This is a genomic window from Geodermatophilus sp. SYSU D01180 (genome assembly GCF_054050415.1).
The window spans coordinates 1-55,662 of record NZ_JBJGZH010000023.1 but is presented as its reverse complement, the minus strand read 5'-3'; the positions used below and the strand labels follow the sequence as shown (position 1 = coordinate 55,662).

Below are 55,662 nucleotides of genomic sequence, written 5' to 3'. Positions count from 1 at the left end.
GCGGTGCCGTCGCTGACGACGACGCTGGTCGGGTTCGCGCTGGCCGGGCTCGGTGTCGCCACCCTGGTGCCGGCCGTCTACGCGGCGGCCGACGACCTGCCCGGGCTGCGGCACGGCGTGGGGCTGACGCTGGTGAACTGGCTGCTGCGGATCGGTTTCCTGGTGTCCCCGCCGCTGGTGGGCGCGCTCGCCGACGCGACCAGCCTGCGGGTCGGGCTGCTGACCGTCGTCGTCGCCGGTGTCGCCACCGTCGTGTGCGGCCGGGTGCTGAAGGCGTCGGTGGGCCGCGCCACCTGAGGGCCCGGCATCCGGTGGTGCACGACCGGCTGTCCCGGAGCCGGGCCAGGGAGCGGTGCTCGGAACCTGGCCCGGTGCCCGGCGGAGGAGTCCCCCTCTACTCGGCCGCGGCAGAGCGTGTGCCCACCCAGGGTGCACGCCCCGTGCACGGTCCGCATCCCGGGGTGTCGGTACCCCGGGTCAGGATCGGCCGGTGACCGCCTTCTTCCTCCCCCGCGCCACCGACGACGACCAGGCCGAGCGGCTCTACGAGGCCCTCGCCGAGTTCGCCGGCTGCGAGCCCGCGCCGCCGGGCGCGCGGGTGCGCTCGGTCGCCTTCGACCAGGACGGCGCCCGGTGGGTGGCCGAGGTGGGCCGCGAGCTGCGCGGGCGGCGGACGACGCGGCTGCTGCGGCGCGGCGAGCTGCTCGAGCACACCGAGGAGCTCACCGACCCCGCCCGCGTGCTCGCCGTCTACCCGGGGACGCCGTACCACGTGGTCACCGACGCGCAGCCGATCACCGGCACGGCCTCGGGGTGGGCCAACCCGTTCGAGGTCACGCCGGGTGAGGTGGTGCTGTTCGACCCCCGCTGAGCCGGGGCGGCGCCGCTCCGCCGCGCCCACGACAAGATGTCGCTATGTCCTGACAAAGCCTTGACGCCGCGAGGTGTCCCGGCGCACAGTCGGGTCCCACGGGGCACGACGCACAGGACGGAGCGGACCGTGGACGACACCCCCGACGCAGCGGCACCGGACGTCGTGGTGATGGGGCGCAGCGGCGTCGACGTCTACCCCCTGCAGACCGGGGTGGGCCTCGAGGACGTCGAGACCTTCGGCAAGTACCTGGGCGGCAGCGCGGCCAACGTCGCCGTCGCCGCGGCCCGCCTGGGCCACACCCCGGCGCTGGTCACCGGCGTCGGGGACGACCCCTTCGGCCGCTTCGTCCGCCGGGCGCTGCGCGAGCTGGGGGTGGACGACCGGTTCGTCGTGGTCGACCCCGACCACCCGACGCCGGTCACCTTCTGCGAGGTCTTCCCGCCCGACGACTTCCCGCTGTACTTCTACCGCCGCCCCACCGCGCCGGACCTGCAGCTGCGTCCCGGGGACCTGGACCTCGACGCGGTCCGCGGCGCGCCGCTGTTCTGGGCCACGGTCACCGGGCTGTCCGAGGAGCCGAGCCGCTCGGCGCACCACGCCGCCTGGGAGGCCCGGGGCCGCCGCCGGCACACCGTCCTCGACCTCGACTACCGGCCGGTGTTCTGGTCCTCCCGGGAGGAGGCCGCCGGTCAGGTCCGCGCCGCCCTCCCCTCCGTCACGGTCGCCGTCGGCAACCGGGAGGAGTGTGAGGTCGCCGTCGGCGAGACCGACCCCGACCGCGCCGCCGACGCCCTCCTGGACGCCGGGGTCGAGCTCGCCGTGGTCAAGCAGGGCCCGCGGGGCGTGCTGGGCGCGACCCGCACCGAGCGGGTCGTCGTCCCGCCCACCCCGGTCGACGTCGTCAACGGCCTCGGCGCCGGGGACGCCTTCGGCGGCTCCCTGGTGCACGGGCTGCTCACCGGCCTGCCGCTGGAGGAACTGCTGCGCAACGCCAACGCCGCCGGCGCGATCGTCGCCTCGCGGCTGGAGTGCTCCACCGCGATGCCGACGGCGGCCGAGGTCGCCGCGCACGTCGCCGCCCACCGCGCGCCCCGACTGGAGGACACCCGTGTCTGACACCACCCTCGACCTCGCCGGCGTCGGGACGGCCGCACCGCTGTGCACCACCTACGCCGAGGTCACCGAGCTGCGCAGCCGCTCCCCGCAGGCGATCGCGCAGGCCCTGGCGTCCCGCCGCCGGCGGCCCGCGTTCCTGCCCGACGACGGCCGGCTGCTGCTCATCGCCGCCGACCACCCCGCCCGCGGCGCGCTGTCGGCGCAGGGCCGGCCCACCGCGATGCACAGCCGCACCGGGATGCTCGACCGGCTGCGCGCCGCGCTCGCCCGCCCCGGCGTCGACGGGCTGCTGGCCACCGCCGACGTCGCCGAGGACCTGCTGCTGCTCGGCGCGCTCGAGGACAAGGTCGTCGTCGCGTCGATGAACCGCGGCGGCCTGGCCGGCTCGGTGTTCGAGATGGACGACCGGATGACCGGCTACGACGTGCAGGGCGTCGTCGACGCACGGTTCGACGCGGCCAAGATGCTCAACCGCTTCGACCTCGACGACCCCGGCACGGTCGCGTCGATGGAGGCCGCCGGCCGGGCGGTCACCGCGCTGGCCCGCGCCGGGCTGGTGGCGGTGCTCGAGCCGTTCCTGTCCGGGCGCGTCGAGGGCCGGGTGGTCAACGACCTGTCCCCCGACGCGGTGGTCAAGAGCGTGCACATCGCCCAGGGACTGGGCGCCACCTCCGCCTACACCTGGCTCAAGCTGCCGGTGGTCGCGGAGATGGAGCGGGTCATGGACGCCACCACGCTCCCGACCCTGCTGCTGGGCGGCGACCCCTCCCGCCGGCCCGAGGAGACCTACGCCCAGTGGCGCGACGCGCTCGCGCTGCCCTCGGTGCACGGGCTGGTCGTGGGCCGCACGCTGCTCTACCCACCCGACGACGACGTCGAGGCCGCGGTGGACACCGCCGCCGCGCTCGTCCACGGGGGGAGCCGGCCGTGACCGTCACCTCCCCGCGAACCACCCCCGACACCCGCGCCCTGCACCTGCCCGCCGGGACGGCCGCCGCCGGCCCCTACGCGCTCGAGGTCACCCCCGGGTCGGCCGGCTGGGGCCACGCCGGCCTGCGCGTGCTCGAGCTGCCCGCCGGCGGCCGGCACGTGCTGGACACCGGCCCCGACGAGGTCGTCGTCGTGCCGCTGGAGGGCGGGCTGACCGTCGCCTGCGACGGCGAGGTGCTCGCCCTCACCGGCCGCAGCTGCGTCTTCGCCGGGCCGACCGACTTCGCCTACCTGCCGCTCGGGGCCACCGCCGAGCTGTCCAGCCGCAACGGCGGGCGGTTCGCGCTGTGCACCGCCCGCGCCCGCCGCCGGCTGCCCGTCCGGTACGGGCCGGCCGCCGGCGTGCCGGTCGAGCTGCGCGGCGCCGGACGGGCCAGCCGGCAGGTGCACAACTTCGCCACCGCCGGGGTCTTCGAGGCCGACTCGGTGATCGCCTGCGAGGTGCTCACCCCGGGCGGCAACTGGTCGAGCTGGCCGCCGCACAAGCACGACGAGACCTCCGCCGAGGAGAGCGAGCTCGAGGAGGTCTACTACTTCGAGGTCGCCTCCGGCCCGCAGGGCCAGCCGGGCCTGGCCTACCACCGGGTCTACGGCACCCCCGAGCGGCCGGTCGACGTGCTCGCCGAGGTCCGCGACCGCGACGTCGTCCTGGTGCCGCACGGCTGGCACGGGCCCTCGATCGCCGCCCCCGGCCACGACCTCTACTACCTCAACGTCATGGCCGGCCCCGGCCCCGAGCGGGCGTGGCGGATCGTCGACGACCCCGCGCACGCCTGGGTCCGCGGCACGTGGGCCGCCGAGGACGTCGACCCCCGGCTGCCGCTGCCCACCCCCCGCCCCGAGTCGAAGGGAGCGTCCCCGTCGTGAGCCAGACCCCGCCGCAGGCCCGTCCCGGGACCGCCCGGCTGACCGTCGCCCAGGCGGTCGTGCGGTTCCTCGCCCAGCAGTACACCGAGCGCGACGGGCAGCGGCAGCGGCTGTTCGCCGGCTGCCTGGGCATCTTCGGCCACGGCAACGTCGCCGGCCTCGGCCAGGCGCTGCTGCAGGCCGAGGTCGACTCGCCCGGTGCCCTGCCCTACGTCCTCGGCCGCAACGAGCAGGCGATGGTGCACACCGCGGTCGCCTACGCCCGGGCGAGGGACCGGCTGCAGACCTGGGCGGTCTCCCCCAGCGTGGGCCCGGGCTCGACCAACATGCTCACCGGCGCCGCGCTGGCGACGATCAACCGGCTGCCGGTGCTGCTGCTGCCGGCGGACACGTTCGCCACCCGCGCGGCCGGCCCGCTGCTGCAGGAGCTCGAGCGCCCCGACAGCGGCGACGTCACGGTCAACGACGCGTTCCGCCCGGTGTCGCGGTACTTCGACCGCATCTGGCGGCCCGAGCAGCTGCCCGGCGCGCTGCTCGGCGCGATGCGGGTGCTCACCGACCCGGCCGAGACCGGCGCGGTCACCCTCTGCTTCCCGCAGGACGTGCAGGCCGAGGCCTTCGACTGGCCGGTGGAGCTGTTCGCCCCGCGCACCTGGCACGTGGGCCGGCCGGTGCCCGAGCGCGCCGCGCTGGAGCGCGCGGCCGAGGTGGTCCGCTCCGCCCGGCGGCCGCTGGTCGTCGCCGGCGGCGGGGTGATCTACTCGCACGCCACCGCGGCGCTGGACGCGTTCGCCACCACCACCGGCATCCCGGTCGCGCAGACCCAGGCGGGCAAGGGCGCGCTGCCCTTCGACCACCCGCAGTCGGTGGGCGCCATCGGCTCCACCGGCACCACCGCGGCCAACGCGCTGGCCCGCGAGGCCGACGTCGTCATCGGCATCGGCACCCGGTACCAGGACTTCACCACCGCCTCGCGCACCGCGTTCGCCGACCCCGGCGTGCGCTTCGTCAACGTCAACGTCGCCGCGATGGACGCCGCCAAGCACGCCGGCGTGACGGTGCAGGCCGACGCCCGCGAGGCGATCACCGCGCTGGGCGCGGCGCTGGCCGGCTGGTCGGTCGACGACGCGTACCGGGCCCGCACCGCCGAGCTCGCCGCGGTGTGGGAGGCGACGGTCGAGGCGGCCTACCACCCGGCGGTCCCCAGCGCGGGCGCGGGCGGCCGGCTCACCCAGAACGAGGTCATCGGCGTCGTCAACGAGGTGTCCGCGCCGCGGGACGTCGTCGTCTGCGCCGCCGGCTCCATGCCCGGGGACCTGCACAAGATGTGGCGGGTCCGCGACCCCAAGGGCTACCACGTCGAGTACGGCTACTCGTGCATGGGCTACGAGATCCCCGGCGGCATCGGCATCCGGATGGCCGCCCCCGACCGCGACGTCTTCGTCATGGTCGGCGACGGGTCCTACCTGATGATGCCGACCGAGCTGGTCACCGCCGTCCAGGAGGGCGTCAAGATCGTCGTCGTCCTGGTGCAGAACCACGGCTTCGCCTCGATCGGCGCGCTGTCGGAGCAGCTGGGGTCCCAGCGGTTCGGCACCCGGTACCGCTACCGGTCGGAGTCCGGCCGGCTCGACGGCGGGGTGCTGCCGGTCGACCTGGCGGCCAACGCCGCCAGCCTCGGCGTCGACGTCCTCTCCGCCCAGGACGGCCCGAGCCTGGAGGCCGCGCTCCGGAAGGCCAAGGCGAGCGACCGCACCACCGTCGTGCACGTCGAGACCGACCCGCTGGTCGACGCGCCCTCCAGCGAGTCGTGGTGGGACGTCCCGGTCAGCGAGGTCTCCACGCTCGAGAGCACGAGGGCCGCCCGCGCCGTCTACGACGGGTGGAAGGCGCGCCAGCACCCCCACCTGACCCCCGCCCAGCCCTGAGGACCGAGGAGACCCGATGACACAGCAGCACGGCCGCGCGCGGATCCGGGTCGGGTCGGCCCCCGACTCCTGGGGCGTCTGGTTCCCCGACGACCCCGACCAGGTGCCCTGGCAGCAGTTCCTCGACGAGGTCAGCGCCTGCGGTTACGAGTGGATCGAGCTCGGCCCGTACGGCTACCTGCCCACCGACCCCGCCCGGCTCGCCGACGAGCTCGGCTCGCGGGGGCTGAAGGTCACCGCCGGCACCGTCTTCGAGCACCTGCACCGGCCCGGCTCGTGGGACGCCGTGTGGTCGCAGGTCAGCGACGTCGCCGCGCTGACGAAGGCGATGGGCGGCACGCACGTCGTCGTCATCCCGGACACCTTCCGCGACCAGAAGACCGGCGCCGACGTCGAGTCCCGCCACCTCACCGCCGAGCAGTGGACGGCGAAGACGACCGGCGTGACCCGGCTGGGCCGCGCGGTGCAGGAGGAGTACGGGCTGTCGATCGCCTTCCACCCGCACGCGGAGACCCACGTCGGGTGGCAGGAGGACATCGAGCGGTTCCTCGCCGACACCGACGAGCGGTACGTGCCGCTGTGCCTGGACACCGGGCACGTCAGCTACTACCGCGGCGACAACCTCGCGCTGATCCGGGAGTACCCGGAGCGGATCGGCTACCTGCACCTCAAGCAGGTCGACCCGCGGGTCGTCGACGAGGTGCTGGAGGAGGACGTCACCTGGCCGGACGCGGTCAGGATGAACGCGTTCGTGGAACCCCCCGACGGGGAGCCCGCCTACCCGCCGCTGTTCGAGGCGATCGAGGAGCTCGGCCTCGACGTGTTCGCGATCGTCGAGCACGACCTCTACCCCTGCCCGCCCGACGTGCCCCTGCCGATCGCGCAGCGCACCCACCGCTACATCGCCTCCTGCGGCTTCCCCTCGCTGCAGCTCGGCACCCCGGAGGCCGCCGCTCCCCGATCGGAGGCCCGGGCGTGACCACCGCCGAGACCCGCGCCGGGGCGCTCCCGGCGCTCGCCGACGTCCCCGCGCGCGACCTGCGGGTCGCCGTCCTCGGCGTCGGGATGATGGGCGCCGACCACGTCGCCCGGCTGCACAGCCGCACCTCCGGCGCGCAGGTCGCCGCGGTCAGCGACGCGTTCGCCGAGAAGGCCGAGCAGGTGGCCGGCACCGTGCCCGGCTGCCGGGTGGTCGGCGACCCGCTGGCCGCGATCGCCGACGACGACGTCGACGCCGTGCTGGTCGCCACGCCGGGTCAGTTCCACGAGGAGCAGGTGCTCGCCTGCATCGAGCACGGCAAGCCGGTGCTGTGCGAGAAGCCGCTCACCATGGACGCCGCGACCTCGCTGGCCCTCGTCCGGGCCGAGGACGCCCACACCGCCCGCACCGGCCGCCGGCTGGTGCAGGTCGGGTTCATGCGCCGCTTCGACCCCGAGTACGCCGAGCTCGAGGCGCTGGTCCGCTCGGGGGCGCTCGGCGAGCCGCTGGTCGTGCACTGCGCGCACCGCAACGCGGCCGTCCCGCCGCACTTCACCAGCGAGATGATGGTCAACGACTCGGTGGTGCACGAGGTCGACGTCGCCCGCTTCCTGCTCGCCGAGGAGATCGCCGCGGTCACCGTGCTGCGGCCGCGGGCCACCCGGCACGCGGTGACCGGCCAGTCCGACCCGCTGCTGGTGCTGCTGGAGACCACCGGCGGCCGGGTGGTCGACGTCGAGGTCTTCGTCAGCACCGGCGTCGGCTACGAGGTGCGCACCGAGGTGGTCGGCGAGGACGGCAGCGCGATGATCGGCCTGGACCCCGGCCTGGTCCGGCAGTCCGGCGGGCCGTCCGGGGGGCTGCGGTCCACCGGCATCGCGCCGGACTTCCGGCAGCGGTTCGGCCGGGCCTACGACATCGAGCTGCAGCGGTGGGTGGACGCCGCCCGCCGCGGCGAGGTCGACGGCCCCGGCGCGTGGGACGGCTACGCCGCCCAGGCGGTGTGCGCCGCTGGTGTGGAGGCGCTGCGCACGGGGCGGCGCACCGAGGTCCGGCTGGAGGCGCGATGAGGATCGCCCTGGACCCGCAGATGCTGCGGACCACCCCGCTGCTGGAGCTGCCCGACGTCGTGGCCGCGATGGGCTACGAGTGGATCGAGCTGTCCCCGCGCGAGGACTTCGTCCCGTTCTTCAAGCACCCGCGCGTGGACCTCGCCACCGTGCGCGCGTTCCGGTCGCGGCTGGCCGACGCCGGCGTCGGCGTGACCTCGGTGCTGCCGGTCATGCGCTGGTCCGGGCCGGGCGAGGCCGAGCGGCAGGCCGCCGTCCGGTACTGGAGGCGGGCGATCGAGATCACCGTCGAGCTCGGCGTGGACACCGTGAACTCCGAGTTCAACGGCCGCCCCGAGGCGCCGGAGCTGGCCGAGGCGATGTTCTGGCGGTCCATGGAGGAGCTGCTGCCGGTCCTCGAGCGCGAGGGCGTGCAGCTGGCCCTCGAGCCGCACCCCGACGACTTCATCGAGCTCGGCCACCCGGCGGTCGACATGGTGCGCGGCATCGACGCCCCCGGCGTGTCCTTCCTCTACTGCACGCCGCACACTTTCCACCAGGGCGACGACGCCCCCGGGATCATCGCGCACGCCGGCGACCTGCTCACCCACGTGCACGTCGCCGACTCGCTGGACCACCGCGCCTCCGACGGGCTGCGCTACATCACCAACCCGCCGGGCAACACCACCCGCGTCCACCAGCACGCCGAGATCGGCCGCGGTGACGTCGACTTCGACGAGGCCTTCGCCGCCCTGGCCGGGATCGGCTTCGACGGCGTCCTCACCACCTGCGTCTTCGGGTGGGACGACCAGGCCCGCGAGTCCGGCACGCGGATGCTCGCCGCCATCCGCGAGCTGGTCACCAAGCACTTCCCCGACGGCACCCTTCCCTGAGAGGCAGCCATGCCCACGTCCATCCCGCACTGGATCGACGGCGCCCGCCGCGACGGCACCAGCGGCCGCACCGGCGAGGTGACCGACTCCGCGACCGGCGAGGTGACCGGCGCCGTCGCCCTCGCCTCCGCCGAGGAGGTCGAGGCGGCCGTCGCCGCCGCCGCGGCCGCCTTCCCGCGCTGGCGGGACACCTCCCTGGCCAAGCGCACCGCGGTCCTCTTCCGCTTCCGGGAGCTGCTCAACGCCCGCAAGCCGGAGCTGGCCGCGATCATCACCGCCGAGCACGGCAAGGTGCTCGACGACGCCCTCGGCGAGGTCTCCCGCGGCCAGGAGGTCGTCGAGTACGCCTGCGGCGTGCCCTCGCTGGTCCGCGGCGGGTTCACCGAGAACGCCTCCACCAACGTCGACGTGCACTCCGTCCGCCAGCCGCTGGGGCCGGTGGCGGTCATCAGCCCGTTCAACTTCCCGGCGATGGTCCCGATGTGGTTCTTCCCCATCGCGATCGCCACCGGCAACACCGTCGTCCTCAAGCCCAGCGAGCAGGACCCCTCCGCGGCCATCTGGATGGCCGAGCTGTGGAAGGAGGCCGGGCTGCCCGACGGCGTGTTCAACGTGCTGCAGGGCGACAAGGTCGCCGTCGACGGGCTGCTCGAGCACCCGGGGATCAAGGCGGTGTCCTTCGTCGGCTCGACGCCGATCGCCCGCTACGTGTACGAGACCGGCACCCGCAACGGCAAGCGCGTGCAGGCCCTCGGCGGCGCGAAGAACCACATGGTCGTGCTGCCCGACGCCGACCTGGACCTCGCCGCCGACCAGGCCGTGAACTCCGGCTTCGGGTCGGCCGGGGAGCGGTGCATGGCGATCAGCGCGGTCCTCGCCGTCGGCGGGATCGGCGACGACCTGGTCGCCCGGATCGCCGAGCGCACCCGGACGCTGCGCACCGGGGACGGCCGCAAGGGCTGCGACATGGGCCCGCTGATCAGCAGGAGGCACCGCGACCGCGTCGAGTCCTACGTGGCGGCCGGGGAGGAGGAGGGCGCGAAGGTCGTCGTCGACGGCCGGAAGGTGCAGCCCGACGGCGGGGAGGACGGCTTCTGGCTCGGCCCGACGCTGGTCGACCACGTCGAGCCGCACATGAGCGTCTACACCGACGAGATCTTCGGCCCGGTGCTGTCGGTGCTGCGGGTGGACAGCTACGAGCACGCCGTGGAGCTGATCAACCGCAACGAGTACGGCAACGGCACGGCGATCTTCACCAACGACGGCGGCGCCGCGCGGCGGTTCCAGCACGAGGTGGAGGTCGGGATGATCGGCATCAACGTGCCGATCCCGGTCCCGATGGCCTACTACTCCTTCGGCGGCTGGAAGAACAGCCTGTTCGGCGACTCCCACGCCCACGGCGCCGAGGGCGTGCACTTCTTCACCCGCGGCAAGGTGATCACCTCCCGCTGGCTGGACCCGAGCCACGGCGGCCTGAACCTGGGCTTCCCCCAGAACGCCTGAGGGGGACCCCCCGTCAGTGGTGGGAGGCCCGCCGGCCGAGGGTGTCCACGGGGGCGGCGCCGGGGCGGGTCCACTGCGGCACGGGGCGGCTGGTCGGCCCCCAGGCGGCGTTCCCGTCGGCGTCCGAGCGCCAGTACCAGCAGATCGGCGCGCCGTGCCCGCCGACCGGGGAGCCGACCTGCGGGGCCGGCGGCCAGCCCTCGGGGACGTCCTCCCACGCCTCGCGGCGGCCGTAGGGCGTCATGTCGAGCAGGCCGAGGGTCCCGTCGGCCGGCTCGTTGCCCCGCCCGGTCGTGGAGTAGGTGAGGAACACGCGGTCGCCGTCGCGCAGGTAGCAGGTCAGGTGCCCCTCCTCCGTGGCGATCCGCTCCTCGACGCCCCGCACCGACCACCAGGGCTGGGTGTAGCCCATGAACTCGACGAAGGGCGCCACCTCGTCCCAGGCGCCGGAGGTGAGGACGGCGGAGGAGACGCCGCGGGCGGAGAGGTAGACGGTGTCGCGCAGGTGCCAGAGGTTGAAGGTGCAGCCCTCGCACTGCCCCTGGTGCGGCGCGCCGTCGTACCACATGGAGTGGTAGACGAGGAGCTCGTCGCGGCCCTGGAACAGGTCCCGGAACGGGACCGCGCCGCCCGCCCCGACGACCTCGGCCGCCCCGTCGACCTCCACCATCGGCAGCCGGCGGCGGGCCGCGGCGATGGCGTCGCCCTCGCGGGTGTGCGCCTTCTCGCGGACCAGCAGCTCGTCCCGGGCGGCCTGCCAGGTGGCCCGGTCGACGACGGGCGGGCGGCCGGTCGGCGCGGGGGCCGGGCGGTCCGGGGTGGTCGTCATGGCGTCCTCCGGGGATCTCGTCACCGACGGTTCCCAGGGAGGACCCGCGCCCCGGCCGGAACTCATCGCGGCCGGGGTCCCCGCTCCCCGCGGGCGAGGGCCACCGCGGCGGCGAGGTCGCCGCGCCAGGGGTCGCCGTGGCCGGGGACGAGCAGGTCGGCCGGCAGCGCGGCGAGGGCGCCGAGGGCGTCCCGGGCGCGGTCCGGGGAGGCGGCGAAGAAGCCGGGCAGCAGCTGCGGCCCACGCACCCGTGACGTCGGGTGGCCGGTGACCAGCGCGTCGCCGGTCGCCACCACCCCGTGCCGGGGGAACAGGTAGGCGGTGTGCCCGGAGGTGTGGCCGGGCGTGGGCACGGGGACCGGCCCGCCGGGCAGGTCCAGCGGGCCGCCGTCCGGGCGGTCGCCGGGCAGCGGCTGCGCCGCGGCGACGACGGGGTGCGCGGTCGCCCCGGCCCGCACGATCGACAGCGCCCACCGGGCGACCCGCGGCCGCCAGGCCCGGACGGCGACGTCGAGCGGCGTGGCCTGCTCGCGGCGCTCCCCGCGGGCGTTCGGCAGCTCGTCGGGGTGCACGAGGACGGGGGTGCCCGGCGCGAGGGCGGACAGCCCGCCGACGTGGTCGACGTGCGCGTGCGTGACCAGGACGGCGCGCACGTCCTCCGGGCGCGAGCCCAGGGCGCGGACGGCGTCGGCGAGGCCCGCGGCGTCGCCCGGGTACCCGGCGTCGACCAGGGTCAGGTCGTGGCCGTCGCGGACCAGCACCCGGTTCACCGCGGTGCCCGGCACGCAGAAGACGTCCTCGGTGACCTCGTGCACCGGCGCTCCCTCCCTCCCCCGGACGGTAGCGCCGCGGGGGTTGCCCGGCCGCCCGGCGGGGTGTCGACTGGCCGGGCCGTCGGAGGGAGCGGGCCGGTGGGACGTCGACCCCGGAGCGGGCTGCAGGAGGAGCTGCTGCGGCTGCTGCGCCCTCCGGACCCGCGGCGGGGGCAGCTGCTCAGCGAGCGGGTGGCGCCCGCGCTGGCCGCGGTGGCCGACCGGATGTCGGGCCGGCCGGCGGACGAGGTGGCCGCCGCGCTGGAGGCCGCGGTGCGCGAGGCCGGCGGCACGCCGGACCGGGCGGCGCTGCGGGAGCTCGCGGCGGAGGTCGAGGCCGGGGACAACCCGTTCGCCTGAGGGCCCCGACGGTGGGACGCTCGACCGCAGGAGGGGTGCTCCCCCGGTTCCTCCGCCCCGGCCGAGGTGAGGCCCGATGTCCGACGCGGCGATCCGCCGGCTGCGCGCGGCCGGCGTGGGGGCCTGCCTGCTGCTGGCCGGCTGCGCCGGCGACCCGGGGGCCTCTCCCGCCCCGGCGGCGGCCCCGGCGACGCGCGCCCCCGACTGGCGGGACACCACCTACACGGTGACCTGCGACGGGGTCGTCCCGGACGGGTTCGCGGCGCCCCTGCGCGACGGCGCGGCGCGGGTGGCCGCCGAGGCGGGTCCCTACGACTGGTTCGACGTCTCCCTCGCGGCCGCGGTGGGCGGGGACGTCGACGGCGACGGCCGGCCGGACACCGTCGTCCTGCTGCGGTGCTCCCCGCAGCCGTCGAACGGGATCGTCGAGGAGGTGCACGTCCTCGACGCCGACGGCCGCCCGCTCGCCGTGCTGCCGAGCCCGCGCACGCTGCCGCGGGCCGACGTCCTGCCGCCCGTCTACGACCCGGACGGCCTCTCGGTCGAGGACGGCCGGGTCGTCGCGGTCATGCGGGTGTACGAGCCGGGCGACACCCACGCCGGCGGGCCGTCGGGGCGGATGACCGTCCGCTGGCAGTGGGACGGCGGGGAGCTCGAGCGGCTCCCCTAGACCCGCCGGTCAGGCGGAGGCGAACAGGGCCCGGTGCGCCTGGCGGCCCAGGATCTCGGCGGCGAGGCTCTCGCCGGAGCCGCGGCCCTCGAGCAGGGCGGCGAGCTCGTCGCGGTCGGCGGTGGTGGCGTAGTCGGCCAGCTCGCGCTCGAGGGCGCGGCGGGACCGCTGCCACACCGAGCCGTGGCGGGTGGGGGTGAGGAGGGAGGTCATGGCGGTTCTCCGTGCTGCGTCTGCGTCGTCTTCTCTCTGTACCGACTCCATCGTCCTCCCCGCGCGGCGCGGCGGAGCGGGATCCGGCCTGTGAGTGTGCGCACCGTGACCGGGCACACCAGCCGGGCTCAGCGGCCGACGAGCGTCGTCTCGAAGTCGTAGCGGGACGCCCGGTAGACGTGCCGGCCGAGCTCCACCGCGCCACCCTCGTCGTCGAACGCCGTCCGCTCCATGGTCAGCAGCGCCGCCCGCGGCGGCTCCTCCAGCAGCCGGGCCTCGTCGGCCCGGGCCAGGCGCGCGCCGATCCGCTGGTGGGCCACCCGCAGGTGCACCCCCTGCGCGCGCAGGTACTGGTAGAGCCCCCGCTCGGTGAGGTCCTCCACCGACGGGTCGAACCGGCCGGGCAGGTGGTTGGTCATCAGCGCCAGCGGCTCGCCGTGCGAGCGGCGCAGCCGGCGGACCACCACGATCTCCTCCCCCGGCGCGAGGTCGAGCTCCCCGGCGACGTCGGCCGGCGCCGGCAGCCGCTCCAGGGACAGCACCTCGGTCGTCGGCGCCTCGCCGGCGCGGGACAGGTCGTCGTAGAGGCTGGTGAGCTCCACCGACCGGCGGACGTGCGGCTGGATCACCTGGGTGCCCACGCCGCGCTTGCGGACCAGCAGCCCCTTGTCGACCAGCTCCTGCACTGCGCGGCGGACCGTCGGCCGGGACAGCCCGTAGCGCTGGGCCAGCAGCAGCTCGTTCTCCAGCCGCGAGCCCGGTGGCAGCGAGCCGCCGGTGATCGCCCCCTCGATGGCCTGCGCCAGCTGGAAGTACAGGGGCGTGGGACTCGAGCGGTCGATGTCGAAGGTGAGCACCTCTGCCTCCCGGGAAGCGAGTTCTGCGGGTCGGTCCGAGGACCCGCCTCCCGCGTCCTCGATGATCGCACCCGGTCCCGCACGTCCTGTCGTCCCCTCATCGGGGGAGCCGGACATCAGGACGTCCGGACAAAACCCGTCAGCCGTAGGCGGCGCAGAACGCCTCCAGCGCGTCGTCCGGGTCGCCGGAGGCCCAGCCCTCCAGTGCGACCACCCCGTCGTAGCCCAGCCGGTCCAGCGCGGCGGCGACCGCCTCGTGCCGGATCTCCCCCGTGCCCGGCTCGCACCGGCCCGGGACGTCGGCCACCTGCACCTCGCCGACCAGCGGCAGCGCCCGCTCCACCAGCGCCACGAGGTTCCCCTCGCCGATCTGCGCGTGGTAGAGGTCGAGGTTGAGCCGCAGGTGCGGGCTGCCCACCGCCTCGACCAGCGCGATGGTGTCCGCGGCCCGGGCGAACGGGGTGCCGGGATGGTCCACGGCGGTGTTGAGGTTCTCCAGCGTGAACACCCGCCCGGCCCGCTCCCCGAGCCCGGCCAGCCGGGTGAGGGTGCGGGCGGCGGTCAGCCACATCGCCGGGGTGACGACGGCGGCGGGGACGACGGGCAGCCCGCGGGCGTCCAGCCCGGTGCCGTGCACGTTCAGCCGCGGGCAGTCCAGCCGCTCGGCGGCGGCCAGCGACCGCCCGGCGGTGCGCAGCAGCTCGGCCGCGCCGTCGTCGTCGGCGAGGGTGCCGGTGACGTACCCGGTCATCGAGGAGAACGTGGCGCCGGTGGCGGCGAGCGCGTCGAGGTCCTTCGCCGTCCAGTCCCAGATCTCGACCTCGAGGCCGGCGGCGGCGATCCGCCGCACCCGCTCGGGGAAGGGCAGGTCGAGGAAGAGCATCTCCGCCGACGCCGCCAGCCGGTACCGGCTCACTTCTCCACCTCGTCGGTCCGCACCGGCCGGCCCGCGCGGACCGACTCCGCCGCGGCCAGCGCGATCGCCAGCGCCGCGCGGGCGTCCTCGCCGGTGACCGGGGGCGGCGTGCGGCCGCGGACGGCGTCGACGAACGCCGCGAGCTCGGCGGTGTAGGCGTCGCCGAACAGCTCCTGGTCGCTGCGGACGGTCTCGGCGACCCGGCCGCCGGCGCCGGAGAACACCATGCCGGTGCGGCGGCCGTCGCCCATGGTGGCCATCCCGCCGGAGCCGAGCACCTCGCCGCGGACGTCGTAGCCGTAGGCCGCCTCGAAGCAGGCCTCGGCGACGCCGATGGCGCCGTCGTCGAAGCGGACGACGACGACCGCGGTGTCCAGCAGCCCCCGGTGGCGCCAGGCGGGCTCGACCAGCGCGTCGGCGACGCCGTGCACCTCCACCGCCTCCGCGCCCGGGTGCAGGAACCGCAGCGTGTCGAAGTCGTGGATGAGCGTCTCCAGGAAGACGGTGTCCGGCCGCACCCGGGCCGGGACGAAGCCGCCCGGGTCGCGGGTGAGCGAGCGCAGCAGCCGCGGCGTGCCGAGCGTGCCGTCGTCCAGCAGCGCCCGGGCGGCGGCCCAGTCCGCGGCGAAGCGGCGGTTGAAGCCCACCTGCAGCACCACGCCGGCGGCGCGGGCGGCGTCGATGGCGCGGTCGGCGTCGGCCAGCGTGACCGCCATCGGCTTCTCGCAGAACACGTGCCGGCCGGCGGCCGCGGCGGCCACCACCAGGTCCGCGTGCGCGCGGGCCGGCGCGGCGACGACGACGGCGTCGACGTCCGGGTCGTCCCACACCTGCGCCGCGTCGGTGTACGCCCGCCCCGCGCCGAGCACCCCGGTCAGGTACTCGGCCGCGCCCTGCGCCGGGTCGGCCACCGCCACCAGCCGCGCGGACGGCAGGCGGCGGGCCAGGGTCTGCGCGTGGAAGGCGCCCATCCGCCCCGATCCCAGGAGGGCGACGCCCAGCGGGCCGGCGGTCACAGGTCCAGCACCAGACGCGGGCCCGCGGCGCGGGAGACGCAGATCATCATGCAGTCACCGGCCTGCCGCTCGTCCTCGCTGAGCACCGAGTCGCGGTGGTCGGGGGTGCCCGCCAGCACCGCCGTCTCGCAGGTGCCGCAGGTGCCCTCCGCGCAGGAGGACAGCACCCCGACCCCGGCCGCCTCCACCACCGACAGGATCGAGCGGTCCACCGGCACCGGCAGGGTCAGCTCGCTGCGCTGCAGCACCACCTCGAACGGCTCGTTGCGCACCGGCCCCGCCTGCGGCCGCGGGGCGAAGCGCTCCACGCGCAGCGACCGCGGGGGCCAGCCGGCGACCGCACGCTCGACCGCGGCCAGCAGCGGCTCGGGGCCGCAGCAGTAGACGAGGGTGTCCGGCTGCGGGGTGCCCAGCAGCGCCGGCAGGTCGAGCAGGCCCGTCTCGTCCTGCGGGCGGACCGACACCCGGTCGCCGTGGGCGGCCAGCTCGTCGAGGAACGCCATCGAGGCGCGGCGCCGGCCGCCGTAGACCAGCCGCCAGTCGGCGCCGGCCGCCTCGGCCGCCCGGATCATCGGCAGGACCGGCGTGATGCCGATGCCGCCGGCGATGAACAGGTACCGCGGCGAGGGCGCGAGCGGGAAGTTGTTGCGCGGGCCGCGCACCCGCACCGGGTCGCCCTCGCGCAGCGTGTCGTGCACGTACCGGGAGCTGCCGCGCCCGTCGGGGTCGCGCAGCACGCCGAGCCGGTACGCGGAGTGGTCGGCGGGGTCGCCACACAGCGAGTACTGCCGGGTGGGCGCCCCGTCGAGCACCAGGTCGACGTGCGCGCCCGGCTCCCAGGCCGGCAGCGGGGCGCCGTCGGCCGCGCGCAGCACCAGCTCCACCACGCCGTCGGCCACCGCGCGCTTGGCCGCGACCCGCGCCGGCGCCTCGAACTCGGTCGTGGCGAGCGTGACGCTGGTGGTGCGGTGCCGGACCTCCTCCACGTGCGGGCGGTGGCGGGTGCCCCCGCCGAAGCTGACCGGCAGGTTCTTCCAGACGTACATGTTCGGCGAGCTCGGGTAGAAGGCCGGCGGGCCGGCGAGGGTGTAGTCGCCGAGCACCGGCAGCGCCTCCTCCAGCGCGATACGCGCCTCGAGCCGGGCCAGCGGGGCGCCCAGGCAGCCGTGCACGCCCTCACCGAAGCCGAGGTGGCGGCCGCGGGGCCGGGTGAGGTCGAAGGTGTCGGGGTCGGGGAACTGCCGCTCGTCGCGGTTGGCCGCGCCCGTGACCAGCACCACCCGGCCGCCGGCCGGGATCGTCACGCCGTGCAGCGTCACCTCGCGGGAGGTGGTGCGGGCGGTGAGCTGCAGCGGGGTGATCAGCCGCATGGCCTCCTCGACCGCGGCCGGGATCAGCGAGGGGTCGGCCTGCAGCAGCGCCCGCTGGTCCGGGTTCTCGGCCAGGAGCTTGAACAGCGTCCCGGTCAGCCCGGCGGTGGACTCCACGCCGCCGAGGAACAGGATCATCATCAGGCCGCTGACCTCGGACTCCGTCGTCACCCGCTCGGGGACGAAGGGCACCCCGTCGACGTCGGCCTGGACGAACCGGGTGACCAGGTCGTCGCGGGCGGCGCGGCGCCGGTCGTCGAGCAGGTCGATGAAGAACTGCTGGACGCCGGCGGTGGCCGCCCGCGCCACCGGGGTCAGGTGGGGCGTGCCGGGCACCCGGTCCTTGAGCTCGTGCGTCCAGTGCTCCAGCTGCTCGCGCCGCGCCTGCTCCAGCGGGTCGGGGTCGTGCCGGCCCGGCAGGCCCATGAGGTGGAAGAACACGTCGAAGGGCATCGGCCAGGCCAGCTCCTGGGCGATGTCGACCGTGCCCCGCCCGCCGGTGCCGCGGTCCCGCCAGGAGCCGACCAGCCCGCGGACGACGGCGCGGATGCCGTCCTCCCGCTCGGCGATCCGGCGGGGCACGAAGTACGGCTGCACCACCGAGCGGACCTGGTCGTGCCGGGGGTTGTCCATGCTCCCGATCGACCCCGGCGGCGCCTGCTCGAGGCGGCTGTCGTCGATGTCCATGCCCTCGAAGCTGCGGAAGGTGTCCGCGTCCAGGGCCGCGGCGCGGACGTCCTCGAAGCGGGTGAGCACGTACCAGCCCCAGCGCTCGCTGTGCCACACCGGCGCCTCGTCGCGCATCCGGCGGTACAGGCCGAAGGGGTCGGACGTGTAGAAGTCCGGCCGGAACGGGTCGTAGTCGATCGCGGTGGCGGTGCGGGTGGCGGTGGTCGTCACGGCGGGCTCCCTGCGGGGTGCGGGCGGTGCCGTCGCCGGTTCCGCCGGGCCGCCGCGGGCGTGCGGCGTCGCCCCGGCGCCCGGCGGGCCCGGTGGTGGGGGGAGGCGGGCACGGCCGGGCCGCCCCCCGCGCGGGACCGCGCGGGGGACCCGGGTGCCGTCAGCGCTTGAGCTCGTGCGAGAGCTCGGCGAGCTCCTGGCCACCGGCCATCTCGCCGGTGAGCTCCTCGAGCGTGACCTCGGAGCGCTTCTTGTCCAGCACCCGCCGGCCCAGCTTCAGGATCACGAAGTGGTCCCCGACCATGAAGGCGTGGTGCGGGTTGTGGGTGATGAACACGACCCCGAGGCCGGCGTCGCGGGCCGCGGCCGTGTACTTGAGCACCACGCCGGACTGCTTGACGCCGAGCGCGGCGGTCGGCTCGTCGAGGATGAGCACGCGCGCGCCGAAGTACACCGCCCGGGCGATGGCCACGCACTGGCGCTGCCCGCCCGACAGTGTGCCGATCGGCTGGTTGATGTCCTTGACGACGATGCCCATCTTCTGCAGCTCGGTGTCGGCGATCTCCCGCATGGCCTTGATGTCCAGCGGCGCCATCGGGTACTTCCCCTTGCGGATCTCCGAGCCGAGGAAGAAGTTGCGCCAGACCTCCATGAGGCCGACCACGGCGAGGTCCTGGTAGACGGTCGCGATGCCGGCGTCGAGCGCCTCCCGCGGCGAGCTGAAGTGCCGCTCCTGGCCGTCGACCCGCAGCGTGCCCTCGGTGTGCGGGTGCAGCCCCGAGATGATCTTGATGAGCGTCGACTTGCCGGCGCCGTTGTCCCCGAGGACGCAGGCCACCTCTCCGGCGTTGACGGTCAGGTCGATGCCCTCGAGGGCCCGGATGGCGCCGTAGGACTTGCCGACGTCGTGCATCTCGACCAGCGGCGTGCCGGCCTTCAGGTCGGGCGCGGCGTGTTCGCTGATGGTGTCGGTCATCGTCGTCACTTCCTGCGCTCGGCGTAGTTCTTGACGTAGAGGTTGACCATCACGGCGAGCAGGAGCATCACGCCGAGGAAGGTCCGGAACCAGTTCGGGTCCCAGCCGGCGAAGACGATCCCCTGCGTCGTCATGCCGAAGATGAAGGCGCCCAGCGCCGACCCCACCGCCGAGCCGTAGCCGCCGGTGAGCAGGGCCCCGCCGACGACCGCGGCGATGATGTAGATGAACTCGTTGCCGATGCCGAGGCCGGACTGGACCGAGCTGAAGTTGAACAGCAGGTGCATCCCGAGGAACCAGGCCAGGAACGAGACGCCCATGAACAGGCCGATCTTGACCTTGCGCACCGGGACGCCGACCGCGCGGGCGCTGGCCGGGTTGCCGCCCGAGGCGGTGATCCAGTTGCCGGTGCGGGTCCGCAGCAGCAGCCAGGTGCCCACGGCCACGAACAGCAGCCACCACAGCACCGTGATCTTCACCGTCATGAAGCCGAGGTCGACGTCGGCGGCGAAGACCGCCTTGGCGGCGTCGAAGCCGTCGATGTCGCTCACGTTGGGCGTCGCCACGGTGCCCGTGACGATCTTGGTGACGCCGAGGTTGACGCCCTGGAGGATGAAGAAGGTGCTCAGCGTGATGAGGAAGCTGGGTATCCCCGTCCGCACCACCAGGTAGCCGTTGACGAACCCGATGATGAGCGCGACGGCGAGGCTGAAGACGACGCCCACCCACATGTTCAGGCTGTACTGGTAGGAGAGCATCGCCGCGGCGAGCGCGGCCGTGGTCACCGTGACGCCGGACGACAGGTCGAACTCGCCGCCGATCATCAGCAGCGCGACCCCCACCGCGACGATGCCGATGGTCGAGCTGGCGTACAGGACGGTGGCGAAGGCGGGCAGCGTCCGGAAGGACGGGGCCACCGCGTAGAAGAAGACGAAGATCGCGATCGCGGCGGCCAGGGCGCCGACCTCGGGGCGCGCCAGCAGGCGGGAGAGCAGCGACCGCTGGGGGCGCGACTGGACGGCGGCCGACGGCGGCGCCGCCGACGGGGGTGTCGCCACGGATGAGCTCATGTCTGCACTCCAGGAGGGAGGCGGGGGGAGCCGGGCGGCCCCGGCTCCCCCCGAGCGGGGCTTACCGGGTGTTGTTGTTCGCGTACTCGACGATCGGGCCGATGTTCTCCTCGTCGACGATCGACGGACCGGTGAGGACGGGGCCGCCGCCACCGATGTCGTTGCCGTTGGTGATGTTCAGCCACAGCGCGGTGACGGCCATGTAGCCCTGCACGTAGGGCTGCTGGTCGACCGAGAAGGCGATGTCCCCGTTCTGGATCGCCGCGGCGACGTCGGCGTTGAGGTCGAAGGTGACGATCTCGGCCGGGCTGCCGGTGTCGCTCTTGGCCTGCTGCGCCGCCAGGGCGACCGGGGCGCCCAGCGTGACGACGTGCGTGATCGCGGGGTCCTGCTGCAGCTTCGCCCCGATCGTCTGCTGCACGGCGGGCAGGTCGGCGCCGGGGACGTTGATGTTCTCGGTGTTGGGGAAGGTCTTGGCGACGCCGGCGCACCGGGTCTCGAGGGCGATCTGCCCCTGCTCCTGGATGACGCAGAGGGCCTTGCCGCCACCGTCCTCGGCGATGCGGGTGCCGACGGTCTGGCCGGCGAGGTCCTCGTTGGACCCGAAGTACATCGGGACGCCGTAGTTCTGGTAGTCGTTGATCCCGGAGTTGAAGGCCACGAGGGGGATGCCGGCGTCCATGGCCGACTGTGCCGCCGGCCCGACGGCGTCGGGGAAGGCGAGGGTGACGGCGATGCCGTCGACGCCCTGGTCCACGGCGTTCTGGACGAGCGTGGCCTCGTCGCTGGAGTCCGGGTCGTTGGAGTAGTTGAGCGTGAGGCCGTGCGCGTCCGCGGCGGCCTCCGCGCCGGCGCGGATCTTGTCCCAGAAGGTGTCCCCCGGCGTCTCGTGCGTGATCATCGCGATGGTGTAGTCGCCCTGGTCGGCACCGCCGCCCTCGTTCTGGGCACCCCCCTCGCTGCTGCACGCGCTCGCGACCACCACCGTCGCGCTCACCGCCACCGCCAGCTGCAGCGACCTGCGGGTCCACCTCATGGGCGTCTCCTCGTCGGGATGGCCACCCTCCTGGCGGCCGTCGGCCGGTCCAGACGCCGGACCTCCCCCATCGCTACGACGACGTCCTTATGTCTGGACATAGTGACATGTGGAATGTGACATGGGGCACCGGAGGCGTCAAGGGTCCGGCGTGCCCCCGACCGGGACCGGCCGGTCCGCGCCGACGGCCACCCGCTCTCCCCGGGCGGCGGACTCCGCGATCGCGTCGAGGACGACCGCCGCCCGCACCGCGTCGGCCAGGGTCGCGCCGTGCGGCTCGCCGGTCGCCGCGGCCAGCAGCGCGTCGCGGGCCTCGACGACCTTGAGGTCGTCGAAGCCCATCGGGTTGCCGGGCCCGGGCTGGAAGGCCGCGTACTCCCCCGCCCCGGGACCGACCAGCACGGTGGCGACGGGCAGGTCCTGCGCGAGCGGGCCGCGGCTGACCTGCAGCTCGCCCATCCGGCGGAAGTCCCACGCCAGGCGCCCCGCGCTGCCGTGCACCTCGAAGCCGTAGGCGTTCTGCTCCCCCGCCGCCACCCGGCTGGCCTCCAGCGCCACCCGGGCGCCGGAGGACAGCCGCAGCAGCGCGGCGACGTGGTCGTCGTTCTCCACCGGCCCCGGGACGCCGCCGGCCGCCAGCCCGTGCCCCGACGTCGGCCCGGCCGGGCGGGGGCGCTGCGGCACGAACACCGCCGTGTCGGCGAGCACGGACTCGACCTCGTCGCCGAGCAGGTGGCGGACCAGGTCGACGGCGTGCGAGCCGAGGTCGGCGAGGACCCCGCTGCCGCCGCGGGCCCGCTCGTACCGCCAGGTCAGCGCCCCCTCCGGGGCGGCGGCGTAGTCGCTGAGGAAGGCCACGCGGGCGTGGGTCACCCGGCCGATCTCGCCGGCGGCGACCATCTCCCGCGCCAGGGCCACCGCGGGCACGTTCCGGTAGCTGAGGCCGACGACGCCCTGCACGCCCGCCGCCGCGGCCGCGCCGGCCACCGCGCGCGCGTCGTCGGCGGTCAGGCCCACCGGCTTCTCGATCCACAGGTGCCGCCCGGACCCCGCGACCGCGGCACCGATCTCCCGGTGCAGCCAGTTGGGCGCGGTGACCGACACGAGCTCCACGCGCGGGTCGGCCAGCACCGCCCGCCAGTCCGTCGTCGCCGTCGCGAAGCCGTACCGGGCGGCGGCGGCCTCGGCGCGGCCGGGGACGTCGTCGGCGACCGCGACCAGCCGCGGGACGACGGGCAGGCCGGGGAAGTGGTGCCCGACCCGGACGTGCGCGCGGGCGTGCACGGTGCCCATCCAGCCGAAGCCGACGACCGCGACCCCGACCGGACGCCCGGTCCCCGGCCCGTTCCCGCCCACGGCACGCCCCCTCGGCCCCGTGAGTGGGAGCGAGCGTAGGCCCGGAGCGGCCCGCCGGGACCCCTCCGCGCCGCCGGGTCAGGAGGCGCCGGGTCCGGAGCGGAAGAACAGCCGGACCGTGGTGCCGGCCGGCCCGGTGCGGACGGCGGCGTCGTCGGCGAGGCTCCACGCCAGCCACATCCCGCGCGCGCCGCCGGCGGGGTCGGGCGGCACGTAGCCGAGCGTCTCGTCGGCCAGGCCGGGCCCGCCGTCGGCCACCTCGACGACGAACGCGTCCCCGTCGGTCCAGGTCGCCAGCTCCGCGAAGGGCGCGGCGCGCAGCGCGTTGACCAGCAGCTCGTGGGCGGCGAGGACGACGTCGCCCAGCTGCGCGCGCCGGCCGGCCGGCAGCAGCACGCTCAGCGCGCGGCGGCCCTGCGCCGGTGACGTCACCGGGACGACGGCCGCGGCCGCCGGGCGCCGGGTCCAGGCCGGCTGCACCGCGCGGAGGAAGCCGGCCGGGTCCTCGTACGCCGGCTGGGGCGCCGGGGCGGCGCCGTCCCAGGTGATCGGGTGGGTGCGCTCGACGGCCGCGAGGACGTCGGCGGGCAGCCGCTGGGCGTCGTGCAGGCACAGGCTGTAGTACGGCATCGTGTCGTAGCAGCGGTTGGCCACCGCCTCGAAGCGGCTCCACTCCCGCCCGTCCTCGCGGGCCAGCCACACCGGCTCGGCGGCCAGCCGCCAGCTCGGCGCCTCGGCGCGGAGGGCGCGCAGGTCGCGGTCGTAGGCCTGCAGCGTGCCGTGGCCGCCGCGCCACCAGGTCTCGGCGGCGGCGAACACCGCCAGCCGGCCGAGGTCGGTCCCCAGCTGGCCGGCGAGCAGGCTGCGCACCCGCTCCCCGGCGACCACGAGCACCGGCTCGTCGCGGCGGAAGCCCTCGAGGACGAAGGGCACCAGCCGCTCGACCAGCTCGGCGTCGGAGGAGAACACGAACCCCTCGTGGGCGAGGCGGGTGCCGTCCCAGTCGCCCGTCGGGCGCAGCCAGGTCACGGCTGCTCCGGAGCCGTGCCGGACGGCTCCAGGCCGAACAGCTCCAGGCAGTGGCGCGCGTTCCGGCGCGCCCCCACCGGCCGCAGGTCGATCCCGCGGGCGGCCAGCTCCCGCGCCGCGCCGGCCAGGGCCCGGGCGCCCGCGACGTCGAGGAAGTCGAGGTCCGCGAGGTCGAGGACCAGCTCGCCCGGGGTGTCGCCGGCGACGTCGACCAGCGCGGTGGCCACGTGCGCGGCCTCGGTGAGGTCCACCTCGCCGTGCAGCGACAGCCGGGGCCCGCGGCCGGAGAGGTGCGCCAGCGGCAGCCGGTCGCCGAGGTGCTGCAGCGGGTGGAGGACGGCGACCGGTCCGAGGGCCTCCAGGCCCACCGACGCGTCGTAGAGGCACAGCGCGGTCATCGGGACCGCACCCATGAGCTCGTCGGCGAGCTGCTCGTAGGCGTGCAGCAGGCGGCGGCCGGGGCGCCCGCCGCGGACCAGCTCGGTGACGTCCGCGGCCACCCGCAGGCCGGTGCGCCCCGCGGCGAGCGCCGCCCGCGTCGCGGCGCGGTAGTGCTCCACCTGCCGGGCCGGGGTGAGGCCGCCCGCGGCCGTGTAGCTGTCGCCGGTGGTCTGCAGGCCGAGCCGGCCGTCGGCGAGCAGCTCGTCCCGGTGCGGCAGCCCCGACACCGCGGCGAGCAGGTCGGACCGCGAGGGGCCGACCACGACCAGCTGCTCGTCGCGCCGGCGGCCCTCCTCGAGGAAGGGCACGACCGCCGCGGCCAGGTCGGCTCCGTTGCCGAAGGACCAGCAGGCGTGGTCCCCCGGCCGGAGTCCGGTCGGGGTGTCCAGACCCTGCGGGGCGGTCACGTCCACGACGCTACCCACCCGGGTCGCCGATGTCAGGACCCGGACGGATCCGTCCCGCGGGCGCCCGGGCTCATGGTGTGGCCACCGGGGGCTCCTCCCGTCCCGGGAGCCGGACGGGGACCACCGGCCGGGGCGTCGTCCAGTCCCGCTGCGGCTGCCGGTACGCGCCCGGCCGGTCCTGCGGCCGCCGGGCGGCCCGGGTGAGCAGCCGCGCCCCGCCGGCGGTGAGCAGCACGCCGACGACCAGGGCCGCCCACCCGATGCCGCCCAGCACGGGCGCCTCCGCGCCGATCCGGGCCTCGACGTCCACCCCCGGCGAGCCGTCGGCGTTCATCACCACGAACACCCGGTCGCCGTCGGCCGGGTCCCAGGTCACCGCCTGGGTGCCGGTGCCGGAGGCCTGCGCGGTCCACAGGTCCTGCCCGGTGGGGGGCTCCGCCGGGGTGCCCCCGGGCACCGGGTCGCCGCCGGTCACGGGTCCGTCGAACCCCAGCCCGTCGACGACGGTCCGGGCGACGCCGTCGAGGTACCGCTCGGCGTCGTCCGCGGGGGCGACCCCCACGAAGACGTCGGCGGCGCCGGTCGGGGTCACCTCGAGGCGGGCCTCGCCCAGGGCCTCCGGCAGCGGCAGCCAGTCCGGCGCGGCGGCCAGGTCGACGTGGTCGCTCACCAGGGCGGCGCCGTCGGAGCGGAACTCCTCCCACGGCGAGACGACGAAGCCGTCGGACCGCTCGTGGGCGTGCGCCCAGACGACGGTCCCGCCCCCGGCGGCCAGGGCGAGGCCGGGGACTAGGAGGAGGGCGCCGGCGAGGCCGGTGCCGAGGCGCCGGGCCCGGGTCGTCCTCCGGACGGGAGCGTGCCGGTCCTGCGGGGCCGGCCGTCGGGGTGCGCGCTGGGTGTCCATGACGTCCCTCGTTCGCTGTCGGCGGGTCCTGCTGTGTGCGGGACGAGCGTCGGCCCGGTGCCGGGGTGCGCACGAGCCCCGCGCGGGGGCGGTCCGGGTCCCGCGCGGGTGGTCCTCCCGGCGGCGCGCCTCCCTCGCGGGAGGGACCCGCACGACTCGCGCGGGTCTCCCGCCCGGACGCCCGCCGGCGGGACGATGGGAGGTGTCGTCGTCGACCGCCGCGCCCCGGTCCGGGGCGCACGTCCGCCCGGCGTGGGCCGGCACCCGCCTGGACGCGGTGCTCGCCGGCTGCGTGGCCGCCGTCGCGGTCGGCCTCGTCCTCGCCGTGCCGGTCGGGCCGCCGTACCAGCCGCCGGACGCGCTCACGCTGGCCGCCGCGGCCGGCGGCCCGCTGGCGCTGCTGTGGCGCCAGACGGCGCCGCTGGTGTGCATGGCCGGGACCGCCCTGGCCATCGTGGCGACGGCGGCGGCCGGCTCGCCGATCGACGTCCTGGCCTGGCCGGCGTGGTTCGCCCTGTTCAGCTGCTTCGCCGTCGGCGGCACCCGGCTCCGCGTGGCCGCCACCGTCGTCGCGGTGCTGGGCGTCGCGGGCTACGTGGCCCTCGACCGCGGCGATCCCCTGGACGCGCTGCCCTCGATCGCCCTGAGCTTCCTCGTCGCCACCGTGGCGGGGGTCCTCAGCAGCCGGATGACCCGTGCGGTGGCCGCCGGGGCGTCGCGGGCCGCGGAGAGCCGCCGCCGGGCCCTGGTGGCCGAGCGCCTGCTCGCCGAGGAACGCGGCCGGCTGGCCCGCGAGCTGCACGACTCGCTGGGACACACGGTCAACGTGATGGTGCTGCAGGCGGGGGTCGGGCGCCGGGTGTTCGCCGCCAACCCGGCCTACGCGCAGGAGGCGCTGGCGTCCATCGAGACGGCCGGGCGGTCGGCCCTCGACGAGCTCGGCCGGCTGCTGCGGGTGCTCGGGCCCGACGGCGGCGGGACCCCGGAGCCGTCCGCGCCGACGCCCGCCGACCTCGCGGCGATGGCCGAGCGGGTCCGGGCGACCGGCCGCGAGGTGGAGCTGCGCACCGACGGCGCCGGGCTGCCCGCGGGGACCGCCCGGGCGGTGTACCGCATCGTGCAGGAGGCGCTGACCAACGCCGTCCGTCACACGCCGGGTGGCCGGATCCGGGTGGAGGTGCGGCGCAGCGGCCCGCGGGTCCTGGTCGAGGTGCTCAACGAGTGCGAGCCGGCGGCCGCCCCGGTCCCGGGGCACGGGCTGGTCAACATGCGGGAGCGGGCGCGGCTCGAGGGTGGCGAGCTCGAGGCCGGGCCGGTGGACGGCGGCTTCCGGGTGCGCGCGGTGCTGCCCGTCGGCGCGGAGGTGCCCTCGTGATCCGGGTGCTGCTCGCCGACGACGACGTCCTCGTGCGCAGCGGGCTGCGGGCGCTGCTCGACGCCGAGGAGGACCTCACCGTCGTCGGCGAGGCGGCCGACGGCCGGGAGGCGGTCGAGCGGGCCCGCACGCTGCACCCGGACGTGGTGCTCATGGACGTCCGGATGCCGCGGCTGGACGGCGTCGCGGCGACCCGGGAGATCACCTCGTGGCCGCGGCGGCCCCGGGTGCTCGTCCTGACCACGTTCGACCTCGACGAGGTGGTCGACGACGCCCTGGGTGCCGGTGCCGACGGCTTCCTCCTCAAGCGGGCGACGCCGGAGCAGCTCGTCGAGGGCATCCGCACGGTCGCCACGGGTGACGCCCTCGTCGCGCCGGCCGTCACCCGGCGGCTGCTCGCCGCGTACGCCGGCCGGCGCGCACCCGACCGGGAGCGGCTGCGGCTGGCCGCGCAGCTGACCGGGCGGGAGGCCGAGGTGCTGCGCGCCATGGCCGACGGGCTGTCCAACGCCGAGATCGCGCGCCGGGTGTGGCTCTCGCCGGAGACGGTCAAGACGCACGTGAAGGCGATCCTGGCCAAGCTCGGGGTCCGCGACCGCACCCAGGCGGTCGTGTGGGCCTACCGGACGGGGTTCGTCGACCCGTCGGCGGCCGGAACCGGGCCCGAGGGGACCTGACCCGCACGCCTCAGGCGGGCGTGGCCAGCCGGACGGCGTCGACGGCGGCCAGCGCGCCGAGCTCGTCGGCGACCATCCAGACGTCGGCGATGCGGCCGCCGTCGAGGGTGAGGACGTCGACCACCCGCAGCCGCACGTCCCGGCCGGTGGGCGGGAGCGGGCCGGCCGCGGTCTGCAGCGGCCCCACCTGCCGCCCGCCCATCCGGAAGGCGACCACGACCCGGTCGCCGTCCTCGACCACGGCGACGACCTGCCGCTCCACCCGCTCGAAGGTGCGCTGCACCGCCCGGGCGCGATCGACCAGGTCGGCGGCGGTCAGCGGCCGGCCGTTGACCGTGACGGGGTCGGTGTAGACCGCGCGGAACGCGTCCTCCGCGGCGGGTCCCGCGGGCAGCGGCTCGCTCCACAGCCGCAGCAGCCGGTCGACGTCGAAGGCCATCGGCCGGTCACCGCCGGGAGCGCAGGATCATCCCGATCAGCACGCCGATCAGCAGCACGATCGTGAGGATCAGCCACAGCGGCGACGAGACGTCGACGGTGAACAGGTCGACGGTGACCCGGTCGCGGTTCTGCACGATGAACGCGACCGTCACGACGGCGAGGACCAGCGCGAGGACCTGCCCCGTCCGGCTCCGCCGCCGCGTGGGCCGGGACGGCGGGGCCGCGGCCGGGGTCCTGGCCGGGGTCCTGGCGGGTGTCGTCTTGGCCATGGGGTCTCCTCCGCCGGTCGGGAGTGGCACGGACGAGGCCGGACGCGCCACCGTCGCGTCGCGGCGGCGCGCGCCGCCTCACCCCGGACGGACGAGGCGCGGCCGGCGGCGGGCGGCGTCCGACCGTCCCGCCGGGATGACCCCGGGGACCCGGCCCGGCGCGCACCCTGGACGCCCGCCGCAGATCGGGGGTCCCCGGTGAGCCGAGTCGACGAGCGGGGCCCGGCCGCCCCCGAGGAGGCGGGGGCCCGCCCCGGCCCGCCGCGCCCGGCCCCGCCGCGCCCGGGCCCGGGCCCGGTGCTCGAGTTCGTCGCCGTCGTCGTCCTGTCGATCACGACCCTGCTCACCGCCTGGTCGGCCTTCCAGGCCAGCCAGTGGGGCGGGGAGACGTCGATCGCGTTCAGCCGGGCCTCGGCCGACCGGATCGAGGCCGCCCGCGCGGCCGCCCTGGCCAACGCCCGGCTGACCAACCAGATCGGGCTGTGGACCGAGTGGGTGGTCGCCGAGGGCTCCGGGGAGCCGGAGCTGGCGGAGTTCCTCGTCGCCCGCTTCCCCGAGCCGCTGGCGACCGCCCACGGGGACTGGCTGGCGGCCGGCGGGTCCGCCGCGGGCGCCCCGGCCTCCCCGTTCGAGATGCCCTCCTACGTCCTGCCCGAGCACCAGGCGGCGGCCGCGCTCGACGCGCAGGCGTCGGAGGCCTTCGACACCGCGCTCACCGACGACCAGCGCGGCGACGACTACACGGTCCTCACGGTGCTGTTCGCCGCGGTGCTGTTCTTCGCGGCCATGTCGGCGCGGGTGCGCGCCGCCCGTTCCCAGTGGGTGCTGCTCGGGACCGCCGTGGCGCTCGGCCTGGTCGGCGTCGGGCTGCTCGCCGCCTTCCCCAGGCTGCTGTGACCGCCGCCGGTCAGGTCCGGACGACGAGGGTGTGCGCGGCCATGTCCCCGAGCCGCTGCCGGCGGGGGTTGGACAGGGCGACGACGAAGGCCACCAGGTAGCCGAGGAGGCCGTCGACCACCCGCAGCACGGTGCGGACGGCCGCGGCGGCGTAGCCCGGCGGCGTGGCGCCGGTCCGCTCGTCGACGACCCGGATCCCGGTCACCATCTTGCCCAGCGTCTGGCCGAGCGCCCCCTCCATGAGGGCGAAGTAGGCGAGGGCCGCCACCGCGTACAGCGCGGTCGCCCACGGCGGGGCGTCGGACACCCACTCCCACGGGCCGACCTGCTCGATGGAGTCGGTGCCCGCGGCCAGCAGGGTGAAGGCGGTGCCGACGACCACGCTGTCGATCAGCGTGGCCACGACGCGCCGGCCGGTGACGTGGACGTCGGTGGTCGCGGCGTACGGGGGGTGGAGCGCCGTCATGGCTGCCTCCTGCGGGGTGCGGGACGCGGACCGCCCCAGCCTCGCGGGGCGGCCCGGCCCGTCCCCACGCCCGGACGGCCCGGGCGCGCGGGGTCCTTCGGCCCCGGTCAGTCCCGCACGCGCAGCAGGACCTTGCCGGCGGCGCGGCGCTCGTCGAGCTCGGTGACCGCGGCCGCGGCGTCGGCGAGGTCGTGCACCGTGCCGAGCACCGGCTGCAGGCGGCCCTGCTCGAGCAGCGGCAGCAGGTCGACCCACTGCTCGCGCACGAAGCCGGGGTCGCCCGTCCAGAACGCGCCCCAGCCGACGCCGACCACCGAGACGTTGTTGAGCAGCAGCCGGTTGACCTTGACGGTGGGGATCTCGCCGCCGGTGAAGCCGAGCACCAGCAGCCGGCCCTCGCGGCCGAGGCTGCGCAGCGAGTCGGTGAACCGGTCCCCGCCGACCGGGTCGGCGACGACGTCGACGCCGCGGCCGCCGGTGAGCTCCTTGACCCGCTCGCGGAACCCGTCGGCGGGCACGACCTCGTCGGCGCCGGCGGCGCGGGCCACCTCGCCCTTGGCGTCGCTGGACACCACCGCGAGCACCCGCGCGCCGTAGGCCTTGGCCAGCTGGACGCCGGCCGTCCCCAGCCCGCCGGCGGCGCCGTGCACGAGCACCGTCTCGCCCTCGCGCAGCTGCCCGCGCCGGCGCAGCGCGAAGTGCATGGTCAGGTAGTTCATCGGCAGCGCGGCGCCCTGCTCGAAGGAGACCGCGTCGGGCAGCGGGAAGACGAAGCCCGGGTCGGCCGCGGCCACCTCGGCGAAGCCGCCGAAGCCGGGGAACGCGGCCACCCGCTGGCCGGCGGCGAGCCCGCTGCCCTCCGGGGCGCTGCGCACCACGCCGGCCACCTCGCTGCCGGGCACGAACGGCACCGGCGGCTTGAGCTGGTACTCGCCGCGGCTGAGCAGCACCTCGGGGAAGGTCACGCCGGCGACGTGCACGTCGATCACGACCCTGCCCTCGGCGGCGGGCTCGGGGACGTCGGCGACGGAGATGGCCGAGGGGCCGTCGAGGCGGGTGATCTGCGCGGCGCGCACGGGTCCTCCTGGGGGCTCGGGAGACGGTGCGGCGAGTGTGTCAGAGCACGCCCGCGGCCCCGCCGGCCCGCGGCGGGTGCCCCGCGGTCCCTACGTGCCCGCCGTCCCGACGGGCACGTCGAGCTGCACCTGCCCGGCCTCCTGGAAGGCGAACGTGACCTGCACGGTGTCCGTGGTGGTGATGTCGGCGGTCACGTCGTCGAGCTGCATCCGCGCCTGGCCCTGCGTGGCGTCGACCGAGCCGTCGGCGGGCAGGTCGATGCCGTCGGGGCTGCTGTCGCCCTGCTCGTCGAGGAGCGCGACCGACCCGGCGGCGGGCGTGCTCACCGAGACCAGCCGGTCGTCGGTGTCCCCGTCGTTGGTCAGCGCGGCGCGCAGGGCGACCGAGTCGCCGGCCGCGATCGTCGCGTCGGCGTCGAGGTACACGTCGCTCAGCGCGACCTGCCCGACCGAGCCGTCGACGCCCGGGGTGTCCGGCACCTCCTGGGTGGTCTCCGCGTCCTGCCCCGTGCCGCACGCGGCCGCGAGGAGGACGAGGACCGCCGCGCCGGACGCCGTCCCGAGGGGTGGGCGTGCTCTCCTCCGCTGCTCCACGGTCTCCTCCTGACATCGGGGCGGCGCGGTCCTCGTGCTCCCCGCGGCCGGTCGCGCGCCGCGTCCGGGCTCAGGCGCCGGGGGTGGCCTGCAGGTCCTCCCGCCGCCGGACGCGCACCGCGCGGAACGGCCGCCCGTGCGCCGGCTCCTCGACCCAGTCGACGGTGACCACCTGCCCGGCGCGCAGCACGCCGCCGGCCGGGTCGACGGCGTCGTCGTCGGCCCAGCAGTCGCCGGGCAGGCCGGGCACCTCGACGACGGCGCCGCGCGCCTGCTCGTCCCAGCGGACCACGGTGCCGGTGGACGTCCCCCTGCGCGTCATGCAGCGAGGGTGCGGGCCGCGGCGCCCCGTGGCAACGACGTGCTCCCGCGCACATCCCGGACGCCTGCGGCCCCGGCGGGCGTTGCACCTCCCATGAGCACCCCGAGCACGACCACCGAGCGGGCCCCCGGGACGGCCGGCCCGCTGACGGAGGCCGTCCTCGCCGACGGCACCCCGGCCCTGGTCTGGCCCCTGCTGGACACCGACGGCGAGGCGCTGCGGGCCGGCTACGCCGAGCTCTCGCCCCGGTCGCGGCGCGCCCGCTTCCTCACCGACCTGCCCGAGCTGTCGGACTCCCTGCTGCGGCTGCTGGTCGACGGCGTGGACGGCGTCGACCACGTCGCCGTCGTCCTCACCGCCTTCCCGGCCGGCGGCGGTGCCCGCCCGGTCGGCGTGGCCCGGCTGGTCCGCTGGCCGGGCGAGCCGGGGACGGCGGACGTCGCGGTCACCGTGCTCGACGCCTGGCAGGGCCGCGGCGTGGGCCGGGCGCTGCTGGACGCCGTGCTCGCCCGCCGGCCGCGCGACGTCGTCCGGCTGCGCACCACCGTCGCCGCGCACAACCGCGCCTCGCTGGGGATGCTGCGCCGGGCCGGGTCGATGACCGTGCGGCACGAGGGCGGCGGCGAGCTCACCGTCGAGGTCACCGACCTGCCCCCCGTCCCCTGACGCCGGACGCGCCGCGGGCGGCGGCCCGCCGGTCCTCGCCCAGCACCCCCTGGGCCGCGAGCCGCCCGCTGCGCCCTCCCCCGGCGCCGCGCAGCACGACCGCGACGCCCACGGCGGCCACCGCGCCGGCGGCGGGCCCGAGCAGGTAGGCCCACCACGCCGTCCAGTCGCCGAGGACGAGCGCCGGACCCAGCGACCGGGCCGGGTTCATCGAGGCGCCGCTCACCGGCGAGCCCCACAGCCCGGCCAGGGCGATGTAGCTGCCGACGCCGACCGCCGCGATCGGCCCCAGGTTCTGCGCCCCCGAGGACACGCCGAGGACCACGCTGACCAGCCCGGCGGTGAGGACGACCTCCCACAGCACCGCCGTCGTGACCGGGATCCCCGCGCCGGGCAGGGTGAGCCCGGCGCTCCCCTGCCGGCCGACCAGGGCCGCCAGCAGCAGGGTCGCGAGGACGGCGCCGAGGAACTGGGCGGCGACGTAGGCGGGCACCCGCCGGAACGGGAAGTCGCCGCGCAGCGCGAACGCGATGCTCACCGCCGGGTTCAGGTGCGCCCCCGAGACGGTGCCCATGGACAGGATGACCGCCGTGACCATGAGCGCCGGGGCGACGACCAGCGCGCCGTAGGGCACGGCCGACCCGCCGAAGCGGGCGTTCACCATCCCCCCGCCGACGGCCACGAGCACCAGCAGGAAGGTGCCGAACAGCTCACCGAACAGGCGCCGTCCCTCCTGGCGGCGGTCCCAGAAGTCGAACTCGTCGAGCATCGAGTCCGGCGTGCCCAGGGCGCGCAGCAGGCGCCGCTCCGGGGGTGCCGTCGTGTCGTCGGCCATCGCCACCTCCGCGCACCGGTCCGACGACGACCGTGGCAGCGCCCGCGCCCGCGGGCACCGTCCACGCGGGACGATCCTGCGGCCGCGACTCATCCGGTCCGGGCGACGTGCGGGCGGGCGGACCGGACGAGGCTGCGCGTGCCGGACGCCCGTCGACCGCACAGGGAGTGGCCATGACGACGACCGACCGACCCGTCGTCCCCGACGGGCTCCCCCGGCTGCGGGCGGGGTGGCACGCGTCGCCGGAGCAGGGCGCGTGCCTCATGGAGTACGTCTCGGTGCTCGCCGGCGCCTCCTTCGACGACCACCCCCGCTGCACCGACCCCACGCTGGCCGCGCTGGCCCGGCTGGTGAACGACGCCTCCACCGACGACGGCCGGCCGCTGCTCGCCGCCTTCGCCCCCGCCCTGGCCGGCACCGCCCGCTTCCGGGACGCCCGCCGCACGGCCGCCGTCGTCTCCGCCGCGGTGCGGGCCGCCGGCGCCGCGGCGGAGCACCCGGCCGTGCTGCGCCGGCACCTCGCCCGCGCCGGGCGCCGGTGCGCCCGGGTCGCCGGCGCCGGGCCGTGGGCCGACCTCGCCCGGCGGCTGGACCCGCTGTACCGGCAGGGGCCGGGGCGCCACCTCCTGGAGGCGGCGGTGGCCGCGCTGCGGGACCTGCCCGGACCGCGGCGGGACGCCGCCCTGCGGGCCACGCTGGGCGCCGCGATCGCCGCCGCCCGCGAGCCGGTGCCCGGCGAGGTGGTCCCGTCAGCTCACGTGCCGGGTCCCCGGCCGGACCAGCTCCAGGCGTAGCGGCCGTCGTCGGAGGCGGTGCCGGCCTCGCCCAGCTCGAGCGGGCGGAACGTGTCGACCATGACCGCCAGCTCGTCGAAGCGCTCCGCGCCGAGCGACCGCTCGACCGCGCCCGGCTGCGGGCCGTGCGGGTGCCCGCCCGGGTGCAGGCTGACCGATCCCTTCCCGATGCCCGAGCCCTTGCGGGCCTCGTAGTCGCCGTCGACGTAGAACATGACCTCGTCGGAGTCGACGTTGGAGTGGTGGTAGGGCACCGGCACGGCCAGCGGGTGGTAGTCGACCTTCCGCGGCACGAAGTTGCAGACGACGAAGTTGGTGCCCTCGAACACCTGGTGCACCGGCGGCGGCTGGTGCACCCGCCCGGTGATCGGCTCGAAGTCGGCCACGTTGAAGGCGTAGGGGTAGAGGCAGCCGTCCCAGCCGACGACGTCGAAGGGGTGCTCCGGCGTCACGTGGACGGTGCCGGCCAGCCCGCCGGGTCCGGCGCCGCGGTGCTTGACGTACACCTCGACGTCGCCGCCCTCGGCCAGCAGCGGCCCGTCCGGCCCGCGCAGGTCGCGCTCGCAGTAGGGCGCGTGCTCGAGGAACTGCCCGTACCGCGACAGGTACCGCCTGGGCGGCGCGATGTGGGAGTTGGCCTCGATCGCGTAGGTGCGCAGCGGCTCCTCGCCGGTGGGGACCCAGCGGTGGGTGGTGGCCCGCGGGACGACCGCGTAGTCGCCCGGGCCGACCTCCAGCGCGCCGAACACCGTCTCCACGGTGGCGGTGCCGCGCTCGACGAACACGCACTCGTCGCCGACCGCGTTGCGGTAGTAGGGGCTGGGCAGCGACGAGACCGCGTAGGAGATGCGGACGTCGGCGTTGCCCAGCACCAGCCGCCGGCCGGTGACCGGGTCGGCCGCCTTGTGCTCCTCGCCGGGGAACAGGTCGTGCAGCCTGAGGTGCCGCGGCACCAGCGGCGCGTTCGGCGTCAGCGTCTGGTCGGGCAGCTCCCAGGGGCGGGCGTCGACCAGCGCCGAGGGCAGGCCGCGGTGGTAGAGCAGCGCGGAGTCGCTGGAGAAGCCCTCCTCCCCCATCAGCTCCTCGGCGTACAGGCCGCCGTCGGGCCGCCGGAACTGCGTGTGCCGCTTGGGCGGGACCTCGCCCACGCGCCGGTAGTACGCCACCGTTCCTCCCTCCCGAGCGGCGGAGATGGCCATGTCCGCCGCTCGACGTTCAGAAGTTGCCGCGCCTGGCCTGCTCGCGCTCGATGGCCTCGAAGAGCGCCTTGAAGTTGCCCTTGCCGAAGCCGAGCGAGCCGTGCCGCTCGATGAGCTCGAAGAACACCGTCGGCCGGTCGCCGGTGGGCGTGGTGAAGATCTGCAGCAGGTAGCCGTCCTCGTCGCGGTCGACGAGGATCCCGCGGGCCTGCAGCTCCTCGATCGGCACGCGCACCTCGCCGATGCGGGCGCGCAACTCGGGGTCCTCGTAGTAGGAGTCCGGCGTGGCGAGGAACTCCACGCCCTCGGCGCGCATCGCGTCGACGGTGCCGACGATGTCGTTGGTCGCCAGCGCCACGTGCTGGGCGCCGGGGCCGCGGTAGAACTCGAGGAACTCGTCGATCTGCGACTTCCTCCTCCCCACCGCCGGCTCGTTGAGCGGGAACTTCACCCGGTGGTTGCCGTTGGCGACGACCTTGCTCATCAGCGCGGAGTAGTCGGTGGCGATGTCGTCGCCGATGAACTCCGCCATGTTGGTGAAGCCCATGACCCGGTTGTAGAAGTCGACCCAGCGGTCCATGGCGCCGAGCTCGACGTTGCCGACGACGTGGTCGACGGCCTGGAACAGCCGGCGCGGGCGCCCGGGCCGGGGCCGGTGGGACGACGTCCGGGCGACGTAGCCGGGCAGGTAGGGGCCGGTGTAGCGGGAGCGGTCGACGAGGGTGTGCACGGTGTCGCCGTAAGCGCCGATGGTGGCCAGCCGGACGGTGCCGTGCCCGTCGGTGAGGTCGTGCGGCTCGGCGACGACGGTCGCGCCCTGGGCGCGGGCGTGGGCGACGCACCGGTCCACGTCGGGCACGGCGAGGGCGATGTCGACGATGCCGTCGCCGTGCGCGCGGTGGTGGTCGGCGCGCGGGCTGGCGGGGTCGTAGGCGCCGGTGACGACGAAGCGGGCGGCGCCGGAGCGCAGCACGTAGGCGCGGTGGTCGCGGTTGCCGGTCTCGGGGCCGGAGTAGGCGACCAGCTCCATGCCGAAGGCGGACTGCAGGAAGTGCGCCGTCTGCACGGCGTTGCCGACGACCCACACCAGCGCGTCCCACCCGGTGACCGGGAACGGGTCGGCCGACCCGTCGTACTGCACCAGGCCGACCAGCTGCTCCAGTTGCCGCAGGTCGAGTCCGGCCAGGCGCTCCTCGTCATTGAGGGTCTGCTCGATCGACACGGGAGCCTCCTCCGCGCGGGGACGTGGGGGAAGCCCACTGCGGGAGGCCGTCCTGTGCAACCCTGACCGCTCGTGCTGGTCCGGCTGCACCGCTGGCCCAGCGGACCGGCCCGCCGGCTGGGCAGACTGCACAGCTCGCACCCGGGAGGACGCATGCCGCTCGACGCGCTGGACGTCGCGGTGCTGGAGGCGCTGCGCGCGCACCCCCGGGCCGGCGCGCTGGAGCTGTCCCGGCTGCTCGGGGTGGCCCGCGCGACGGTCACCGCCCGCATCGCCCGCCTCGAGCAGTCCGGCGTCGTCACCGGCTACGGCCCGGACGTCGACGTCGCGGCGGCGGGGTTCGGCGTCCAGGCGTTCGTGACGCTGGAGATCGCGCAGGGCGCGATCGAGGCGGTCCGCGCCGACCTCGAGGCCATCCCCGGCGTGCTGGAGGCGCACGCGACGACGGGCAGCGGCGACGTGCTGTGCCGGGTGGGCGCGGCGTCGCACGAGGCGCTGCAGCAGGTGCTGGTCGACCTCAACCGGTCACCGTCGGTGGTCCGCTCGACCAGCGTCGTCGCGCTGTCGGAGCTGGTGCCGCGGCGGACCCTGCCGCTGCTGCGGACCGGCGCCGCCCCGGACGCCGGCCGCTCGCGGATGCCCCGCGTCTGACCGCGGCCGGCCCCAGGCGCCCCGGTGGCGTCAGGCGGTGGCCTCCCCGGGCGCCGCGGCCCAGGTGAGCGGGCGCCCGGTGCCGGTGCGCACCACCGTGACTGGGCACGGCGCGTGGTGGACCAGCTGGTCGCCGGTCGACCCCAGCAGCAGCCCGGCGAACCCGCCGCCGCCGCGGGCACCCACGACGAGCAGGTCCGCGCCCCCGGCCGCCTGGATCAGGGCCCCGGCCACCGGGCCGTGCACCGCGTGCGTGTGCACCCGCACCGCCGGGTCCAGGCCGGCCGCGGCGACACACCGCTCCAGGTCGTCGCGGACGGCGCGCTCGGAGTCCTCGAGCGGCGGCACGTAGCCCGGTCGCCACGTCGACGGCCGCGGCGCGGTGGTCAGGCTCCACGCCCGCAGCACGTGCAGCGGGAGGCCGGTCCGCCCGGCCAGGCCGGCCGCCCACACCAGCGCCTCCTGGGCGCCGGCGGAGCCGTCGTGCCCGACGAGCACCCCTCCGTCGATGGTCACGGACTCGCACACCTCGGCCACCGGCCCGGTCCCTCCTCGCGGTCGACGCCCCGCACGGCGCCCGCCGGTCGCGGGCGGGTGGCGGCGCCGGCGGGGCGGGCACGGCGCCGTCACACGGGCAACTGCCCGGCGGCCCGCGGAGTTCCGCGGGCCGGGGCCGGGGGCTCAGGCGGCCAGGCCGGTGAAGGCCGGCGTCGCCTCCTCGCCGTCCCAGTTCACGCGGAAGGAGAAGGCCTCCTCCAGCGCCGCCAGGTACCGGTCGGCCTCGTCCTGGGTGATGGTGCCCTCGGCGAGGAGGGTGTCGACGGCCGGGCTGTACTCCGCCACCAGGGCGTCGACGAGGGTCTGCGGGTCGATGCCGAGGTCCTCGGCGACGGCGGCCAGGTTCTGCCCCGCCTCCATCCGCACGTGCAGCTCGTCGTGGCTGATCGTCAGGACCTCGTCGAGCACGTCCTCGACGGGCTGGTGGCCGCGGTGCAGGCCGAGGCCGGCGTCGCCGTAGGCCTCCTGGACCAGCTCGACCAGCTGTTCCTCGGTGGTGACGGAGGAGACGTCGACGCCGCCCGGCCCGCCGCCCTCGGCCCCGCCGCCCGGGAACCCGGTGTCGGTCGTGGTGCCGGTGTCGGTCGTGCTCGTGCTGCTGGTGCCGGTGCTCGTGGTGGTGGCCTCGGCGGTCGTGCCGCAGGCGGCGGCGACGGGGACGACGGCGGCGAGGAGGACGGCGGCGAGGGTCGTGCGGAGCTTCACGGGAGGCTTCTCTCGATTCGGGAGGACTCGGTCGGGCACCACGGTGGGCGGCGGCTCTCCGGCTCCGCTGGGCATCCGCTGTGAGGACGCTGTGACACGTGCCGACCGCGCTGCGTCACGTCCTCACAGCCGGCGTCCGGGAACTCCACAGGGAGGACCGGCACGGTCGGGTCCCATGTCCTCCTCTCCACGCCGCCGCGTGCTGGCCGCCGGCGCCGCCCTCACCGGCGCGCTGACCAGCGGCCTCGTCCTGCTTGCGCCCGCCGTCGCGAGCGCGCACAGCCTGGACAGCAGCACGCTGTCGGTGCGGGTGGGCGAGGACGCGGTGGACACCACCGTGACCGTCGCCCTGCAGACGCTCGACGAGACGCTGGGCACCGAGTGGACGGCGGCCACCGACGTCGACTCCTACGCCGACGCCGTCATCGCCTACGTCGACGAGCACCTGACCGTCACCGGCTCCGACGGCACCGCCTGGACCGAGGCCTACACCGCCGTCACCGAGGAGTCGGTGGAGGGCATCGACTCCGTGAGCATCGAGGTCACCCTGGACCCCGGCGGCGCCGACCCGTCGGCGTTCACCCTGTCCTACGACGGGATCATCGAGGCCGACCCGGCGCACGAGGCCGTCGTCGTCCTCACCGACGCCGCCGGCGACATCTCCACCGCCGGCGTCCTCACCGCCTCCGACGGCACCCTGCAGGTCGGGGACGTCGCCTCCACTGGGATCGCCGACATGGTCGGGTACGGCCTGCACCACGTGCTCGAGGGCGCCGACCACCTGCTGTTCCTGCTCACCCTGCTGCTGGTCGCGCCGCTGGTCGCGGTCGGCGGGCGGTGGCGGCGGCGGGAGGGCCCGGGGCCGACGCTGCGCCGGGTGCTCGCCGTCGTCACCGCGTTCACCGCGGGCCACTCGCTGACGCTCGTCGCGTCCGCGCTGGGCTGGGTGTCGGTGCCCGGGGCGCCGGTCGAGGTCCTCATCGCCGTCTCGGTCGGGGTGGCGGGCGTGCACGCGGTCCGGCCGCTGGCCCGCCGCGGGGAGGTGCTGGTCGCCGGCGGCTTCGGGCTGGTCCACGGGCTGGCCTTCGCCGGCATCCTCACCGGCCTCGGCCTCGACGGGGCGGCGTCGGTGCCCGCGCTGCTGGCCTTCAACGGGGGCGTCGAGCTGGCCCAGCTGCTCACCGTGGCGCTGGTCTTCCCGTCGCTGTACGTGGTGTCCCGGACCCGCTGGTACCCGGCACTGCGCCTGACCGGCGCGGCCGTGGCGCTCGCCGCCGCCACCGGCTGGGCGCTGGACCGGCTCGGCCTGCTCGCGAACCCGCTGGCCGGGGCGGAGGAGGCCGTCGTCGCCCACCCCTGGTCCGTCGTCGCCGGGCTCGCGCTCGTGGCGGCCGGCTGCCGGGCGGCCGACCGCCGGCGCCCGTCCCGCCCGGCGGGTGCGGCACGGGACGCGGTGCCGGTCCCGTCGGCCCGCTGATGTCGGCCCGACGACGTCGCCCCGCTCCCCGTGCGTGGGCGCGCCGCGGCGTGGGTACGCGGGCACCCGCACGGAGCCGGGACGACACGGGTCCCGGCCGTGTCCGGCGGCGCGGGCGGGCGCCGGACATGGTCCGGTACCCAGGGGACGGGACACATGGACGGGACGACGTGGGCGCACCGGCCGCCGCCCGTCCCGAGCGCCCGGGCCGCCACGGTGTGGCGCGGGCAGGTGCGCAGTGCCGCCGAGCTGACGCGGGTCCGGATGCGGCTCCGCGGGGCGCTGGCCGCCGACGGGCTGCCCGAGGCCACCGGGGAGCGGCTGCTGCTCGCCGTCGAGGAGCTCGTGTCCAACGGCCTGCGGCACGGGCGGCCGCCGGTGACCGCCGCCGTGACCGCCGACGGCGGCTGGCTGCTCGAGGTGTCCGACGCGGCCGGCGACTGCCCGCCGGTCCCGGCGGTCGACCGGGACGCGGCCACCGGCGGCATGGGCCTGCCGATGGTGGCCCGGCTGTCGGCAGCGCACGGCTGGCACGCCGACGGCGACCGGAAGACCGTCTGGGCGTGGCTCGGCTCCCCGGCGCCGCCGGCGCTCCTGCTGCCCGAGCGGGTGGCGCGGGCCACCCAGCGGGCCCGCGAGCTCGGCCGGCTCCTGGCCGACACCGACACCCGGCTCGCCGCGACCTTCGACCGGCTGACCGCCGAGGCGGCGGCGCGCGGCCGGGCCGACCGCGCCGACAGCTACCGCACGGTCGCCCGGCGCATCCGGCGCGACGCGGCGCAGGGCCGGCGGGCCGGCCGCCGGCCCTGACCCCTCGCCCGCGCGGACCGCGCGCGGTCAGGCCGGCGCGGGGCGGCGCTTCTCCGGCTTCGTCCGGGTCTCCGGTGCGCTCCGCGGCGCGGGAGGAGCCGGCTCCGACCAGCTCTCCGCGGCGGTCGGCACCTGCTCCTCGTCCGCGCGGTCCTGCTGCGACGCGGCGGCCGCGCCGCGCGCGGTCGGCCACTTCAGCTCCAGCTCCAGCTCGATCTCGTCGCCGTCGACCTCCACCTCCAGCTCGCAGCGGAGCCGGTCCCCGACCGACAGCTCGACGGTGCTGGTCCCCAGCCGGACGGCGACCTCGCCGTCGTCGGACTCCAGCCCCTCCGCCAGCGACCGGAGGAGGCGGGCGACCTCCGGGCGGCTGAGCGTCAGCTCCTGCTCGATCTTCACGTCCGCCACGGCCGTCTCCGTCCTCCCGGGCGCGCCGCACGGTGCACCGCACCTGACGACCACGGTGGCACGCCGGGCCGGTGGCGTCGACGGTCCCGGCCTCCGGCATCCGGACGATCCGGTCCGCCATCCCTCCGGGATGAGTCCGCCACGGCGGAGCGGCGGGACCGTGTCGGTCATGGACGCAGCAGTGCGTGTGACCCCTCGCAGGAGCGACACCAGGATCACGGGGTGGCACCGGGACGCGGCGCGCTTCCTAGCCGGCTGCATCGGCACCGGGGCCGTGCTCGGGGCCGCGGTGGCGGTCGCGCGAGGACCGCACGACTGAGCCCGGCGGCGCGGGAGCCGCGCCCGCGCCGACCGGAGCGTGCCGCCCGGAGGCCGACCGGCCCGTCGTCCGGCCGCGTCCCGGCCCGTCCCCCGGGGGTCGTCCCCGGCGGACGAGGCGCCGCCGGCCGGCCGGGCGGCTACCCGGCCAGCAACCGGTCGGCGTACTCGGGGAACCACTGCCCGGCCGGCGGCTCACCCCGCCCGCACTCGCCGTCGGAGTCACCGGGCTGCTTGATCCACAGCAGCGCGTCGACCCGCTCGATGCCGGTGTCGGTCGTGGGCGGCTCCCCCAGCCGCATCCCCGAGGGGTTGCACCAGGCGGAGTGGTCGCCGTCGCCGCCGTCCGGCGGGGGGCCGGCGCCGTTGCGGCTGGTGTCGACGACGAAGTGCGCGCCGCCGACCCGGTCGGAGAGCTGCGTGCCGTACGCCGCCGTCGCCTCGGTCGTCTCGAAGTTGCTGGTGTTCAGCGCGAAGCCGTCGGCCTCCTCGATCCCGGAGGCGAGCAGCGCGTCGGCGAGGGCGTCCTGGTCGTCGATCCAGCTGGCGTTGCCCGCGTCGACGTAGACGGCGGTCTCGGGCTGGCGGCCGAGGATGCGCACGGCCTCGCGCAGCATGCTGTAGCGCTCGTCGGCGGACTGCGAGCCGGCGCACCCCTCCAGCGCGTGCGGGATGGCGTCGGGCTCGAGGACGACGACGGCCGGGGCGTCGCCGATGCCGGCCGCGAGCGAGCCCAGCCAGTCCAGGTACTCGTCGACGTCGGCGGCACCTCCGGAGCTGTACTGACCGCAGTCGCGCTGGGGCAGGTTGTAGGCCACCAGCAGCGGCACCCGCTCGACATCCTGGGCCGCGGCGGTGAGCTCCCGCGCCGTGCGGTAGGGGTCCACCCCGCCGGCGAGCCAGGTGCCCGTCGGCCGGTCGGCGATCCGCCGCAGCCGCTCCGCCGTGGCCTCGTCGCCCCGCTCGGAGGCCGCCGCGACCGCCCGGGCGGCGGTGCTCCCCGGGTTGGCGTAGAGGACGTTCCAGGCCAGCGGGTTGCCCTCGCCGCCGGGCTGGTCCAGCCCGGCGGAGCTGTCGGCGGGGGCGCCGGCCGGGGCCGGCGGGTCGCCCGCGCCGCAGCCGGCCAGCACGGCGACGGCGGCCAGCGCGGCCGCGACCCGGCTGCGCGTCGTCCGGCCCCGCCTCATCGGACGTGCACCCAGCGGGCCACCGACGGCACGCCGTCGGCGTCGACCAGGAAGAGCATGTACCAGCCCGCCGGGGTGAGCCCCTCGGCCGGGTCCAGCCTCAGCTGCAGGTCGCAGGCCGCCCCGTCGCCGGGACAGGGACCGGACACGTCCAGCGCGACCGACCGCTGCTCCACGTCGGTGACGTGCGTGACCGCCGACGGGCGCATCAGCCGGGCCGCGGTCACGGCACCGGTCGCCCGCACCGGGAAGGTGGTGCCCCGCTCGACCTCGGCCGGCGCCTCGGTGACCCGGGGGCGCTCGCCGCCGGTGTGCAGGTACGGCGGGGTGTAGATCTCCACCCGGGTCTCGAACGTCCCCGGGCGCGTGTTCTCCGCGTCGGCGTACAGCGGGTCCGAGCCGAGCGTGACCACCCGGCCGTCGGGCAGCAGGAGCGCCTCGGAGTGGTAGTTCCGGCCGACCTCGTTGGGCGCGGCGGCGGCCGTGGTGTTGGTGCCGGCGTCGTAGAGGACCGGGGCGTGGGTGTCGCTGTCGCCGTTGCCGCGGTAGCCGGTGCTGCCGCCGGTGAGCAGCACCCGGTCGTCGGGGAGGACCACCGTGGAGACGTACCGCGCCGGTGCGGGCAGGTCCGGCGCCGGGGTCCAGTGGGCGTCGTGGGTGTCGGTGTCGATGACGTCGACCCGCGCGGTGCTGCCCTCGCCCTCCCCGACCTCGCCGCCGCCGGCGATGAGCACCTGCTGCTCCTGCGCCGGCGGGAGCAGCACCGACGACGCCGTCTCGTTCATGTGCGGGTCGCGCAGCCCCGGCACGGGGTCGAACGAGTTGTCCGTCAGGTCCCAGTAGCCGGGCGTGCGGCCCTCCGTGGCCGGGCCGTAGCCGGCGTTGGACGAGGTGTAGAACAGCCGGTCGTCGGCCAGCCGCAGCAGCGCGGGGTAGGTCGGGAAGTAGCGGAACAGCTCGGGCCGCTCGCGCCACTGCCCGGTGGCCCGGTCGAACACCTCGATCTCGCCGGCCGAGGGGCGGCCGTACTCGTCGAGCCCGCTGACCGCCATGACGTCACCGCCGGCCACCGGGACGAGCGTCGGGTACCAGCGCGAGTGGTTGAGGTCACCGACCCGCTCGTAGCGCTCGGTGGTGACGTCGAAGACGTAGGAGTCGGGGATGCCGCGGTACTCCTGCTTGTCCAGGCTGATCGTGTCGGCGATCCCGTAGACGTCCTGGGCCTGCCGGCCGGCCAGCCCCTCGACGGCGAACTGCGCGCCGCCGCGGACGACGGGGTCCTCCCCCTCCTCCAGCGCCTCGACCCACACCGTCGTCTCCGACGCCATGTGCATCGGCTCGCCGTCCATCACGTGCTGGACGGCGGGGGTGACCAGCGCCTGCGCCGTGGCGCGGTAGCGCTGCCCGTCCTCCCCGACGAAGACGGTGCCCTCCTCGAGGGTCGCCGTCAGGGTCGGGTCCTCGTTCTTGACGGTCATGACCCCGGCGGCGTGCGTGACGTCGTCGGCGAGCACCTCGTACCGGCTGGTGCCGCCGGCGATCAGGACGTTGCCGTCGGGCAGCTGCGCGTGGCCGCCGCAGAAGAGGTCCTCCGGCGTCTCGACGTGCTCGTAGGTGTCCGCGGCCGGGTCCCACAGCACCGTCTCGAAGGTCCCGGCGTCGAAGGCGGCCTGGTCGTTGCCGGACCCGGCCACGACCAGGACCTTGCCGGTGCGCAGCAGGACGGCGTGAATGGCCCGGACGCGGAACTCCTCCGGGAGCTCCACGGTCTCCCAGGAGCCGTACTGCGCCGTGTACTCGGGCCGGCTCTGCTGGTACCCGGTCACGAGGTCGTTCGCGGCCGCCCCGGCCACCTGCGCGTTCACGCTGCCGACGGCCAGTGCCGCGGTCGTCACGATCGCGACGTTGCGCGCGCGGCGGCGCCGGGGCGCCCTCCCGCCGAAGCCCTTCATCGCTGCCCTCCCTCGGTGCCTGTGGTGACCAGCTGCTGTTCGGCGGGCAGCGGCGGTGCGGGTGCGACGGTGTTGCCTCTGAAGCGGACGGTCCGCGGTGCGGTGGCGGCGGGACGGGGCGCGGCGGCGGGACGCGGCCGGCGGCGCTGCGCGGCCCAGATGAGGACGGGCAGGAGGCAGGTGAGCAGCGCGAGCAGCGCCCAGCCGCGCATCGCCGGGTGGTCGTGGCCCAGCGGCACGGACGCGAGCAGCGCCGCGCCGAGCACCCCGCCCCAGGCGAGGTTCTTGCGGAACGTCGCGAGCCGGTCCGGGTTGCTGTCGTCGCCCTTCGGCGTGACCGCGAAGGGCACGTTCCGCCCCCGGACGGCGTCGGCCAGCGCCGTGACGTACACGGGCGCGGAGAGCACCGACACGAACATGCCCGACAGCCCCGAGGAGCCCTCCTCCTCGTGCGGCGACACGTTGTAGCGCCGGTTCCAGAAGTAGACGCCGACCTGCAGGGCGGCCGCGTTGACGTACAGCACCGCCCAGAGGTTCGCCGCCACGACCACGCCGCCCACCCCGGTGACGAGGTACAGGCAGAGGTTGACCGACCCGAGCACCCAGCTGACGGCGGCGGACGGGTAGTAGGACATCAGCAGCCCGTAGTGCAGGGCCCGCGCCGGGGACAGCCGCCGGACCCGCCGCCAGAACTGCCGCAGCACCACCTCGTCGGTGCCCCGGGCCCACCGGTTCTGCTGGACGAAGTAGTCGCTCCAGCTCGTCGGGCCCTCGCCCACGGCGAGCACGTCCGGGGTGTAGACGCTCTTCCAGCGCCGGCCGGTGTCCGGGTTGCGCGAGGAGTGGAGGACCAGCGACGTCGCGGCGTCCTCGGTGATGCTGTCGGCCAGGCCACCGACGTCGGCGAGGGCCGACAGCCGCACCGCGTTGTTGGTGCCCACGAACATCGCCGAGGTGCTGCGGTTGCCCGCCCGCTGCAGGACCGCGTGGAACAGGTACTGCTGCGACTCCGCGGCGCGGGTCGTGAAGTTGTCGTAGTTGCCGTAGACCTGCGGGCCGACGACGAAGGCGACGTCCGGGTCGCGGAAGTAGCCCATGAGCCGCTCGGCGATGTTCGGCAGGGGTGCGTGGTCGGTGTCCACGCTGATCCAGAAGTCGTACTCCTCGCCGTGCCGGGCGAGCCACGCGTTGTAGTTGCCGTGCTTGGTCCGGCGCTTGTGCGCGCCGGACCCGGTGTTCCACGCGGCCACCCCGCGACGGCTGAAGTGCCGCACGCCCAGGCGGGCGCACATGGCCCTGATCCCGTCGTCGTCGCCCTCGTCGAGCAGCCACACGTCGAGCGGGCCGTCGTGCCGCACGCGCAGCGCGGCGCGGAGGGTGTTCTCCACCATCGCCACCGGCTCCTTGCCGGGGACGATCGTGGTGAGCAGCGCCAGCCGGGTGCCGGTCTCGGGCCGCACCGGGAGGGGGTCGTGCGCGTTCCAGGTGGCCAGCGCCAGCGTCACCACGTTGACCAGCCGCAGGACCTCGATGAGCCCGATGGTGACGACCATCGTGAGGCTCAGGTACCAGGTCCAGCCGCCGGTGTCGGCCGGCCAGTGCGCGGGCCGGAGCAGCCACACCAGGAACAGCAGCTCCAGGACGATGGCGGCCGCGCTGATGACCAGGGCGCGCCCGCGCCGGCGGTCCCGCCGCACCAGCCGCTCGAACTGCACGGTGTAGCCCTCACCGGCCTCCCCGAGGGGGCCGGCCAGCGTGCTGTAGGCGTCGTACGGGTACTGCGGCGGCGCGCTGGCGCCGTCTCGGATTGCCACCGATCACTCCCACCGGCTCACCTGTCACCGGCGGCCTCGCTGCGGTGCGCCCCGGGCCCGGTCGGTCCTCCGGCGCTGCACCACGTGGATCGGGAGGGGTCTCTCCCGCCGGAGCGACGGTACGGACCGATCCGCCCCCCACGAGCGGCCTCGGCGGCTCCCGGCCCCGGCCCGGACGGCGCGGTCTCCCCGTGTGCCCGACCGCTGACGAGGCGTGACGCGCGCGCCGCGGGAGCGGCCGTCCGGCGCTGTCAAACACCGGTGCCGCATGGGCAGGAACACAGCCCCGGCCGGCCGCCCCGACCGGCGTGTCCGCCCGGCGAGGAGGGACCGGCGCGGGGCCGGGGCGGTCAGCCGCGGCCGCGCCGCCTCCGGACCGTCCGCCACACCACGTAGCGGACCAGCCAGCCCAGGGCCACGGCGCCGGCGCCCAGCAGACCGGCGATCACCAGCAGGCGGCCGCTCAGGCGCGGCTCGGGCAGAGCCATGGGAGCAGCCTCCTCCCTCACGGGCGGATCCGCCGGGGTCGCCGGCGCGGCGCCCGCGGGTCCGGGTCCCTGGCCGGGGCGGGGCGGACCGCCGTCAGCCCTCGCCGTCCTCCCCGCCGTCGCCGGCGGGTGCGCCCAGGGCGGCGCGCAGGTCCGCGACGGCGGCGCCCAGCGCGGCGGCGCCGTCCCCGGTGAGGCGGTCGTGGCGCCGGAGGTCGTCGAGGCGGCGCTCGAGGTCGTCGACCTCCCGCGCCACCCGGTCGGGGTCCTCCCGGTCCAGCGCGCGCTCGACGTCGGCCACCCGGCGGTCGACGTCGCGCCGTCCCCCGCCGGTCAGCGCGCCCCCCGCCTCGGCCTGCTCGACGGCCGCGCGCAGCCCCGCCAGCGCCGACCCCACCGGGTCCGCCGCGGGCGCCGGGGCCGCGGGCGGGGTGGTCACCGGGGAGGTCGGGACGGCCGCCGGCGGCGGCACGGGCGGCGGGCTCGGGGCCGGCGCCGACGACGGGGTGGCCGCTGCGCCACCCGTGGCCGCCCCGCTCCCTCCGCCGGTCAGCAGGGCGGCGGCCACGGCCAGGGCCCCGGCGCCCACCCCCACGGCGGCCAGCAGCCGCACCGGGCGCCGTCGCCGCAGGGTGCCGTCCGCCGGGGTGAGGTGCTCGGAGGGGGCGGGCCGCGGGAGCACCCGCGTCGGCGCGGGGCCGGGTGCGTCCGGCGCTCCCGCGAGCGCTGCGGCAGCCTCCGCGGCCGTCGGCCGGGCGGCGGGGTCCTTGGCGAGCATCCGGCCGAGCAGCCGGTCCACCGCGGCCGGGGTGTCCGGCCGCAGGGGCACGGCCGAGGGGACCGGCGCGTGCAGGTGCTGGGCGAGGACCGCGACGCCGTCGGCCTCGAACGGCGGGCGGCCGGTCAGCAGGGTGAACAGCGTCGCGCCCAGGCCGTAGAGGTCGGCCTCCCGGCCGGCCGGCGCCCCGGCGACGACCTCCGGCGCGAGGAACGGCGTGCTGCCCAGCACGAGCCCGGTGCCGGTCAGTGGAGCGGCGCCGGGGCCGCCGTCGGCCAGCCGGGCGATGCCGAGGTCCACCAGCACGCAGGAGCCGTCCGCGGCGAGCACGAGGTTGGCCGGCTTCACGTCCCGGTGCACGATGCCCGCGGCGTGGGCGGCGGCCAGGGCCTCGGCGGCCTGCCGGCCGTACCGGGTGACGTCGGGGACCGGGAGGGGCCCGTCGCGGCCGAGGAGGGCCTGCAGGTCGGGGCCGGGCAGCAGCGGCATGACCAGCCAGGCGGCTGCCGCGTCCACGCCGACGTCGAAGACGCTCACCACGTGCGGGTGATCGAGCGCGGCCAGCGCCCGGGCCTCGCGGCGGAAGCGGGACGTCCCGGCACGGTCGGCGACGGCGGGGTCGAGCACCTTGACCGCGACCCGGCGGCCGAGGGCGACGTCGGTGGCCGCGTGGACGGTGCCCATGCCCCCGCGGCCCAGCACGCCGTCCAGCCGGTACCGGCCGCCCAGCGTCGTCCCCTCCACCCGCACCTCCCTCGTCGCCGCGGGCCGGGACCGGCCCCGTCCGAGGATGCCCGGCGGTGGCGGCGGGTGGGCGGCGCAGCGCCGGTCGGTGCCCTCAGCGCCCGCGGCCGGCGTTGAGCCGGGCGGCCTGGCGCAGCAGGTGGTCGCGCTCGGCGAGGTCGGTCGCCTTCGCGGCCGCCTCGGCGTACAGCCGCGCCGCCGTCGCGAGGTCGCCGTCGCGCTCGTGCAGGTACGCCGCGACCGCGGTGTGGCGGGGCAGGTCGTCGTCCAGGACCGCGAGCGCGGCCAGACCGGCGCGGGGCCCGTCGGCCTCGCCGACGGCCACCGCCCGGTTGAGCCGGACGACCGGGCTGCCGGTCAGGCGGACGAGCTCGTCGTACCACTCGACGATCTGCACCCAGTCGGTCTCCGCGGCGGTGGGCGCGTCCGCGTGCAGGGCCGCGACGGCGGCCTGGGCCTGGTACTCCCCCAGCCGGTCCCGGGCGAGGGCCGCCTGCAGGATCGCGACGCCCTCGGCGACCATCCCGGTGTCCCACCGGCTCCGGTCCTGCTCGGCGAGCGGCACCAGGCTGCCGTCGGGCGCGGTCCGGGCGGGGCGCCGGGCGGAGTGGAGCAGCATGAGGGCCAGCAGCCCCGCCACCTCGGGGTGGTCGACCACGGCCGCGAGCTGCCGGGTGAGCCGGACGGCCTCGGCGGCGAGGTCGACGTCGCCGGAGTAGCCCTCGTTGAAGACCAGGTAGAGGACGCGCAGCACGGTCGCGACGTCGCCGGGCCGGTCGAACCGCACGCCGGACACGGTGCGCTTGGCCCGGCTGATGCGCTGCGCCATCGTCGCCTCGGGCACCAGGTAGGCCTGCGCGATCTGGCGGGTGGTCAGCCCGCCGACGGCGCGCAGCGTGAGCGCGACCGCCGACGACGGCGTCAGCGACGGGTGGGCGCACAGGAAGTAGAGGTGCAGCGTGTCGTCCGCGCCGGGCACGGGCCCGGGCGCGGGCTCCTCGTCGACGGCGTCCTCGCGCCGGCGGCGGGCGGCGTCGGCCCGGGTCGCGTCGAGGAACCGGCGCCAGGCCACGGTGACCAGCCAGCCCTTCGGGTCCCGCGGCGGGTCGGCCGGCCAGGTGCGCACCGCCTCCACCAGCGCGTCCTGCACGGCGTCCTCGGCCGCCGCGAAGTCGGCTCCGCGGCGGACGAGGACGCCGAGCACGCTGGGGGTGAGGCTGCGCAGCAGGACCTCGTCCAGCGGGGCGGTCATCCCTCGATGGTGGGCGGCGCGCCGAGGAAGGGGCGCACCTCGAGCCACTCGTGGATCGGCTCCCCGCCCGCCCCGGGGGCGGCCGACAGCTCCCCGGCCAGCTCGACGGCGCGCTCCTGGCTGTCGACGTCGATCACCATCCAGCCGGCGATGAGGTCCTTGGTCTCGGCGAACGGGCCGTCGGTGACCGGCGGGCGCCCCTCGCCGTCGTACCGGACCCACATCCCCTCGGGGGACAGTGCCTGCCCGTCGACGAACTCACCGGTCCCCTCCAGCCGGGCCGCGAAGTCCTCCATGTACCGCACGTGGGCGGAGATCTCCTCCGGCGTCCACTTCTCCATCGGGACGTCGTTCACCGCCGCCGGGGCGCCGCGGTAGTGCTTGAGCAGCAGGTACTTGGCCATCGTGGTCCCTCCTCGGTGGTGCGGCCCATCCTGGCCGCTCGCACCCCGGGGACGGAGCCGGTCCCGCGTTCTCGACATCGCCCCCTGTCCTCCTCACCTGGCGAGGACCGACAGGACGCTGTGCGCCGGCGGTGGGGATCATCGCCTGGCACATCGGCACGCCTGGGCAGGTGCGAGGGCTCGGGAGGCGGACCGGACGTACCAGGCCGGCTCAGCCGGACCTGTCGGATCAGCCGCCTCGGCGACGTCGGGTCGGGGGGGGTGCGTCGACCGCGAACTGCTCCGCACGAGAGCCTGGACGGGTCGAGTCCCGGAGCCAGGTGTGCGCACCCGCTCACCCTCTTGACGGCGTGGACTCGCGGCTTGCGCGCTCGGCCAGGCCCAGCGCCTGGGCCAGGACCAGCTTCACCGGCCGGTTCAGCGCCGCGGCTGCGCGAACGACGTCCTCCCACTCCGGCATGGCGTTGACCACGCTCCCGTCGGGGCCCAGTCCGAGCTTGACCGCGACGGGCTGCCCGTCGACGTCGACGGTCCGGAAGGCACGGGCCAGGGCATGGCGCGAGACGACGGTCTCACGGACGCCGAGCGTCGTCGTCTCCCGCAGCAGGACCCCGCGGACGGCGGCCGCGGTGTCCGGATCGGCCAGTACGCCGACCACGTGCGCCGGACGGCCCTTCTTCGTGAGCACGGGGGTCAGCCAGGCGTCGCGTGCCCCCGCCGCGAGCAGTGCCTCGATGACCACCGGCCAGGCGCGCGGGTCGAGGTCGTCGACGTTGGCCTCGAGCTGGACGAGGGTCCCGGCCTGCTCGGCCCCGGGCTGCTCGCCCACCACCAGGCGCACCACGTTGGGCCGGGAGTGCGGGTCCCGGCGGCCGGCCCCGGTCCCGGTCACGGGCGCATGCAGCAGCGGCAGGTGCCCGGACGCCGTGGCGAGCGTGGTCACGAGGGCCACCCCGGTCGGCGTCGCGAGCTCCTCGTCGTCCGGGCCACCGTGAGCCAGGAGGTCCGTACCGGCCAGCAGCGCCAGGACCGCGGGTCCCGGCACCGGCAGCCGCCCGTGCGCCGTGCGGACGTGCCCGCCGCCCAGCGCGACCGGCGACACCACCAGCCGGTCGAGGCCGAGGGCGGCGAAGCCGGCGCACGCGCCGACGACGTCGGCGACCGCGTCGAGCGCGCCGACCTCGTGGAAGTGGACGTCGTCGGCCGGGACGCCGTGCACGGACGCCTCGGCCCGCGCCAGCGCGGCGAACACCGCCGACGCCGAGGACCGCAGCGGCTCCGGCAGCCGGGCGAGCAGCGCCCGGACGTCGGCCCACGTGCGGTCCGGCTGCCCCTCCACCGGAGCGTCGACGTGCACCCGGGTCGCGGCCAGCCCGGCCCGCCGGACCCGCTCGGCGCGCAGGGCGATCGGCAGGTCGAGCGGGGCGAGCGCCGCGGTGAGCGCCTCCAGCGGCACCCCGGCGCCGACCAGCGCCCCGAGGAGCATGTCGCCGGAGACCCCGCTGCCCAGATCCAGCCAGCCGACCCGGCTCACCTCGGCTCCCGCCCGGCGGCGATGCTGCGGGCCACCCGCGCGGCGAACACCCCCGCGCCGAAGCCGTTGTCGATGTTGCAGACCACCACGCCCGGCGCGCAGGAGTTCAGCATGCCTAGCAGCGCGGACAGGCCGCCGAAGCTGGCGCCATACCCGACGCTGGTGGGCACCGCGACGACCGGCGTGCCGACCAACCCGCCGACGACGCTGGGCAGCGCGCCCTCCATCCCGGCCACCACGACGACCACGTCGGCGTCGTCGAGGACCGGGCGGGCGGCCAGGACGCGGTGCAGCCCGGCCACCCCGACGTCGGTCACGCGGACGACGCCGGCGCCGTGCACGCGCAGGGTCACGGCGGCCTCGGTGGACACCGGCTCGTCGGAGGTGCCGGCGCTCACGACCGCCACGCGTCCGGCGGGGGCGGGCAACGGCCCGATCGCGACGGTGCTGCGCTCGACCAGCAGGTCCGGCCACCGGGCGGCGAGGGCCGACACGGTGTCCGGGGCCGCCCGGGTGACCAGCGCCGGCCGTTCCGGCGCCGCCTCGCGGAGCGTCGCGACGATGGCGACCACCTCGTCGGCGGTCTTGCCGGCGGCGTAGACGACCTCGGGGTCGCCGGTGCGCCCGAGCCGGTCGGTGTCGACCCGGGCGAAGCCGAGGTCGACGAAGCCGGGGTCGTTCACCGGGCCACCGGGGTGAGGTCGAGGGTGAAGGCGCGGCCAGGCCGGTAGGGCTGCTCGTCCAGTGCGGCGGTCCGGAGGGCGGGGTCGACCGCGCGCATCGCCGCGAGGACGGCGGCGACGACGGCCGGGGTCACCCGGTCGCGGTCACTGTGCGGCACCTCGATGCGGACGTCGTCCTCCCGCAGCCGGCACCGGACGACGGCCACGCCGGTGCGCGCGGTCAGCAGGGCCTCGCCGACCTCGACCGCCTGCAGCCGGGCCGGTGTAACGGCCGTGCCGGTGTAGAGCCGGCTGGCCAGGCAGGGCGAGGCGGGCAGGTCGGCGCAGTTCAGGTCCAGGTCACGAGCGAGGGCGCGGACGTCGGCCTTGGTCGCACCGACCTCCACGTAGGGGTGCCGGACGCCGGCCTCGGCCGCGGCCCGCAGGCCCGGCCGGTACTCCCCCAGGTCGTCGACGTTGGCCCCGCTGAGCAGCGTGTGCGTGCCGCCGACGGCCGCCACCAGGTCGTGCATGGCCTCGTACAGGTGGGACTTGCAGGTGAAGCAGCGGTCCCGCGGGTTGGCGAGATACCGCTCGTCCTCGAACTCCCGCGACCGGACCGTCCGCAGGTCCCAGCCCTCCTCCGCCGCCGTCCGGAGCACCCGGGCGGTGGCCGCCGCGGGGACGGCCGGGGTGATGCTGTGCACGACCAGCGTGGTGGCGGGCGAGGAACGGTGCGCGAGCGCCGCCAGGGTGAGGCTGTCGACGCCACCGCTGCAGGCGACGGCACGGACGGGCACGTGCGCCAGCCAGTCCAGCAACTGCGGCCTCATGTCCGTCCCTGCCTCACGGTCCGACCGGATGGTCACCCACGGCATCCCATCCCGGCAGAGGCAACGAGGCAATCGGTTGCCCTCTGCTGCCTGGTGGGATCCCTCGGATGCGGCGTGGCTCGGTCCGTGACACCGGGACCACGGACAGGCGCTGGCAGGTGTGCTGCAACGAGACCGCAGTGACGGGGAGCGGCGTGTGCTGGGGGTACACGACCACTCGGCAGCACCACCGCCGACACGACTGCCCGCCCGAACGGAGACGTCGGCGGGTCGTGCCCTCGAGCGGCGTCCAGGTGGAGCGGCTGCCGCTGTGCGCTGCGCCGCACGGTCTCCGCGAGTGGTGCAGGTCGGGATCGACGGCTCGGCTGCCGGGCACAGCGCGGTCCGGCCCGAGTCGTCCCCGATGACCTCCCGCCCGTGATCATCCGGACGCGACGACGCCCAGCGGCCATGCGATGCATGAGCACGTGTCGGCACGCCCGACAGGTCGGCGGAGTGCAGGCGCCCTCCTGCGCCACCGGCTTCCCGCTGCGGTGCTGCCGGAGCTGCCGGCCGGGGGGCCGGTCACGCGGGGACGTCGTCCCGCCGCCGGCGCGGGGCGCGGACGACGTCGACGCTCAGCCCCGCGCCGGCCGCCGCCACCAGGCCGGCGAGGAGGAACGGGACGAGGAAGCCGCCCGTCGTCTCGGCGAGCCAGCCGCCGAGCGGGGGGCCGGCCAGCTGCGCCAGGCCGAAGGCGAGGGTGCAGCGGCCGAAGGCCCCGGCGAACTCCCGCGGGGTCAGGGAGTCCGACAGGTGGGCGGCGATGACCGCCGGCAGCCCGGACATCGTCAGCCCGAACAGCAGCGCCGACGCCGAGGCCGGCGGCTCGGCACCCAGCGGCACGAGCAGGATCGCCGCGGACATGAGGAGGTAGCCGCCGACGAGCGTGGGACCGCGGCCCCACCGGTCCGACAGCGGTCCGAGCACGATCCCGCCGGCGACCAGCCCGACGCCGACGAGCGTGTACACCGCCGACGCGTGACCGGCCGAGAAGCCCGCGTCGTCCTCGAGGGCGGTCACCAGGTAGCTGGTGTAGACGGAGTAGGCCAGGCCGTACGCGGCGTAGCCGCCGGCCAGGCCGATCCACCCGGGGACCCGGCGCAGCGCGCCCGCGCGCACGGGGACGTCGTCGTCGCGGCGGGGCGCCGGGCGCAGCAGGAGCAGGCACAGCACCAGGACGACGACGGCGATCGCGGCCTCCACCAGGTACACCGTGCGCCAGGAGGCGTCCCCGCCCCAGGACCGCAGGAGCCAGGTCAGGGCGCTGGCCAGCACGATCCCGCCGCCGATGCCCGAGCCGGCGACGCCGATCGCCGCGCCCCGGCGGGAGGGGCGGACGACGGAGCCGGCGAGCCCGGGGGCAGGCACCCAGATGAAGGCCCCGCCGACGCCGGTCAGGGTGAGCCCCACCGCGAGGCCGCCGGCGCCCCCGGCGACGGAGAGCAGGCCCAGCCCCGACACGCTGCAGGCGAGCCCGGCCTTGATCAGCGCCGCCGGCCGGGCCCGGCGGGACACCGCGCTGACCGCGACGGTGCCGAGCAGGTAGGCGGTGACGTTGGCCGTGGCGACCAGCCCGGCGACGGCGTAGGACCCGAGCAGGTCGCGGTCGATCGCCGGCAGCAGCAGGGCGTAGGAGAACCGGCCGAAGGCCTGGGCGACGGCGGAGGCCAGCGCCACCAGCAGGACCAGCCCGCGTGGACGCAGCCGCACGTCCCCACCTCCGCACCCGCCGGCCGGCGACGCCGGGGCGCGTCACCGCGCCGAGTCCACCACCCCGCCGGCCGGACGGCGAGCCGCTCGGGACCCGGCGCACCGCCGGTCCCGCGCCCCGCCGCCTCCGCGAGGGAGCCGGACCGACGGCGTCGGCGCTGTGCCCACTGCGGTCCCCGTCCGGGTGAGGGAGGGACCGGCGGTCCGTGGATGACCGCTCCCGGCGACGGTAGGAACGAGGCAGCACCGACGAGGGAGGCGACGTGATCGACCGGGCCGGGCTCGCGGAGTTCCTCCGCCGCCGTCGGGAGGCGCTGCAGCCGGAGGACGTGGGCCTCCCCCGCGGGCCGCGCCGCCGGACGAGCGGGCTGCGGCGCGAGGAGCTCGCCGTCCTCTGCCACATGTCCACCGACTACTACGCGCGGCTGGAGCAGGAGCGCGGGCCGCAGCCGTCGGAGCAGATGGTGGCCGCGATCGCGCAGGGCCTGCACCTCTCGCTCGACGAGCGCGACCACCTGTTCCGGCTGGCCGGCCACCGGCCACCCGCCCGCGGCGCCGACGGCGAGCACGTCGGCCCCGGGCTGCTGCGCATCCTCGACCGGCTCGGCGACACCCCGGCAGAGATCGTCACCGAGCTCGGCGAGACGCTGCGGCAGACCCCACTCGCCGTCGCGCTCACCGGGGACGCGACCCTGCGCACCGGGCCGGCGCGCAGCCTCGGCTACCGGTGGTTCACCGACCCCGCCACCCGGGCGCTGTACGCCCCGGAGGAGCACGCCTTCCTGTCCCGGCTCTACGCCTCCGGCCTGCGCGAGCTGGTCACCCTGCGCGGCCCCGGCTCGCGAGCCGCGCGCCTCGCCGAGCTGGCGCTCGCCCGCAGCGAGGAGCTCCGCCGGCTGTGGGACGTGCACGAGGTCGGCATCCGCCCGCGCGAGGTCAAGCGGTTCCTCCACCCCGTCGTCGGCCCGCTGGAGCTGGCCTGCCAGTCGCTGGTCGACCCCGACCAGTCGCACCGGCTGCTCGTGTACACCGCCGTCCCGGGCAGCGAGAGCGCCGAGCGGCTGCAGCTGCTGGCCGTCCTCGGCACCTCGGCGGTGCCCGCGGACCGGGGGGGGGGCCCCGGGGCCGCGGCGGGGCGCGG

The 55,662-nt window shown here is 76.4% G+C and carries 58 protein-coding genes (1 of these 58 only partly in view); 21 read left to right on the top strand and 37 right to left on the bottom strand.

What is annotated here, in order from left to right; genetic code table 11:
* The 10 genes from ACI8AA_RS18710 to ACI8AA_RS18665 all read left to right on the top strand — a co-directional run.
* On the top strand, positions 1–297 hold the final stretch of the coding sequence (locus ACI8AA_RS18710) for an MFS transporter (protein WP_457045892.1). Its footprint begins 903 nt before the window's first position; only the last 297 of its 1,200 coding nucleotides appear in the window; its start codon lies beyond the left edge, outside the window; it ends in the stop codon at positions 295–297.
* A gap of 193 nt (positions 298–490) precedes the next feature.
* Positions 491–871 carry a hypothetical protein gene (locus ACI8AA_RS18705; protein ID WP_457045891.1) on the top strand — a complete coding sequence of 127 codons (381 nt, stop codon included), beginning with the start codon at positions 491–493 and terminating at the stop codon, positions 869–871.
* A 129-nt stretch (positions 872–1,000) separates the two neighbouring features.
* Positions 1,001–1,990 carry a 5-dehydro-2-deoxygluconokinase gene (iolC, locus tag ACI8AA_RS18700; RefSeq protein ID WP_457045890.1) on the top strand — a complete coding sequence of 330 codons (990 nt, stop codon included), beginning with the start codon at positions 1,001–1,003 and terminating at the stop codon, positions 1,988–1,990.
* On the top strand, positions 1,983–2,921 hold the full coding sequence (locus ACI8AA_RS18695) for a class I fructose-bisphosphate aldolase (RefSeq protein WP_457045889.1): 939 nt from the start codon (positions 1,983–1,985) through the stop codon (positions 2,919–2,921). Before iolC ends, ACI8AA_RS18695 begins: the two co-directional genes overlap by 8 nt.
* Entirely contained in the window at positions 2,918–3,847 is a 930-nt protein-coding gene (iolB, locus tag ACI8AA_RS18690; RefSeq protein ID WP_457045888.1) for a 5-deoxy-glucuronate isomerase, read from the top strand. Before ACI8AA_RS18695 ends, iolB begins: the two co-directional genes overlap by 4 nt.
* A complete protein-coding gene (gene iolD / locus ACI8AA_RS18685) occupies positions 3,844–5,775 on the top strand; it encodes a 3D-(3,5/4)-trihydroxycyclohexane-1,2-dione acylhydrolase (decyclizing) (RefSeq protein ID WP_457045887.1) in 1,932 nt (643 codons plus the stop codon). The genes iolB and iolD overlap by 4 nt, the downstream gene beginning before the upstream one ends.
* Positions 5,776–5,791: 16 nt before the next feature.
* Positions 5,792–6,754, top strand: a complete 963-nt coding sequence (locus ACI8AA_RS18680) for a sugar phosphate isomerase/epimerase family protein (protein WP_457045886.1) — start codon at positions 5,792–5,794, stop codon at positions 6,752–6,754.
* Positions 6,751–7,824 (top strand): Gfo/Idh/MocA family protein, encoded by a 1,074-nt coding sequence (locus tag ACI8AA_RS18675; RefSeq protein WP_457045885.1) that lies wholly within the window; start codon positions 6,751–6,753, stop codon positions 7,822–7,824. Before ACI8AA_RS18680 ends, ACI8AA_RS18675 begins: the two co-directional genes overlap by 4 nt.
* Positions 7,821–8,696, top strand: a complete 876-nt coding sequence (locus ACI8AA_RS18670) for a sugar phosphate isomerase/epimerase family protein (protein ID WP_457045884.1) — start codon at positions 7,821–7,823, stop codon at positions 8,694–8,696. The genes ACI8AA_RS18675 and ACI8AA_RS18670 overlap by 4 nt, the downstream gene beginning before the upstream one ends.
* 9 nt (positions 8,697–8,705) lie before the next feature.
* A complete protein-coding gene (locus tag ACI8AA_RS18665) occupies positions 8,706–10,199 on the top strand; it encodes a CoA-acylating methylmalonate-semialdehyde dehydrogenase (protein ID WP_457045883.1) in 1,494 nt (497 codons plus the stop codon).
* Positions 10,200–10,212: 13 nt separating this feature from the next.
* Here ACI8AA_RS18665 and ACI8AA_RS18660 read toward each other — a convergent pair whose 3' ends face one another.
* Both ACI8AA_RS18660 and ACI8AA_RS18655 read right to left on the bottom strand, forming a co-directional pair.
* The gene (locus ACI8AA_RS18660; RefSeq protein ID WP_457045882.1) at positions 10,213–11,028 is read right to left on the bottom strand and encodes a DUF899 family protein; all 816 of its coding nucleotides are present in this window, start codon (positions 11,026–11,028) and stop codon (positions 10,213–10,215) included.
* Positions 11,029–11,090: 62 nt separating this feature from the next.
* Positions 11,091–11,843 (bottom strand): MBL fold metallo-hydrolase, encoded by a 753-nt coding sequence (locus ACI8AA_RS18655; protein ID WP_457045881.1) that lies wholly within the window; start codon positions 11,841–11,843, stop codon positions 11,091–11,093.
* A 96-nt stretch (positions 11,844–11,939) separates the two neighbouring features.
* Here ACI8AA_RS18655 and ACI8AA_RS18650 point away from each other — a divergent pair, with 96 nt between their 5' ends.
* Positions 11,940–12,200 carry a hypothetical protein gene (locus ACI8AA_RS18650; RefSeq protein ID WP_457045880.1) on the top strand — a complete coding sequence of 87 codons (261 nt, stop codon included), beginning with the start codon at positions 11,940–11,942 and terminating at the stop codon, positions 12,198–12,200.
* 76 nt (positions 12,201–12,276) lie between these two features.
* Positions 12,277–12,870, top strand: coding sequence for a hypothetical protein (locus ACI8AA_RS18645; protein ID WP_457045879.1), 594 nt, complete (start codon positions 12,277–12,279; stop codon positions 12,868–12,870).
* A gap of 9 nt (positions 12,871–12,879) precedes the next feature.
* Here the strand turns inward: ACI8AA_RS18645 and ACI8AA_RS18640 are convergent, their stop codons facing one another.
* From ACI8AA_RS18640 to ACI8AA_RS18585, 12 genes are all read right to left on the bottom strand, one after another.
* Positions 12,880–13,083 (bottom strand): hypothetical protein, encoded by a 204-nt coding sequence (locus ACI8AA_RS18640; RefSeq protein ID WP_457045878.1) that lies wholly within the window; start codon positions 13,081–13,083, stop codon positions 12,880–12,882.
* 128 nt (positions 13,084–13,211) lie between these two features.
* Positions 13,212–13,940 carry a GntR family transcriptional regulator gene (locus ACI8AA_RS18635; protein ID WP_457045877.1) on the bottom strand — a complete coding sequence of 243 codons (729 nt, stop codon included), beginning with the start codon at positions 13,938–13,940 and terminating at the stop codon, positions 13,212–13,214.
* A gap of 139 nt (positions 13,941–14,079) precedes the next feature.
* A complete protein-coding gene (locus ACI8AA_RS18630; RefSeq protein WP_457045876.1) occupies positions 14,080–14,856 on the bottom strand; it encodes a TIM barrel protein in 777 nt (258 codons plus the stop codon).
* On the bottom strand, positions 14,853–15,872 hold the full coding sequence (locus tag ACI8AA_RS18625; RefSeq protein WP_457045875.1) for a Gfo/Idh/MocA family oxidoreductase: 1,020 nt from the start codon (positions 15,870–15,872) through the stop codon (positions 14,853–14,855). Before ACI8AA_RS18625 ends, ACI8AA_RS18630 begins: the two co-directional genes overlap by 4 nt.
* Entirely contained in the window at positions 15,869–18,142 is a 2,274-nt protein-coding gene (locus ACI8AA_RS18620) for a cytochrome P450/oxidoreductase (protein WP_457045874.1), read from the bottom strand. The genes ACI8AA_RS18625 and ACI8AA_RS18620 overlap by 4 nt, the downstream gene beginning before the upstream one ends.
* A gap of 160 nt (positions 18,143–18,302) precedes the next feature.
* Complete coding sequence (locus ACI8AA_RS18615; RefSeq protein ID WP_457045873.1) at positions 18,303–19,118, bottom strand: ATP-binding cassette domain-containing protein; 816 nt, start codon at positions 19,116–19,118, stop codon at positions 18,303–18,305.
* 5 nt (positions 19,119–19,123) lie between these two features.
* Positions 19,124–20,188 (bottom strand): ABC transporter permease, encoded by a 1,065-nt coding sequence (locus tag ACI8AA_RS18610; RefSeq protein ID WP_457045872.1) that lies wholly within the window; start codon positions 20,186–20,188, stop codon positions 19,124–19,126.
* Positions 20,189–20,249: 61 nt separating this feature from the next.
* The gene (locus ACI8AA_RS18605) at positions 20,250–21,224 is read right to left on the bottom strand and encodes a substrate-binding domain-containing protein (protein WP_457045871.1); all 975 of its coding nucleotides are present in this window, start codon (positions 21,222–21,224) and stop codon (positions 20,250–20,252) included.
* A 138-nt stretch (positions 21,225–21,362) separates the two neighbouring features.
* Positions 21,363–22,580 carry a Gfo/Idh/MocA family protein gene (locus ACI8AA_RS18600; protein WP_457045870.1) on the bottom strand — a complete coding sequence of 406 codons (1,218 nt, stop codon included), beginning with the start codon at positions 22,578–22,580 and terminating at the stop codon, positions 21,363–21,365.
* Positions 22,581–22,658: 78 nt separating this feature from the next.
* Positions 22,659–23,609: an anti-sigma factor RsbA family regulatory protein gene (locus ACI8AA_RS18595; RefSeq protein ID WP_457045869.1), complete on the bottom strand. Its 951-nt coding sequence runs from the start codon at positions 23,607–23,609 to the stop codon at positions 22,659–22,661.
* Positions 23,606–24,457, bottom strand: a complete 852-nt coding sequence (locus ACI8AA_RS18590; protein WP_457045868.1) for an MEDS domain-containing protein — start codon at positions 24,455–24,457, stop codon at positions 23,606–23,608. The genes ACI8AA_RS18595 and ACI8AA_RS18590 overlap by 4 nt, the downstream gene beginning before the upstream one ends.
* Positions 24,458–24,527: 70 nt before the next feature.
* Positions 24,528–25,361: a hypothetical protein gene (locus tag ACI8AA_RS18585; protein ID WP_457045867.1), complete on the bottom strand. Its 834-nt coding sequence runs from the start codon at positions 25,359–25,361 to the stop codon at positions 24,528–24,530.
* Between the two features lie 202 nt (positions 25,362–25,563).
* On the opposite strand from ACI8AA_RS18585, the gene ACI8AA_RS18580 reads away from it, so the two are divergent.
* Positions 25,564–26,736, top strand: a complete 1,173-nt coding sequence (locus tag ACI8AA_RS18580; protein WP_457045866.1) for a sensor histidine kinase — start codon at positions 25,564–25,566, stop codon at positions 26,734–26,736.
* Positions 26,733–27,413, top strand: a complete 681-nt coding sequence (locus tag ACI8AA_RS18575) for a response regulator (RefSeq protein WP_457045865.1) — start codon at positions 26,733–26,735, stop codon at positions 27,411–27,413. Before ACI8AA_RS18580 ends, ACI8AA_RS18575 begins: the two co-directional genes overlap by 4 nt.
* A 10-nt stretch (positions 27,414–27,423) precedes the next feature.
* On the opposite strand, the gene ACI8AA_RS18570 is transcribed toward ACI8AA_RS18575, so the two are convergent.
* Together ACI8AA_RS18570 and ACI8AA_RS18565 are read right to left on the bottom strand one after the other, a co-directional pair.
* Positions 27,424–27,852 (bottom strand): ester cyclase, encoded by a 429-nt coding sequence (locus ACI8AA_RS18570; RefSeq protein ID WP_457045864.1) that lies wholly within the window; start codon positions 27,850–27,852, stop codon positions 27,424–27,426.
* Positions 27,853–27,859: 7 nt separating this feature from the next.
* Positions 27,860–28,123 (bottom strand): lipopolysaccharide assembly protein LapA domain-containing protein, encoded by a 264-nt coding sequence (locus ACI8AA_RS18565; RefSeq protein ID WP_457045863.1) that lies wholly within the window; start codon positions 28,121–28,123, stop codon positions 27,860–27,862.
* Between the two features lie 198 nt (positions 28,124–28,321).
* Between ACI8AA_RS18565 and ACI8AA_RS18560 the strand changes: the two genes are divergently transcribed.
* Positions 28,322–29,020 (top strand): hypothetical protein, encoded by a 699-nt coding sequence (locus tag ACI8AA_RS18560; protein WP_457045862.1) that lies wholly within the window; start codon positions 28,322–28,324, stop codon positions 29,018–29,020.
* Between the two features lie 10 nt (positions 29,021–29,030).
* On the opposite strand, the gene ACI8AA_RS18555 is transcribed toward ACI8AA_RS18560, so the two are convergent.
* From ACI8AA_RS18555 to ACI8AA_RS18540, 4 genes are all read right to left on the bottom strand, one after another.
* A complete protein-coding gene (locus ACI8AA_RS18555; protein ID WP_457045861.1) occupies positions 29,031–29,486 on the bottom strand; it encodes an RDD family protein in 456 nt (151 codons plus the stop codon).
* Between the two features lie 107 nt (positions 29,487–29,593).
* Positions 29,594–30,562: an NADPH:quinone oxidoreductase family protein gene (locus tag ACI8AA_RS18550; protein WP_457045860.1), complete on the bottom strand. Its 969-nt coding sequence runs from the start codon at positions 30,560–30,562 to the stop codon at positions 29,594–29,596.
* Positions 30,563–30,652: 90 nt separating this feature from the next.
* Complete coding sequence (locus ACI8AA_RS18545) at positions 30,653–31,156, bottom strand: copper chaperone PCu(A)C (protein ID WP_457045859.1); 504 nt, start codon at positions 31,154–31,156, stop codon at positions 30,653–30,655.
* A gap of 70 nt (positions 31,157–31,226) precedes the next feature.
* Complete coding sequence (locus ACI8AA_RS18540; protein ID WP_457045858.1) at positions 31,227–31,478, bottom strand: hypothetical protein; 252 nt, start codon at positions 31,476–31,478, stop codon at positions 31,227–31,229.
* A 93-nt stretch (positions 31,479–31,571) separates the two neighbouring features.
* Here ACI8AA_RS18540 and ACI8AA_RS18535 point away from each other — a divergent pair, with 93 nt between their 5' ends.
* Positions 31,572–32,144: an N-acetyltransferase family protein gene (locus tag ACI8AA_RS18535; RefSeq protein WP_457045857.1), complete on the top strand. Its 573-nt coding sequence runs from the start codon at positions 31,572–31,574 to the stop codon at positions 32,142–32,144.
* On the opposite strand, the gene ACI8AA_RS18530 is transcribed toward ACI8AA_RS18535, so the two are convergent.
* Positions 32,119–32,979 carry an MIP/aquaporin family protein gene (locus ACI8AA_RS18530; RefSeq protein ID WP_457045856.1) on the bottom strand — a complete coding sequence of 287 codons (861 nt, stop codon included), beginning with the start codon at positions 32,977–32,979 and terminating at the stop codon, positions 32,119–32,121. The genes ACI8AA_RS18535 and ACI8AA_RS18530 overlap by 26 nt on opposite strands.
* Before the next feature lie 173 nt (positions 32,980–33,152).
* Here ACI8AA_RS18530 and ACI8AA_RS18525 point away from each other — a divergent pair, with 173 nt between their 5' ends.
* On the top strand, positions 33,153–33,773 hold the full coding sequence (locus ACI8AA_RS18525) for a hypothetical protein (protein ID WP_457045855.1): 621 nt from the start codon (positions 33,153–33,155) through the stop codon (positions 33,771–33,773).
* Here the strand turns inward: ACI8AA_RS18525 and ACI8AA_RS18520 are convergent.
* Entirely contained in the window at positions 33,734–34,939 is a 1,206-nt protein-coding gene (locus tag ACI8AA_RS18520; RefSeq protein ID WP_457045854.1) for a homogentisate 1,2-dioxygenase, read from the bottom strand. The genes ACI8AA_RS18525 and ACI8AA_RS18520 overlap by 40 nt on opposite strands.
* Positions 34,940–34,988: 49 nt before the next feature.
* Positions 34,989–36,194 carry a 4-hydroxyphenylpyruvate dioxygenase gene (hppD, locus tag ACI8AA_RS18515; RefSeq protein ID WP_457045853.1) on the bottom strand — a complete coding sequence of 402 codons (1,206 nt, stop codon included), beginning with the start codon at positions 36,192–36,194 and terminating at the stop codon, positions 34,989–34,991.
* Positions 36,195–36,347: 153 nt separating this feature from the next.
* On the opposite strand from hppD, the gene ACI8AA_RS18510 reads away from it, so the two are divergent.
* Positions 36,348–36,845, top strand: coding sequence for an Lrp/AsnC family transcriptional regulator (locus ACI8AA_RS18510; RefSeq protein ID WP_457045852.1), 498 nt, complete (start codon positions 36,348–36,350; stop codon positions 36,843–36,845).
* 30 nt (positions 36,846–36,875) lie between these two features.
* Here ACI8AA_RS18510 and ACI8AA_RS18505 read toward each other — a convergent pair whose 3' ends face one another.
* A complete protein-coding gene (locus ACI8AA_RS18505) occupies positions 36,876–37,361 on the bottom strand; it encodes a universal stress protein (RefSeq protein WP_457045851.1) in 486 nt (161 codons plus the stop codon).
* Between the two features lie 165 nt (positions 37,362–37,526).
* A complete protein-coding gene (locus ACI8AA_RS18500) occupies positions 37,527–38,108 on the bottom strand; it encodes a hypothetical protein (RefSeq protein WP_457045850.1) in 582 nt (193 codons plus the stop codon).
* A gap of 175 nt (positions 38,109–38,283) precedes the next feature.
* Between ACI8AA_RS18500 and ACI8AA_RS18495 the strand changes: the two genes are divergently transcribed.
* The gene (locus ACI8AA_RS18495; RefSeq protein ID WP_457045849.1) at positions 38,284–39,585 is read left to right on the top strand and encodes a HupE/UreJ family protein; all 1,302 of its coding nucleotides are present in this window, start codon (positions 38,284–38,286) and stop codon (positions 39,583–39,585) included.
* 156 nt (positions 39,586–39,741) lie between these two features.
* The gene (locus ACI8AA_RS18490; RefSeq protein WP_457045848.1) at positions 39,742–40,395 is read left to right on the top strand and encodes an ATP-binding protein; all 654 of its coding nucleotides are present in this window, start codon (positions 39,742–39,744) and stop codon (positions 40,393–40,395) included.
* A gap of 27 nt (positions 40,396–40,422) precedes the next feature.
* On the opposite strand, the gene ACI8AA_RS18485 is transcribed toward ACI8AA_RS18490, so the two are convergent.
* From ACI8AA_RS18485 to ACI8AA_RS18430, 12 genes are all read right to left on the bottom strand, one after another.
* A complete protein-coding gene (locus ACI8AA_RS18485) occupies positions 40,423–40,803 on the bottom strand; it encodes an amphi-Trp domain-containing protein (RefSeq protein WP_457045847.1) in 381 nt (126 codons plus the stop codon).
* A 458-nt stretch (positions 40,804–41,261) separates the two neighbouring features.
* A complete protein-coding gene (locus ACI8AA_RS18480) occupies positions 41,262–42,308 on the bottom strand; it encodes a glycoside hydrolase family 6 protein (RefSeq protein WP_457045846.1) in 1,047 nt (348 codons plus the stop codon).
* Entirely contained in the window at positions 42,305–44,260 is a 1,956-nt protein-coding gene (gene glxA / locus ACI8AA_RS18475) for a radical copper oxidase GlxA (protein ID WP_457045845.1), read from the bottom strand. Before glxA ends, ACI8AA_RS18480 begins: the two co-directional genes overlap by 4 nt.
* Entirely contained in the window at positions 44,257–46,074 is a 1,818-nt protein-coding gene (locus ACI8AA_RS18470) for a glycosyltransferase family 2 protein (protein ID WP_457045844.1), read from the bottom strand. Before ACI8AA_RS18470 ends, glxA begins: the two co-directional genes overlap by 4 nt.
* Positions 46,075–46,424: 350 nt before the next feature.
* Entirely contained in the window at positions 46,425–46,562 is a 138-nt protein-coding gene (locus tag ACI8AA_RS18465) for a hypothetical protein (protein WP_457045843.1), read from the bottom strand.
* 94 nt (positions 46,563–46,656) lie between these two features.
* A complete protein-coding gene (locus ACI8AA_RS18460) occupies positions 46,657–48,084 on the bottom strand; it encodes a serine/threonine-protein kinase (protein WP_457045842.1) in 1,428 nt (475 codons plus the stop codon).
* 94 nt (positions 48,085–48,178) lie between these two features.
* Positions 48,179–49,336 (bottom strand): RNA polymerase sigma factor, encoded by a 1,158-nt coding sequence (locus ACI8AA_RS18455; protein ID WP_457045841.1) that lies wholly within the window; start codon positions 49,334–49,336, stop codon positions 48,179–48,181.
* Positions 49,333–49,740 carry a YciI family protein gene (locus ACI8AA_RS18450; protein ID WP_456928795.1) on the bottom strand — a complete coding sequence of 136 codons (408 nt, stop codon included), beginning with the start codon at positions 49,738–49,740 and terminating at the stop codon, positions 49,333–49,335. The genes ACI8AA_RS18455 and ACI8AA_RS18450 overlap by 4 nt, the downstream gene beginning before the upstream one ends.
* A gap of 334 nt (positions 49,741–50,074) precedes the next feature.
* Complete coding sequence (larC, locus tag ACI8AA_RS18445; protein WP_457045840.1) at positions 50,075–51,274, bottom strand: nickel pincer cofactor biosynthesis protein LarC; 1,200 nt, start codon at positions 51,272–51,274, stop codon at positions 50,075–50,077.
* Positions 51,271–51,957: a nickel pincer cofactor biosynthesis protein LarB gene (gene larB / locus ACI8AA_RS18440; RefSeq protein WP_457045839.1), complete on the bottom strand. Its 687-nt coding sequence runs from the start codon at positions 51,955–51,957 to the stop codon at positions 51,271–51,273. Before larB ends, larC begins: the two co-directional genes overlap by 4 nt.
* Positions 51,954–52,769, bottom strand: coding sequence for an ATPase (locus ACI8AA_RS18435; protein ID WP_457045838.1), 816 nt, complete (start codon positions 52,767–52,769; stop codon positions 51,954–51,956). Before ACI8AA_RS18435 ends, larB begins: the two co-directional genes overlap by 4 nt.
* Before the next feature lie 564 nt (positions 52,770–53,333).
* Positions 53,334–54,521, bottom strand: a complete 1,188-nt coding sequence (locus tag ACI8AA_RS18430) for an MFS transporter (RefSeq protein ID WP_457045837.1) — start codon at positions 54,519–54,521, stop codon at positions 53,334–53,336.
* Positions 54,522–54,784: 263 nt separating this feature from the next.
* Here ACI8AA_RS18430 and ACI8AA_RS18425 point away from each other — a divergent pair.
* Positions 54,785–55,662, top strand: an 878-nt coding sequence (locus ACI8AA_RS18425; RefSeq protein WP_457045836.1) for a helix-turn-helix transcriptional regulator, incomplete at its 3' end; no start/stop codon positions are given.

What these genes read in the sequence shown, in the direction of transcription:
- ACI8AA_RS18530 (WP_457045856.1), bottom strand. Translation starts at nt 32,979, where the DNA reads ATGGCCGACGACACGACGGCACCCCCGGAGCGGCGCCTGCTGCGCGCC.
- ACI8AA_RS18495 (WP_457045849.1), top strand. Translation starts at nt 38,284, where the DNA reads ATGTCCTCCTCTCCACGCCGCCGCGTGCTGGCCGCCGGCGCCGCCCTC.
- ACI8AA_RS18435 (WP_457045838.1), bottom strand. Translation starts at nt 52,769, where the DNA reads ATGAGGCCGCAGTTGCTGGACTGGCTGGCGCACGTGCCCGTCCGTGCC.
- ACI8AA_RS18555 (WP_457045861.1), bottom strand. Translation starts at nt 29,486, where the DNA reads ATGACGGCGCTCCACCCCCCGTACGCCGCGACCACCGACGTCCACGTC.
- ACI8AA_RS18585 (WP_457045867.1), bottom strand. Translation starts at nt 25,361, where the DNA reads ATGGACACCCAGCGCGCACCCCGACGGCCGGCCCCGCAGGACCGGCAC.
- ACI8AA_RS18570 (WP_457045864.1), bottom strand. Translation starts at nt 27,852, where the DNA reads ATGGCCTTCGACGTCGACCGGCTGCTGCGGCTGTGGAGCGAGCCGCTG.
- ACI8AA_RS18610 (WP_457045872.1), bottom strand. Translation starts at nt 20,188, where the DNA reads ATGAGCTCATCCGTGGCGACACCCCCGTCGGCGGCGCCGCCGTCGGCC.
- ACI8AA_RS18540 (WP_457045858.1), bottom strand. Translation starts at nt 31,478, where the DNA reads ATGACGCGCAGGGGGACGTCCACCGGCACCGTGGTCCGCTGGGACGAG.
- ACI8AA_RS18465 (WP_457045843.1), bottom strand. Translation starts at nt 46,562, where the DNA reads ATGGCTCTGCCCGAGCCGCGCCTGAGCGGCCGCCTGCTGGTGATCGCC.
- ACI8AA_RS18565 (WP_457045863.1), bottom strand. Translation starts at nt 28,123, where the DNA reads ATGGCCAAGACGACACCCGCCAGGACCCCGGCCAGGACCCCGGCCGCG.
- ACI8AA_RS18525 (WP_457045855.1), top strand. Translation starts at nt 33,153, where the DNA reads ATGACGACGACCGACCGACCCGTCGTCCCCGACGGGCTCCCCCGGCTG.
- ACI8AA_RS18680 (WP_457045886.1), top strand. Translation starts at nt 5,792, where the DNA reads ATGACACAGCAGCACGGCCGCGCGCGGATCCGGGTCGGGTCGGCCCCC.
- ACI8AA_RS18480 (WP_457045846.1), bottom strand. Translation starts at nt 42,308, where the DNA reads ATGAGGCGGGGCCGGACGACGCGCAGCCGGGTCGCGGCCGCGCTGGCC.
- ACI8AA_RS18645 (WP_457045879.1), top strand. Translation starts at nt 12,277, where the DNA reads ATGTCCGACGCGGCGATCCGCCGGCTGCGCGCGGCCGGCGTGGGGGCC.
- ACI8AA_RS18510 (WP_457045852.1), top strand. Translation starts at nt 36,348, where the DNA reads ATGCCGCTCGACGCGCTGGACGTCGCGGTGCTGGAGGCGCTGCGCGCG.
- ACI8AA_RS18640 (WP_457045878.1), bottom strand. Translation starts at nt 13,083, where the DNA reads ATGACCTCCCTCCTCACCCCCACCCGCCACGGCTCGGTGTGGCAGCGG.
- ACI8AA_RS18535 (WP_457045857.1), top strand. Translation starts at nt 31,572, where the DNA reads ATGAGCACCCCGAGCACGACCACCGAGCGGGCCCCCGGGACGGCCGGC.
- ACI8AA_RS18665 (WP_457045883.1), top strand. Translation starts at nt 8,706, where the DNA reads ATGCCCACGTCCATCCCGCACTGGATCGACGGCGCCCGCCGCGACGGC.
- ACI8AA_RS18455 (WP_457045841.1), bottom strand. Translation starts at nt 49,336, where the DNA reads ATGACCGCCCCGCTGGACGAGGTCCTGCTGCGCAGCCTCACCCCCAGC.
- ACI8AA_RS18670 (WP_457045884.1), top strand. Translation starts at nt 7,821, where the DNA reads ATGAGGATCGCCCTGGACCCGCAGATGCTGCGGACCACCCCGCTGCTG.
- ACI8AA_RS18615 (WP_457045873.1), bottom strand. Translation starts at nt 19,118, where the DNA reads ATGACCGACACCATCAGCGAACACGCCGCGCCCGACCTGAAGGCCGGC.
- ACI8AA_RS18605 (WP_457045871.1), bottom strand. Translation starts at nt 21,224, where the DNA reads ATGAGGTGGACCCGCAGGTCGCTGCAGCTGGCGGTGGCGGTGAGCGCG.
- ACI8AA_RS18450 (WP_456928795.1), bottom strand. Translation starts at nt 49,740, where the DNA reads ATGGCCAAGTACCTGCTGCTCAAGCACTACCGCGGCGCCCCGGCGGCG.
- ACI8AA_RS18660 (WP_457045882.1), bottom strand. Translation starts at nt 11,028, where the DNA reads ATGACGACCACCCCGGACCGCCCGGCCCCCGCGCCGACCGGCCGCCCG.
- ACI8AA_RS18490 (WP_457045848.1), top strand. Translation starts at nt 39,742, where the DNA reads ATGGACGGGACGACGTGGGCGCACCGGCCGCCGCCCGTCCCGAGCGCC.
- glxA (WP_457045845.1), bottom strand. Translation starts at nt 44,260, where the DNA reads ATGAAGGGCTTCGGCGGGAGGGCGCCCCGGCGCCGCCGCGCGCGCAAC.